General features: G+C 64.9%; 38 protein-coding genes. 22 read left to right on the forward strand and 16 right to left on the reverse strand.

Annotation, left to right across the window (positions count from 1 at the left end; translation table 11 throughout):
• Nucleotides 1-243 (reverse strand): transposase (locus BI327_RS40165; protein WP_143271797.1); only part of this gene is annotated, 243 nt, incomplete at its 3' end.
• Between the two features lie 507 nt (nucleotides 244-750).
• Here BI327_RS40165 and BI327_RS40170 point away from each other — a divergent pair.
• Both BI327_RS40170 and BI327_RS40175 read left to right on the forward strand, forming a co-directional pair.
• Nucleotides 751-1782 (forward strand): MerR family transcriptional regulator, encoded by a 1032-nt coding sequence (locus BI327_RS40170; protein ID WP_076867164.1) that lies wholly within the window; start codon nucleotides 751-753, stop codon nucleotides 1780-1782.
• Nucleotides 1783-1869: 87 nt separating this feature from the next.
• Nucleotides 1870-2865, forward strand: a complete 996-nt coding sequence (locus BI327_RS40175; protein WP_076867165.1) for a LysR family transcriptional regulator — start codon at nucleotides 1870-1872, stop codon at nucleotides 2863-2865.
• Between the two features lie 688 nt (nucleotides 2866-3553).
• On the opposite strand, the gene BI327_RS40185 is transcribed toward BI327_RS40175, so the two are convergent.
• Entirely contained in the window at nucleotides 3554-3766 is a 213-nt protein-coding gene (locus BI327_RS40185) for a hypothetical protein (protein WP_076867167.1), read from the reverse strand.
• A gap of 417 nt (nucleotides 3767-4183) precedes the next feature.
• On the opposite strand from BI327_RS40185, the gene BI327_RS40190 reads away from it, so the two are divergent.
• Nucleotides 4184-5332: an ABC transporter substrate-binding protein gene (locus BI327_RS40190; protein ID WP_076867168.1), complete on the forward strand. Its 1149-nt coding sequence runs from the start codon at nucleotides 4184-4186 to the stop codon at nucleotides 5330-5332.
• A gap of 208 nt (nucleotides 5333-5540) precedes the next feature.
• On the opposite strand, the gene BI327_RS40195 is transcribed toward BI327_RS40190, so the two are convergent.
• Genes BI327_RS40195 through BI327_RS40205 form a run of 3 tightly spaced genes read right to left on the reverse strand, consistent with a single transcriptional unit; the run spans nucleotide 5541 to nucleotide 8097 of the window.
• Complete coding sequence (locus tag BI327_RS40195) at nucleotides 5541-5786, reverse strand: hypothetical protein (protein ID WP_076867169.1); 246 nt, start codon at nucleotides 5784-5786, stop codon at nucleotides 5541-5543.
• A 30-nt stretch (nucleotides 5787-5816) separates the two neighbouring features.
• Entirely contained in the window at nucleotides 5817-6941 is a 1125-nt protein-coding gene (locus BI327_RS40200) for a M48 family metallopeptidase (RefSeq protein WP_076867170.1), read from the reverse strand.
• A 4-nt stretch (nucleotides 6942-6945) separates the two neighbouring features.
• Complete coding sequence (locus tag BI327_RS40205; RefSeq protein ID WP_089025729.1) at nucleotides 6946-8097, reverse strand: DUF898 family protein; 1152 nt, start codon at nucleotides 8095-8097, stop codon at nucleotides 6946-6948.
• A 332-nt stretch (nucleotides 8098-8429) separates the two neighbouring features.
• On the opposite strand from BI327_RS40205, the gene BI327_RS40210 reads away from it, so the two are divergent.
• The 3 genes from BI327_RS40210 (at nucleotide 8430) to BI327_RS40220 (ending at nucleotide 11813) form a co-directional block, all read left to right on the forward strand.
• Nucleotides 8430-8804, forward strand: a complete 375-nt coding sequence (locus BI327_RS40210) for a hypothetical protein (RefSeq protein ID WP_076867172.1) — start codon at nucleotides 8430-8432, stop codon at nucleotides 8802-8804.
• Nucleotides 8805-9045: 241 nt separating this feature from the next.
• Nucleotides 9046-10317: a cytochrome P450 gene (locus BI327_RS40215; protein WP_076867173.1), complete on the forward strand. Its 1272-nt coding sequence runs from the start codon at nucleotides 9046-9048 to the stop codon at nucleotides 10315-10317.
• A gap of 221 nt (nucleotides 10318-10538) precedes the next feature.
• Nucleotides 10539-11813 carry a cytochrome P450 gene (locus BI327_RS40220; RefSeq protein WP_076867174.1) on the forward strand — a complete coding sequence of 425 codons (1275 nt, stop codon included), beginning with the start codon at nucleotides 10539-10541 and terminating at the stop codon, nucleotides 11811-11813.
• Nucleotides 11814-11873: 60 nt separating this feature from the next.
• Here BI327_RS40220 and BI327_RS40225 read toward each other — a convergent pair whose 3' ends face one another.
• Nucleotides 11874-15326, reverse strand: coding sequence for an outer membrane protein assembly factor BamB family protein (locus BI327_RS40225; protein ID WP_076867175.1), 3453 nt, complete (start codon nucleotides 15324-15326; stop codon nucleotides 11874-11876).
• Between the two features lie 599 nt (nucleotides 15327-15925).
• Here BI327_RS40225 and BI327_RS40230 point away from each other — a divergent pair.
• Nucleotides 15926-17764 (forward strand): class I SAM-dependent methyltransferase, encoded by a 1839-nt coding sequence (locus BI327_RS40230; RefSeq protein ID WP_245335076.1) that lies wholly within the window; start codon nucleotides 15926-15928, stop codon nucleotides 17762-17764.
• Between the two features lie 94 nt (nucleotides 17765-17858).
• Here BI327_RS40230 and BI327_RS40235 read toward each other — a convergent pair whose 3' ends face one another.
• Both BI327_RS40235 and BI327_RS40240 read right to left on the reverse strand, forming a co-directional pair.
• Entirely contained in the window at nucleotides 17859-18104 is a 246-nt protein-coding gene (locus BI327_RS40235) for a hypothetical protein (protein WP_076867176.1), read from the reverse strand.
• Nucleotides 18105-18348: 244 nt separating this feature from the next.
• On the reverse strand, nucleotides 18349-18858 hold the full coding sequence (locus BI327_RS40240) for a MarR family winged helix-turn-helix transcriptional regulator (protein WP_076867196.1): 510 nt from the start codon (nucleotides 18856-18858) through the stop codon (nucleotides 18349-18351).
• A 107-nt stretch (nucleotides 18859-18965) separates the two neighbouring features.
• Between BI327_RS40240 and BI327_RS40245 the strand changes: the two genes are divergently transcribed.
• Both BI327_RS40245 and BI327_RS40250 read left to right on the forward strand, forming a co-directional pair.
• The gene (locus tag BI327_RS40245; protein ID WP_076867197.1) at nucleotides 18966-19865 is read left to right on the forward strand and encodes an alpha/beta fold hydrolase; all 900 of its coding nucleotides are present in this window, start codon (nucleotides 18966-18968) and stop codon (nucleotides 19863-19865) included.
• A gap of 67 nt (nucleotides 19866-19932) precedes the next feature.
• Entirely contained in the window at nucleotides 19933-20742 is an 810-nt protein-coding gene (locus BI327_RS40250; protein ID WP_076867177.1) for an isocitrate lyase/PEP mutase family protein, read from the forward strand.
• A gap of 1 nt (nucleotide 20743) precedes the next feature.
• Here BI327_RS40250 and BI327_RS40255 read toward each other — a convergent pair whose 3' ends face one another.
• Nucleotides 20744-21697, reverse strand: a complete 954-nt coding sequence (locus tag BI327_RS40255) for an ABC transporter substrate-binding protein (protein ID WP_083742426.1) — start codon at nucleotides 21695-21697, stop codon at nucleotides 20744-20746.
• Between the two features lie 170 nt (nucleotides 21698-21867).
• Nucleotides 21868-23595: an adenylate/guanylate cyclase domain-containing protein gene (locus BI327_RS40260; protein ID WP_076867179.1), complete on the reverse strand. Its 1728-nt coding sequence runs from the start codon at nucleotides 23593-23595 to the stop codon at nucleotides 21868-21870.
• Between the two features lie 368 nt (nucleotides 23596-23963).
• Between BI327_RS40260 and BI327_RS40265 the strand changes: the two genes are divergently transcribed.
• Together BI327_RS40265 and BI327_RS40270 are read left to right on the forward strand one after the other, a co-directional pair.
• On the forward strand, nucleotides 23964-24524 hold the full coding sequence (locus tag BI327_RS40265) for a thiamine pyrophosphate-binding protein (protein ID WP_089025730.1): 561 nt from the start codon (nucleotides 23964-23966) through the stop codon (nucleotides 24522-24524).
• Nucleotides 24524-25117 carry a thiamine pyrophosphate-dependent enzyme gene (locus BI327_RS40270; RefSeq protein ID WP_076867180.1) on the forward strand — a complete coding sequence of 198 codons (594 nt, stop codon included), beginning with the start codon at nucleotides 24524-24526 and terminating at the stop codon, nucleotides 25115-25117. The genes BI327_RS40265 and BI327_RS40270 overlap by 1 nt, the downstream gene beginning before the upstream one ends.
• A gap of 123 nt (nucleotides 25118-25240) precedes the next feature.
• On the opposite strand, the gene BI327_RS40275 is transcribed toward BI327_RS40270, so the two are convergent.
• Nucleotides 25241-26164, reverse strand: a complete 924-nt coding sequence (locus BI327_RS40275; protein WP_076867181.1) for a LysR substrate-binding domain-containing protein — start codon at nucleotides 26162-26164, stop codon at nucleotides 25241-25243.
• A gap of 122 nt (nucleotides 26165-26286) precedes the next feature.
• Between BI327_RS40275 and BI327_RS40280 the strand changes: the two genes are divergently transcribed.
• From BI327_RS40280 to BI327_RS40300, 5 genes are all read left to right on the forward strand, one after another.
• Nucleotides 26287-27456, forward strand: coding sequence for an acyl-CoA dehydrogenase family protein (locus tag BI327_RS40280; RefSeq protein WP_076867182.1), 1170 nt, complete (start codon nucleotides 26287-26289; stop codon nucleotides 27454-27456).
• A gap of 11 nt (nucleotides 27457-27467) precedes the next feature.
• Nucleotides 27468-28568: a CaiB/BaiF CoA transferase family protein gene (locus tag BI327_RS40285; protein ID WP_076867183.1), complete on the forward strand. Its 1101-nt coding sequence runs from the start codon at nucleotides 27468-27470 to the stop codon at nucleotides 28566-28568.
• 27 nt (nucleotides 28569-28595) lie between these two features.
• Nucleotides 28596-29447: an FAS1-like dehydratase domain-containing protein gene (locus tag BI327_RS40290; RefSeq protein ID WP_076867184.1), complete on the forward strand. Its 852-nt coding sequence runs from the start codon at nucleotides 28596-28598 to the stop codon at nucleotides 29445-29447.
• Between the two features lie 103 nt (nucleotides 29448-29550).
• On the forward strand, nucleotides 29551-30603 hold the full coding sequence (gene hisC, locus BI327_RS40295; RefSeq protein WP_076867185.1) for a histidinol-phosphate transaminase: 1053 nt from the start codon (nucleotides 29551-29553) through the stop codon (nucleotides 30601-30603).
• A gap of 94 nt (nucleotides 30604-30697) precedes the next feature.
• A complete protein-coding gene (locus BI327_RS40300) occupies nucleotides 30698-31588 on the forward strand; it encodes an MBL fold metallo-hydrolase (RefSeq protein WP_076867186.1) in 891 nt (296 codons plus the stop codon).
• A 43-nt stretch (nucleotides 31589-31631) separates the two neighbouring features.
• On the opposite strand, the gene BI327_RS40305 is transcribed toward BI327_RS40300, so the two are convergent.
• Genes BI327_RS40305 through BI327_RS40320 form a run of 4 tightly spaced genes read right to left on the reverse strand, consistent with a single transcriptional unit; the run spans nucleotide 31632 to nucleotide 34628 of the window.
• Nucleotides 31632-31925 carry a putative quinol monooxygenase gene (locus tag BI327_RS40305; protein ID WP_076867187.1) on the reverse strand — a complete coding sequence of 98 codons (294 nt, stop codon included), beginning with the start codon at nucleotides 31923-31925 and terminating at the stop codon, nucleotides 31632-31634.
• 19 nt (nucleotides 31926-31944) lie between these two features.
• Entirely contained in the window at nucleotides 31945-33318 is a 1374-nt protein-coding gene (locus tag BI327_RS40310; protein ID WP_083742424.1) for an epoxide hydrolase family protein, read from the reverse strand.
• Nucleotides 33315-33965, reverse strand: coding sequence for an isochorismatase family cysteine hydrolase (locus BI327_RS40315; protein WP_076867188.1), 651 nt, complete (start codon nucleotides 33963-33965; stop codon nucleotides 33315-33317). The genes BI327_RS40310 and BI327_RS40315 overlap by 4 nt, the downstream gene beginning before the upstream one ends.
• A 57-nt stretch (nucleotides 33966-34022) precedes the next feature.
• Complete coding sequence (locus tag BI327_RS40320) at nucleotides 34023-34628, reverse strand: VOC family protein (protein ID WP_076867189.1); 606 nt, start codon at nucleotides 34626-34628, stop codon at nucleotides 34023-34025.
• 113 nt (nucleotides 34629-34741) lie between these two features.
• On the opposite strand from BI327_RS40320, the gene BI327_RS40325 reads away from it, so the two are divergent.
• The 4 genes from BI327_RS40325 to mdlC all read left to right on the forward strand — a co-directional run bounded on the left by BI327_RS40325 (nucleotide 34742) and on the right by mdlC (nucleotide 38644).
• Nucleotides 34742-35248: a winged helix-turn-helix transcriptional regulator gene (locus tag BI327_RS40325; RefSeq protein WP_076867190.1), complete on the forward strand. Its 507-nt coding sequence runs from the start codon at nucleotides 34742-34744 to the stop codon at nucleotides 35246-35248.
• A gap of 111 nt (nucleotides 35249-35359) precedes the next feature.
• Nucleotides 35360-35743 (forward strand): tautomerase family protein, encoded by a 384-nt coding sequence (locus tag BI327_RS40330; protein ID WP_076867200.1) that lies wholly within the window; start codon nucleotides 35360-35362, stop codon nucleotides 35741-35743.
• A 129-nt stretch (nucleotides 35744-35872) separates the two neighbouring features.
• Complete coding sequence (gene blaBJP, locus BI327_RS40335; protein WP_076867191.1) at nucleotides 35873-36760, forward strand: BJP family subclass B3 metallo-beta-lactamase; 888 nt, start codon at nucleotides 35873-35875, stop codon at nucleotides 36758-36760.
• 258 nt (nucleotides 36761-37018) lie between these two features.
• Complete coding sequence (gene mdlC, locus BI327_RS40340; RefSeq protein WP_076867192.1) at nucleotides 37019-38644, forward strand: benzoylformate decarboxylase; 1626 nt, start codon at nucleotides 37019-37021, stop codon at nucleotides 38642-38644.
• 251 nt (nucleotides 38645-38895) lie between these two features.
• Here mdlC and BI327_RS40345 read toward each other — a convergent pair whose 3' ends face one another.
• On the reverse strand, nucleotides 38896-40437 hold the full coding sequence (locus BI327_RS40345) for a 4-hydroxyphenylacetate 3-hydroxylase family protein (protein ID WP_076867193.1): 1542 nt from the start codon (nucleotides 40435-40437) through the stop codon (nucleotides 38896-38898).
• An 88-nt stretch (nucleotides 40438-40525) separates the two neighbouring features.
• On the opposite strand from BI327_RS40345, the gene BI327_RS40350 reads away from it, so the two are divergent.
• Together BI327_RS40350 and BI327_RS40355 are read left to right on the forward strand one after the other, a co-directional pair.
• Complete coding sequence (locus BI327_RS40350; RefSeq protein WP_245335077.1) at nucleotides 40526-41140, forward strand: TetR/AcrR family transcriptional regulator; 615 nt, start codon at nucleotides 40526-40528, stop codon at nucleotides 41138-41140.
• A gap of 283 nt (nucleotides 41141-41423) precedes the next feature.
• On the forward strand, nucleotides 41424-41625 hold a 202-nt coding region (locus BI327_RS40355; RefSeq protein ID WP_245335078.1), incomplete at its 3' end, for a helix-turn-helix domain-containing protein.

Genomic DNA, 41625 nt, shown 5'->3' on the forward strand with positions numbered 1-41625 from the left:
AAGGCCCGGATCAAGGCCCGGATCGGACAGCCCATACCATTGCTGCAGCAACAGCGCCTTAAACAGCGCCAGCGACGGGTAAGCTGGCGCTCCCATCGCCCCGCTGCGCAAGCCGCTCAGCAGCACTTCGATCGCGCCCCAGTCGACCAGTTCCGACACCCGCTGCAATGGCGCATTGGCTCGAGCCGCGTCACTCACCAGCCCGTCCGTAAAGCTCAGCTGACCAATCTGGCGCTCCGCCATCCATCCCTCCGGCGAATCCTTCACCTAAGAGAATCATCCCCACTGACTTCTGCAAAGCCCTCGCGAATGCGGGTGATCCAGTATTCCAGAGGCAGTCGTACTTGAGCCGTGAGGCCGCGGCGTACTCGATCGCCCGGTCGAGCCGGGCGATGACACCGGAGGGTGAGTGAGAGCACAGCCCTTTCCACGCGTCGTCCCTGCCTAGTGCGCAATTGCGCACGGGAGCAGGGACCATACTCCGCAGCAGATGTTGTTGACGGGACTCGTCGTTCGTCGTCCTGGCGAAAGCCAGGACCCATAACCACAGCACTGGGTTGTGAAAGGGATCGTGGCCGCAGCATCACGCAGCAATGAGCTTTCGGGGTAATGGGTCCTGGCTTTCGCCAGGACGACAGCGGTGGATGGTTCTCGATGCAAGAGTCAACACGCGGTGTCATCACCTCCCCGCTTGACCCGGCCCCTGCGGCCGCCTCCATAGGGGTGCGTCAGACGACGCGAGGTGATTCGATGAATGCTCCTGCTGCCCGTTTCCTCAGCCCGTCCGAAGCTGCGCGGCAGCTCGGGATCTCGGCAAAAGCGCTGCGCCTCTACGAGGAGCGCGGCCTGATCGCACCCTGCCGCACGCCGGCGGGATGGCGCGCCTATGGTGCAGCCGAAATGGCGCGCTGCGCCGAGATCGTCGAGCTGCGCGCGCTCGGCCTCAGCCTTTCCGAAGTGGCGCGGATCCTGAACGGCGACGCCGTCATCCTCGGCCGCGTGCTGGCCGCGCACGAGGCCGCGCTCGAGGCGCGCATCCGCCAATGCGGCGACAGCATCGCCAGGGTGCGGCGGCTGCGCACCGACCTCGACCACGGCAAGATGCCTGCGACGCGCGACCTCATCGGTGCGGTGAGAGCGCGGCCGGCGATCGGCGTTGCGTTCGATCTGCCCTGGCCGTGGGGCGGCGAGCGCTTCGAGCTGCGCGACATCAGACTGCTGAACTACATCGTCGGCCCGCTCGGCAGCGGCAAGACGCGCCTCGCACAGCGGATCGCCGAAACGCTGCCCGGCGCCCGCTTCGTGGGGCTGGACCGCGCGGGAGACGGCGGTGCCGCCGTGCATGCGCGGCTCGATGCCGACCCGGCTCTCAAGGCCCGGGTCGAGGCAAGCCGTGCCGCGCTGCTGGCCGACGGTGCCGTGGACTCGCCCGCGCTCACCGCCCTGCTCGCATCGCTCGAGGCCTGCGACGGCGCGATCCTCGTGATCGACATGCTCGAGCAAGGGCTCGATGCGTCGAGCCAGGAAGCCATCATCGCGCATCTGCGCCGTCGCGGACCGGAGGCGCGGCCGCTGTTCTTCCTCACGCGCTCCAGCGCGATCCTGGATCTCGACGCGGTCGGCGACGATGAAGCGATCATCCTGTGCCCCGCCAATCACAGCCGGCCGATCTGCGTCCGGGCCATTCCGGGCGCGGTGGGCTATGAAGCGGTCGCGACCTGCCTCGCCTCGCCGGAGGTGCGCGCGCGGACCGCAGGCATGATCGCGTGGCGGCCATCCTGACTTCTCGTATTGGTTGTATTATCATTGCGTGACAATGCACGACGCAGGTCGGATGCACTCCGGAAAAGTGTGCTATAAGCACACGCGATGACCGAGCTTCCCCGTACCCAGGCCTTGCGTTGCTTCATCACGGTTGCCCGTGAGGGCACTGTATCGCGCGCTGCAGCGATGCTGAAACTGACCCAGCCCGCGGTCAGCCTGCAACTCAAGGCGCTCGAGGAAAGCACCGGGCTGCAGCTGTTCAACCGCACCCCCAGCGGCTTCACGCTGACCGAGGCCGGCGCCGCGCTGCTGCCGCTGGCGCACCGCGCGGTGGCGGCGGCATCCGACTTCAAGGCGATGGCGGATTCGCTGGCCGAGGCGCAGCGCGGCACGCTGCGGGTCGGCACCATCCTCGACCCCGAATTCACCCGGCTCGGGCCGTTCGTGCGCAGCCTCGCGATGTCCTCGCAGCGCACCGAGGTCTTCCTGCGTCATGGCGTGAGCGACGACGTGCTGGCGCAGGTCGGCAGGGGCGAGCTCGATGTCGGCTACTATGTCGATGCCACGCCTCAGGACCAGCTGCTCCATCACAGCTTCACCGAGCGGACCATTGCCGACGGCCGCTACCAGCTCGCGCCCCTGCTCAGCTACGACTACCGCGTGATCGCGCCGATCGGCTGGCGCGACCGGGTGATCGGCAAGGGCTGGGCCGAGCTTGCCGAGTTGCCCTGGCTCGCGACACCGCCGCATTCCGGCCACCGGCGGCTGCTCGACGACATCTTCCGCCCGCTCGGCGCGTTGCCGAAACGGATCGGCTACACCGACCAGGAAGAGGCGATGATCGACTTCGTCGAATCCGGCCTCTGCCTCAGCCTCGCGCGCGACAGCGTGCTGGCACCGCGGATGGCGCGGCCGCATCAGTTCGTGGTTGCCGACAAGGTGAAGCTGACCTGCGATCTCTCCTTCGCCTGTCTCGCCGCCCGCCGCCAGGAGCCGGTGATCGCGCACGCCTTCGCCGCGGTGCGCGCGGTGTGGAATATCAAGCCGGCGATCACCGGCGCCGGACCGACGCGGACGCGGAAGGTCGCAAAGAACGTATAGGCGGCGCAGGGCCAGCTCGAGACAACCGGGAAAAGCTGTCCCGCTCCGTTTGCGATCTTTCCAACAACGGCGGCCGTGTTGCTCTACTTCAAAGCCAGGGTGCTGCAGTACGCGGAGGTTTCACCGCTTCTCCAGCCCATCTTCAGTCCGGTTTCCGTACACTGATTATAGCTCGTGAAGGGGACGCCGCCGGGGCCGATGTTTCGGCAGCCGGTGTAGGCGGTCGCGCCGGCGGACCAGGAGCAGCCGATCCAGGGGCGGTCACCCGACCTCATGCTCGAGACGCAGCCGCCGATGCAATACACCGAGGTCGCGGCTGCATGCTGAGACGAAGACGGGGTGCCGCGGGCCGCCACGCGCTGGTTCGGCCTGTGTTGCGCGGCGACATGCCTCGGCGCGTTGACTGAAATGTCGGGAAGCGGGCTGGGCTGTGACCACGCTGGGCTGCTCGATGCACACAGCGGTGGTACGATCGACAGGAGTGCGACAGCGACATTCGTGACGAAGAACGACGAGCCTTTCATAGCCATGTCCTCCCAAAATTGCCGGACGGTCATTCCATCCCGGGGTGCAGGCTAGCACACGTTCAACCGCGTGACATGGCTATTCGGCGCGGGATCGCTGCCGTGCGGCCACGCGCAAGATACATCCAGCAACATGGCGACCGCTCGCGGGTCACAGGATAGACCTAGGCTGCGACGATCAGCGACCGCGTCATTTCAGCCATGGTGGGCACCAACGACGGCGCCTCGCAATCCTGCAACGACAGCTCATCCATGAGCTCGCGCAGCCTTGGCGGCAAATCGGCGTAATCGCCGCGCAGGGCATAGCGCAGTCTCTCGCCGATCTCTTCGCAGATGGCGCGCGCGTGCTCGGGCGCGATCCGATGAGGCTCACGCATCGACGTGGACCGAGTGGACGTGGACTGCTTGCAAAGGCCGCGAGCCGTTGGACGGCATTTCCGCGTACGCGGATCCCGCATGCGCACATGCGATCAAAACCAGGATCCGAACGATGCTGAACATGGTTCGTACTCCCTTTTCCCGTCCATCAATAGCAGGAGGTCGTTGCCGCCCGATTAGGGAAACTGGTTCTCACCGCCTTTAGGGAAGTGGTAAACGCGAAGTTTCAGGACAGGTTTGCGACGCGGCAATTGGGACGATCGATGCCGGCGCCCCCAATCACGCGCCCCAAATCAGGGTGTCCCCAATGCAGGGGACAGACGTATCCGGCGGAATCAATATGATGCGAAGCCGGATGCCGGTCGGCTATCATCGGCCGCACATTGAACAAAAAGAAGTTGTCGGGAGGATTTGCAATGAAGCTGGCCATAGTCGGACTCTGGGTACTCGCGGGCGCGATGCTGGTTGCGCCGGACGCACGTGCCGACATCAAGGTCGGCGTCGTGGTGTCGGGATCGGGACCCGGCTCGGCGCTCGGCCAGCCGCAGATGCGCACCATCGCTGCGCTGCCGAAGGAGATCGGCGGCGAGAAGGTCACCTATATCGCGCTCGACGACGAGTCCGATCCTACCAAGGGCACCCAGAATGCCCGGCGTCTCGTGATCCAGGACGGCGTCGATATCCTGATCGGCTCCTCGCTCACCCCGGTGACGATGCCGATGCTCGACGTCGCCTTCGAATCCAAGACGCCGATCATCTCGCTCGCGGCGGCGACCGCGATCGTGCAGCCGATGGACGACCGCCGCCGCTGGGCGTTCAAGGTGGTGCCAAATGACGACCTGATGGCGGCGGCGATCCTGAAATACATCGCGAAGTCCGGCATCAAGACGCTCGGCTATATCGGCGTCTCCGACGGCTACGGCGAGGGCTACTACAAGGAAGTGTCGCGGCTGGCGCCGACACTCGGGATTACCGTGACGACGCATGAGGTCTACGCGCGAGCCGACACCAGCGCGATGGGCCAGGCGCTGAAGGTGATCGCGACCAATCCGGAGGCGGTGTTCATCGCCTCCGCCGGCACGCCGGCCGTGCTGCCGCAGGAAGCGCTGCGCAGCCGCGGCTATGCCGGCAAGATCTTCCAGACCCACGGCGTTGCGTCGGAGGAATTCATCAAGCTCGGCGGCGCCAATGTCGAGGGCGCGATCTTCACCGGCGAGGCCTTCACCATCGCCGACGATCTGCCGGCAAACGATCCGTTCCGCCAGGCGCGCGACGAATTCGTGTCGGCCTACGAGAAGGCCAACGGGCAAAAGCCGAACATCTTCGGCGCGCATCTGTGGGACGCGGTGACGCTGTTCAAGCGCGCGGCGGCGAACGCGCTGAAGACCGCAAAGCCCGGCACGGCCGAATTCCGCGCCGCGCTGCGCGATGAGCTCGAGCGCGGCAAGGACGTCTATCTGAACAACGGCCTTTCGACCATGAGCGCGACCGACCACAACGGCTATGACGAGCGCTCGGCGTTCCTGATCAAGGTCGAGGGCGGCAAGTTCCGGCTGGTGAAGTAGCGGCTCGGCCGTCAGCCACCGCTGGAACGGCGTCGGAGGTTCACCTCTCCCTTGGGAGAGGTCGATTTGCGCAGCAAATCGGGTGAGGGGTTACGGTCTATCGAGAGACCAAGAGCCCTCACCCGGATTGCTTTGCAATCCGACCTCTCCCCGACGGGGAGAGGTGAACCGAAACCGCACCAAGCCGACGCGACCAAATCATCCCGCGTTAGTCGCCGCCCCAGCGCCAGCGCGGCGGCTCGCCCTTCCACCAGCACACGGCGGTGAGCAGGGCGCTCAGCACGATCACACAGCCGATGAAGCGCGCCGGAGACTGCGGCAGGATCATCGCGGCGCCGATCGCGATCAGCGCCACAAAGCCGGCCAGGACCGACCAGCCCTGCCAGTTGTTCGGAGGTCCCCAGCCCCAGCCGTAGCGCTTGGCGGGAAACCAGTATCCGTCGTCACGCGGCACGGGATTGCTCCAGTCTCGAAATCCCCGGCCTCACACCTTGCCCTTGCCCGCTCCGCACACGCCCTTCAGCGCCTGCCATTCGGCGGCCGACAGCAATGGCTTGCCGATCGTCAGAGTGTCGGCGTCGGCCTTGCCCATGCGCTCGAGGCGATCCTCGGTCAGCGGATGGCTGGAGACGAGCGAGAGCCCCTTGCCGCCTTCCTTGCCGGTGACGCGGAACATCAGCTCGCCCATCGGCTTCGCCGGGCGGCCGAGCTTGTGCATGGTCTCGATCGCGAAGGTGTCGGCGTTGGTCTCGGCGTCGCGCGAATAGGACGACGTCACCAGCGAGCGCGAGGCGAAGATCAGCGCGCCGGAGCCGGTGATGTCGCCGAACAACAGCCCGATCAGGAACGAGGTGCCGCCATTGTGGATCAGCTCGCGCATGCTGTCGCGATGGCGGAGATGGCCGAGCTCATGCGCCAGCACGCCGGCGATCTCGTCCGGGTTTTCCGCCTTCTCCAATAGCCCGTCGAACAGATAGACCTTGCCGCCCGGCAGCGCGAAGGCGTTCGGCACCGAGGTCGCCAGCACGCCCGACTGCACCGAATTGTCGAGCCCCGCGGTCTCCCGCAGCTTGCCGACCAGCTTCTCGAAGGCCGCCTGTCCCGCCGCGTTGCTGCACGGCTTGCCGGCGAATATCACCTTGACCTGCGCCTCCGCGACATCGCCGAGGCGGCGTTCGAACGAGTCCGGCACCAGCGGCGTCAGCCGCTCGGCGGCGAGCGGCACGCCGAACAGCACCACCGCCACGATCGACACCGCGGCCGCAAGCGACCAGCCGACGATCGCGGCGACGCCCCTGCGGTTCGGCAGGTCGGCCTCAAGCGCGTCGCAGCGCGCGACGAGCTTGGCGATCAGCTCGCCGTCGCGGATTTCGAGCCGCGCCAGGGATGGAGCGGTCAGGCAGCTCAGCCGCAGCAGACCGGAGGGGCTGTCGGCGCGGCGGATGTCGTGAAACGGCCAGCGCGCCAGCAGCGCGCCGTCTTCCCTGATCTCCAGCGCATCGGACAGCTTGAGCGCGACGATGCGCCGCCGGTTCGATGCACCATCGAAGAACACGGCGCCCGGTACAGGAGGTGCCGCGGAGTTGGTCTGACCTGAATCGGATTCCATGTTGCTAGAACCCACCGACGTCGAGGCCGTCGGCAAAGCCTTCGCCGAGCGCATTGGCGAGATCGCCGCGCGCGGTGACGTTGGCCGCCGCCGCGATGTTGTGCACGATGGTCGACGACAGCACCCGGACCCAGAGATCGCGCATCAGATAAACCCGCATCACCACGTTCATGGCGAGCGCAAAGGCGAGATAGCCGATGCCGAGCAGGACGATCAGGGGAATGCTCTTGGCGAACGCCTCGGTCTTGAAGAAGGTCTCGATCGAGGAGCCGTCGATGCTGGCGACCAGCAGGGTGCAGAGCACGAGATAGGCCGCGAACACGATGCCGAGCAGCGCGACCCAGCCGATCACCTTCCAGTACAAGCCGATCAGCGCGCTGCGGCGAAGCGTGGATTCCAGCCGCACCTCGCCGAAGCGGATGCCGGACAGCCACCAGCGCCACTCGATCGCCTTGAACGCGGCATAGGCGAACGGCGCGAAGATCGTGCTGTAGAGCGCGAACGGCATCAACAGCCAGAGCCACCAGCCGCACTTGAAGAAATCCCAGCCGCGGCCTTCGAACGAGCCTTGCAAATCGCCGTAATAGGAATGCCGCATCTTGTAGCGTTCGAGCGCCGCCTCGCGCCATGGCAGCGCGAGACCGAGCGTGATCACGACCAGCACGCCCCAGAGCGAGGCCTTCAGCGCGTAGATCCAGCCCGAGCCGCTCATCCAGAAGCGGACGCCGCGCCACACCGTGCGGGTCAGGCGGTAGCGCCGCGCGCGATAGATCGCGAACTGGCCGAACAGATAGAAGAAGGCGACCAGCGGCAGCGACGCGAACGCCTTGAGATGCTCGGCCTCGATGCCGATCAGGAAATAGCCGAGATAGATCGGCACCAGGATCGCGAGCGCGACCAGGAAGCCGATCAAAAGCTCCTTGCCGCGGCCGGTATATTCCGGCGCGTCGCCGTCGATCTGGGTGTTCGACCAGAGGTGACGGCGGATGTCGGTGGTGAGCCAGAACCGGTAGAAGCCGACCGTGACCAGTTCGAGCCCGGCGCCGCGCGCGACCAGGCGGAAGAACTCCTTCCGGTTCCCTGAAAATGCCACCGGCATCGGCGGCGGAACCGGTTGCGGGGGCGGCTGCGGCGGCCCCAGCGGGGTCCAGCTCATGTCGTTCACGGGATCACTCCAGGACGGGACAATCTCTGCGGATCAAAAGCACAGGTTTGTCGCTGCGAGTGTGATCCAGGTTTCACATAAGGTCGAGATCGCCGGGCGATTTTTGGCGGGGTGGGGTTGGCCACACCTTAACGGCAGCGCGGGAAAGGGCGCCGTCCCCGATGCGGACCTCGACCGCAAGCCGCCGCGCGCCGTCCTGGCCCGAGCCGCGGCGCGTGCTTCGAACCGCGGCCCGGGAATGACATACTTACAGATGGATTGCAGATGGATTGCAGATGGATTGACGGAACGGCAGACCGCCGCCGCAAGCGAGGACAGTCGCAATGAGCAAGTGGATATTGTCGGCATGCATCTTGGCGCTGACGGCAGCTCCCGCCGCTGCCGCCGATATACGGCTGGACTCCTACCGCAATCCGAAGAGCGAGAACTATCGCATCTTCAATTATATGTACCTGGACGGCGCAAGAGGCGGCATGATGGCGTCCAATGCGTGGCTCAAGCGCCATGGCGGCCAAATGCTGTTCTGCATGCCCGGCGACCTCGCACTGACCACCGAGCAGACCGAAGAGATCATGCTCAAGTCAGCCGAGAAGCGGGCAGCGAAGGGCGATGTGGCGATCGCGTCGCTGCTGCTGTGGGGCATGCAGGACACCTACCCCTGCGAAAAGCCCGCAAGCGACAAACCCGCCAGCCAATAGGCGCCCCCGCACCGTTCGCTCCGACACGATCTGATCAAGTCAAACGCCGTTTCAAACAGACCTTGCCTCCGCCGCCGGCCCACGGCCGACGCGAAGGCCCGGATTCGGCCGCTTTGGCCAGGCATCAATGCGGCCAAATGCGCGTTGAGCCCCTTGCGCAAACCGCCGAATGGGAATGTAATTCGGTAAAACATGCCGCGCCGGCCAAGCCCCGGCCGCTGCAACGGTTGAGGAGCCGCTCATGCACGGGACCATCGATCTGGTCGACACCACCAATCTGGACGCCGCACGCGAACGCGCCAACACGCTTGCGCTCGCCGACTACGATCCCGGCGATCCCGAGCTGTTCAAGAGCGATACGTTCTGGCCGTATTTCGACCGGCTGCGCCGCGAGGATCCGGTGCACTATTGCAAGGACTCGATGTTCGGCCCGTACTGGTCGGTCACCCGCTACAACGACATCATGGACATCGAGACCAACCATTCGGTGTTCTCCTCGGCCGCCTCGCTCGGCGGCATCACCATCCGCGACGTGCCGCCGGATCTGCGCCGCGAAAGCTTCATCGCGATGGACCAGCCGCGCCACTCGGCGCAGCGCAAGACCGTGGCGCCGATGTTCACGCCGACGCATCTCGACGAGCTCGCCATCAACATCCGCAAGCGCTCGACCGAGTGCCTCGACAACCTGCCGCGCGGCGAGGTGTTCGATTGGGTCGACAAGGTCTCGATCGAGCTGACGACGCAGATGCTCGCGGTGCTGTTCGACTTCCCCTGGGAGGACCGCCGCAAGCTGACGCGCTGGTCCGACGTCGCGACCACCCTGCCCGGCGCCGGCGGCCTCGTCGCCACCGAGGACGAGCGGCAGGCCGAGCTGATGGAATGCGCGACCTATTTCGCGCGGCTCTGGAAGGAGCGCTCTGGCCAACCGCCGAAGAGCGATCTGCTCTCGATGATGGCGCACAGCGACGCCACGCGGAACATGGACCCGAAGAACTTCCTCGGCAATCTGATCCTGTTGATCGTCGGCGGCAACGACACCACGCGCAACACGCTGTCCGGCAGCATCTACGCGCTCGCCAAGCATCCGGAGCAGTACCGCAAGCTCAAGGAGAACCCTGATCTGATCGACAGCTTCGTGCCCGAGGTGATCCGCTGGCAGACGCCGCTCGCCCATATGCGGCGCACGGCGCTTGCCGACTACGAATTCCGCGGCCGCCAGATCAAGAAGGGCGACAAGGTCGTGATGTGGTACGTCTCGGGCAACCGCGACGAAGAGGCGATCGAGCGGCCCTACGTGTTCGACATCGAGCGTGCCCGGCCCCGCACCCACATCTCGTTCGGCTTCGGCATCCATCGCTGCGTCGGCCTGCGGCTTGCCGAGTTGCAGCTCAAGATCATCTGGGAGGAGATCCTCAAGCGCTTCGACACCATCGAGGTGACCGGAGAGCCGCAACGGGTGTATTCCAGCTTCATCAAGGGCTACGAGACGCTGCCGGTGCGCATTGCCGCCTGAAGGTGCATCCGCTGTCGTGCTGAAACATTTGTGTCGTTTGGCCTGAGTCAGGAAGGCACAATCGGATGGGTTCCCTCCCCCCTTGCGGGGGAGGGTTAGGGAGAGGGGTAAGCCGCGCGGGCAGTGCTCGTGGCTCACCCCTCTCTCCAACTCTCCCCCACAAGGGGAGAGAGAGCCCAACCACCTCCCGTGCGGCTTTGGAAACTGTGTAGAGAGAGATCATGAACGTCCAGACTGCCATCCGTGCCGATAGGGCCGAACTAGAGCGCCAGGCGCGCGAGGAAGCCTATGCGACGCCACTGAAGGATTTCCATCCCGGCGCACCGCGGCTGTTCCAGAACGACACGCTGTGGCCGTGGTTCGAGCGGCTGCGCAAGGAAGAGCCGGTGCATTACTGCACCAACTCGCCGATCGAGCCGTACTGGTCGGTCGTGAAGTACAACGACATCATGCATGTCGATACCAGCCACGGCATCTTCTCCTCGGACTCCACGCTCGGCGGCATCTCGATCCGCGACGTGCCGCCCGGCTACGACTATCCGAGCTTCATCGCGATGGACCAGCCGAAGCACGCCCATCAGCGCAAGACGGTGTCGCCGATGTTCACGCCTGATCATCTGGACGAGCTCGCCAAGCTGATCCGCCAGCGCTCGGCCAGCGTGCTCGACAATTTGCCGCGCAACGAGACCTTCAATTTCGTCGAGCGCGTCTCGATCGAATTGACCACCCAGATGCTGGCGACGCTGTTCGACTTCCCCTGGGAGGAGCGGCGCAAGCTGACGCGCTGGTCCGACGTCTCCACCGCACTGCCAAAGGGCGGCATCGTCAACTCGCCGGAAGAGCGACGGCAGGAAATGGACGAGTGCTACGCCTATTTCTCGAAGCTGTGGAACGAGCGGGTCAACGCACCGCCGAAGAACGATCTGCTGTCTATGATGGCGCATAGCGACGCCACGCGGCACATGGACCCGGACAACCTGATGGGCAACATCATCCTGCTCATCGTCGGCGGCAACGACACCACGCGCAACACCATGAGCGGCTCGGTGCTGGCGCTGCACGAACATCCCGACCAGTTCCAGAAACTGAAAGCGAATCCCGAGCTGATCGACACCATGGTGCCGGAGGTGATCCGCTGGCAGACGCCGCTCGCCCATATGCGGCGCACCGCCCTTGTCGACACCGAGATCGGCGGCAAGACGATCCGGAAGGGCGACCGCGTCGTGATGTGGTACGTCTCCGGCAACCGCGACGACGAGGTGATCGACCGCCCGGACGAGTTCATCATCGATCGCGCCCGGCCGCGCATCCACCTGTCGTTCGGCTTCGGCATCCACCGCTGCGTCGGCATGCGGCTCGCCGAGCTGCAGCTCAAGATCGTCTGGCAGGAAATGCTGAAGCGCTTCGACCGCATCGAGGTGGTCGGCGAACCGAAGCGGGTCTATTCCAGCTTCGTGCGCGGCATCGAGAACCTGCCGGTGCGGATCCCGGGCTAAGGTATATTCCAGAGATAGCGGGCCGCCGCGCGCTCTGTGCGGGCGGCGGCCCGTCGTTGGTTACACGGCTTCCTTGTAGGCGAACGGCAGCGCTTCGGCGGCCACACCGGCCGCGTCGAGTATCTTCACCACACCGGACGCTCCGATGAGGGCTGCCGTGAGCGCGATCGCAATGAGCTTGGCCTGCGGCGCAGGGAAGGTGGTCCCGAGCCGAACCATCAGGCCCACGGCCACCAGGGCGTTGAAGACGATCGCCGGGACCCTCTTCACCCTTTTTTCCAGAGCAAACAGCATGAGCAGGCCCGCCAGGCACACGCCGGTCGTGCAGACGATCGCCGACGCGCCGTTGGACACCCAGACCGGATTGATGAGCAGGCCCATCGGAACTGCAGCTGCGTCGACCAGAACCGCCAGGGTCGGTAAGCTCCAGAGGAGCGTGTTGATCTCAAGTGCGTCATCTTTGCCGTCATTGGCGTCCAGCTCCGACCACAGCAACAATCCCCGCGCGACGCTGCCGAAGCCGGCAATCAACATGCACCTTGTGGAGGCGAAGACAGCCTTTCCCAACGGCGTGAATGCGTCGATCTTATCCACGAACAACGTGGTTACCGCACCGAGCGTACCGGCAACGAGCGACCAAACCACCTGGGAGATGCCGGCGAGGATGCCCAAGAGTTGCGTCGTCCCGGCGAGGGCGCGGCGGCCGCTGGAGATGGCTGCAACCGCCAGTGAGCCCGGCACCGCGATCAGCAGACAGGCCAGGTCGAGGCCGGTCAGTTGGCTTCCGACCACGGACTGATAGAGGTCGGACACAAATGGGATCGTAATGGGATTATCCCGGATGTACGACCATACGGCCGTCAGCAGCTTCTCCAGCAGGCGCATCGCGGTGTCGAACACCGCGCTCACGACGTCCAGGCCTATGTGCAGGCTGCCGCGGACCAGATCCAGGAAGAAGCGGAAGCTCTGGGAAAAGAGATCGCTGGTCGCGGTACTCAGCGTGCTCTTCAGCCGCTCGATGGTTTCACTGACATCAGCCGTGACCTTCGACTGAAGGTCGTCGAGGAATCGTGATATCTCGCCTTGAAGGCCCTCCGGCAGAGTGAACTCGGGGATTGCGACCGTAGCGCCAGGCGCCGCCGCTGCCGACGGCTGATGCGCCTGCATGGCCTGACTGCTCAGAAGACTGTCGCTCATCTTCGACTGCAGCCAGTTCGAGGTCGCCCCTCCTTTGGCCGGGTTGTTCTTGCCGGCATTACGGTTCTGCACCGCCGCTCCGGAATCCGCGCCGATGATGCCGCCGAGCTCGTCGAACGCACGATCGAGCTTGCCGCGCAGCTCGGCGAAGGCCCCGTTGCCTCTCTCCCGCGCCCGCGTCAGCAGGCTCTTGCCGCCCGGGGTCGTCGGCTTGAGCAACCGATCGAAGGATTGCTCGACTTTCGCCTTCATCTCGTTCTTGAGTTCAACGATGGCCGTCCAGTTGAAAATCAGGCTCAGGCTCTGCAGCACCTTGTCGATGGCGCCGACGATCTCGTTGAAGATGCCATGGATGATGCCGATCGCGTGCTCGACCGTATCGACGATGAAGTCCATCGTCCGTTCTATGCCGTTGACGACTGCCGTCACGACAGTCTTGACCACGTCCTTGGCCTTGTCCTCGATCTGCCTGGCGGCGTAGACAACGGCATTCTTGATCTTGGCGGCGCCGCTTTTCACCGCGTCCCACAGATCGCCCCACGACATCAGCAGGCTTTCGTGGCTGACCGGGTGCTGCGCGAGCCAGCGCTCGATCTCGTCCTTGGTCGCCAGATATGCGAAGGTCGACCGCGCGGGATCAAGGTCGAACGCGAAGGCCTCCTTGCAGACAAGCTTGCAAGCGTAGTCGCCGGCCTTGCAGCAGCAAATGGTGGCCATATCGCAGCCCGGCGCGAGGTAACGCTTGCCGGACGCAGCGAGCAGCATGTTTCTGTTCTCGAGCGAGCCCTTTACCATGCCGGAGGTGGCATTGATCATGGCCGCGACATTCGCCATGACCCCGTTGTCGTTGCGATATTTGTCAGCAACGATAAAATTCTTGTCATAGTCTTGCGCGTTTTGCAGCCGCGATTGGGTCACTTTCCCCAATTCGTCATGTAACTGTGCGTCGGGCCGGACGAGAACCCGGTCGTCGGGGTCCATGAAGCTCGTGAACAATGTCAGGGCCGGGCTGGTCAGTCCGCTGCGGAATATGCCCTTGGAGTCGACGTCTCCTGGCGGCATGTCGATGCGCAGCTTTCCGCAGCCATCGGTCTTGAGCGAGGCGGTGGATTGGGCGTCGATCCGGTACGAGGCGCCGCCACTCTCGATCGTGATCGGGCTCGTGCAGCCGACCAGCACCGTCTGCATTGCCCATGGACTGCCATTGCGGTCGTAGAGCGTGATTTCGGAGTGGACCGCAGGTCGCTTTTCTTCCTTTCCGCCCGCAAAGGCGAAATCCTGCACCAGCACGGACTCGGCATAGAACTCGCGCACGATATCGGCGAGGCGCACGGCGCCGACGGTGTCCTTGTCGGTGTAGTAGACGACGCCGTGGTCGACGCCGACGATCGAGCCATACTGGCCGGTCCTGTGCTTGGCCACGGTGCCAGTCTCCGGATCGCCCGCGTAGATGAAGATGTCGCGGCCGTTGTTCTCGGTGCAGACGGCGTAGACCAGCCCCTCGTCCTGGAACACCCCCTCTATCGGGCCCGAGCCGAACTGCATTTGCAGCACCGCCTTGCCAGTGACGGCGTCGAAGACGAACACCCGGCCATCGGTCGTGCCGGCATAGCAATATTTCGGATCGGCGGTGGCGGCGTGGGTCAGCTTCGCGTTGGCGTCGACGCGCCAGGCCAGGCTTCTCAGCGTGGGGTCCAGCGCGATCACCGTGGTGTCATTGAGAACGAAGAACGTCACCGGTCCATTGGACGCACCGCCGACGAAGTTGGCGATGCTCAGTCCCGGAACGGTGACGGTGTTGCGAAACGCAAGCGTGTGCGGATCGAACACGTCGATGAAATTCGGCACGCGGGGCACCAGCACCGCGCCGGGCGCCAGGACCGGGAAGTCACGGATCTGCGGATTGGGGACGTCGCCGATCACCTGGCCGCCGTTCGTCGGCGCAACGCGCCAGACGCCGGTTTTTTGCGCGAAGAGATAGACGGATCCGGATTGCGGCCGCACCCAGCCCGGATCAGTGTTGTAGCGGCCAATCGCGCGGGGGGCGGCCTGTCCTGTAATATCCGCTCGGTAGACATTGCCGTCGGTGCTCACGACCATCAGGCCATCATCGAATGGCTGCACCGCACGCGCGTCGCCGTTGAATCCGGTCAACTGATACCGCAGCGCGCCGGTCACTCGATCATAGCCGTAGACATTGCTGTCGAAGCACAGCCACATCTGGTCGTAAGCGAGGCACGGAAACCCGTAGGACGCGTGATGCGGCAGCGGCTTGGTCCAGTTGGTCGTGGCGGCGGAGGCTGTGAGGGTTGGCATTGTCATACTCCGGTCAAGAAAAGAGCAGCGGCAAGCGGCCCGGTGGGGCGCCATTTCCAGGTTTCGATCGAGCTGATTCCGCCGAATGCTGCTCCGAATTGGCGGAGCTTGGATGCTAAGCGCCAAATTCTTCCGGACTTGCTATTTTGCGCGGGTCGTTTTTACGCGATTGAAGACTCAATTATAGGTTGCATTTAACGAAGTGTACCATAGCGACGCAGTCGCTCGCATGTTGACCTGGCGCACACCGTCATTTCACGCGGCCAGACTTCAAGTTGCCCCGCGCAGGCTTCGACGTGGAGCATTCCTTGTCGGAGTTGTTGCTGCAATGAAATGCTCCGAGGGTGCCGTCATCGGGATATCGAGCGACTAAAGGCTAATGGCGCAGCGTCGTGGCTCCTCGATTGGATCGCCGGCCGACGGGGCGGCCCTGGCGGCGTCCAGGGCGCACGCCCCCATCAGCCGGATGGGAGATTATCCTTGGCGGTTGGCGCGATCGGCCCTATGTCTGCCGGGCATGGTTGATGCGCCACCCCAAACCGCCGACCTTCTCAACGTGCGGGTTAGCTGCGCTTACAGATTGGACCAGTTGACGGAACATGAACCGGAAAGAACGGCGTGCGGCCGGTAAGCGACGGGACGAGAGGCCAAACGCGCCTGCCTTCGGTGCCGCGGGCGTCAGCATTGCCGGCCTTGCCGCGGAAGCGAGCCGCTTCTACGGGATGCGCCGCTTCAATGAAGCGCAGGAGATCTGCCGGCAGATTCTCACGCGCGAGCCGTCCCATGTGCAGAGCCTGAACCTGCTCGGCCTGATCGCGCAGGCATCCGGCGATCACCGCGCCGCCGCGAAGATGTTCACCAAGGCGATCGCATCGGACGAGGTGAACGCCGCCTGCCACTACAATGCCGGCAATTCCTACCAGGCGCTGGGGAATCGCGCCAAGGCGGCCGCGCATTTCAGCAAGGCGCTGGCGCTCGGCATGGATGCGAGGGCCGTCGGCTTCATCCTGCAGAGCCCAACCGTCACCAGCTATGTCGGACGGATTGCCGGCAAGTGGCCGCTGCCGGTGACGAGCGCCGAATTGTTCGGCAGCGAGGGCGTCGCCCCGCTCGCCAGCGACCTGTTCCTGCGCGCGGCGATGGAAACGACGACGCTGGCGAGCATGCAGCTCGAGGTGCTGCTCGGATATGCACGCGCCGAGCTGCTGCGCCTCGCGAGCGAGCAACACGGGCATGAGGTCGACGACGATATCGTTGCCTTTGCCTGCGCGCTCGCCCGGCAATGCTTCATCAATGAATATATTGATGGACAGACCGAGGCGGAAACCGAACGTGCGGGCGCGCTGCGCGATCGATTGCTGCGAGATCTCGCATCAGGCGCCGCAATCGCGCCGCTCGCGCTGGCGGCGGTCGCGGCCTATGTCTCGCTTCACGCCCTCCCGGCGGCGGACGCGCTGTTGCGCCGGGATTGGCCGGTGGCCGTCGCCGGCCTGTTGCGGGTGCAGCTTCGCGAGCCGCGCGAGGAGATCGAAGAGCGCAGCGCCATTGCCGCGCTCACGCCGATCAGGAACGACGTCTCGGTCGAGGTGATGCGGCAGTACGAGGAAAATCCTTATCCGCGCTGGACCGTCAACCCGCTGACGGCCTTCGCCGCGGATCGGGCACGAGGACGAACCCTCGCCACCGCGGAACAGCAGGCCGAAAAGGATATCCTGATCGCGGGCTGCGGCACCGGCTCGCACGCGATCCAGATCGCGCAGGTCTATCCGAATGCCCGCCTGCTCGCGGTCGACATCAGCATGAGCAGCCTCGCCTATGCCCGCCGCAAGACGCGCGAGCTCGGCTTGCGCAACATCGACTATGCGCAGGCGGATATATTGGAGTTGAGCTCAATCAATCGCAGCTTCGACAGCATCGAGTCGGTCGGCGTGCTGCACCACCTTGCCGAGCCGATGGCCGGCTGGCGGGTGCTGGTTTCGCTGCTGCGGCCGGGCGGCACGATGCGCATCGGCCTGTACAGCGAGCTGGCCCGCCGCGTCATCGTGGACGCCCGCACCCGCATCGCCGCCCGCGGCTACCGCGCCACCGCCGACGACATCAGGCGGTGCCGGCAGGACATCTTCCGCGAGGCGGAGCAATGGAAACCGCTGATCGCCGCCAAGGATTTCTACAGCATGAGCGGTTGCCGCGATCTGCTGTTCAACGTCATGGAGCATCGCCTGACGATCCCCGAGATCGCGGCCTTCCTGAACGAGCACGGCCTGTCGTTCGGGGGGTTCGAGCCGTTCGACGATCCGGCGGTGCTCGACCGATTCCGCAAGCAGTTTCCGGGCACGGCCGACGAGACCAACCTCGACCAGTGGCACCGCTTCGAGATCGATCATCCCGAAACGTTCTGGGACATGTACGTGTTCACGGCGCGCAAGACCGCGCACTGACGGCATGGTGCCAGAGCGTGACGAGATGAAGTGCGCAATGATTGCAAACAAAAGGCGCCCCGTAGGGCGCCTGGCAACTCTCGTAGGCCGTCCGTCAGTACAGCCGATCCCCGTTACTCTTCCGGACCGTCACATCGAAGCCCTTCCCGGTCATGCATTCCTTGTAGATGCCGCCCTGGGCATAAGTCGCCTTGCGTGCCGAGAAGATGGCTTCCGTTGTACCAGCCTGCGCGAGGCAAGCAGCGCGAGCAGCAGCGTAGCCCTTCTTGGCTGCTGAGGCTGGAGACAGGCTGAGCGCAAGCGCAAGCGTGGCAAACGGCACGAGTGCGATTGTCCTCATATCTCCCCCCTCTTCCTTTTCTTGTTAACACGCGCGACGCCGGCCGGGGTCCACTCAGCCGAAGCCGTCCCTGCGCTGAACATGATGGATGCCGCCGAAGCGGCAGTACAAACCAATAGTTTCATGAGCACTCCCTAAAGAAACGTCCGAGGCTAACCTCTCAACTCAAACGGGTAAAGGAAGCGGCATGAATTTTATTTGCCGCTCCTGTTGTCGCCGCGTCCTTCACAATGGAGGCATCTCGCTAGTGGCCGTGCTGGCCCTTGCTGGTCGGCAACGGGCAATTGGTGCAGACCCTGTCGTCGCACATCCGGCAGATCGTGAAGCGATCCATCTCGGAGGTATCCTGCCGCGCCAGCAACTCGCGGATCAGCGTGGCAAGCTGCTTCCGTTCGGCTGCTGAGAGCACATCCAGCAGCGACGTCACGGCCGAAATCCGCGACGCCAGCAGCTCGTTCCGGGACGCGGCGCCTGACGCCGTCAGGTGCAAGGCGACCTCGCGCCCGTCCTTGCCCGCGCGGCGTTCGACCAGCCGGTCCGACACCAGACGATCGACCAGCCGGACCGTGCCGGAGTGCGACAGGCCGAGGATGCGCCGGAGCTTGTCGTTGGTCATGCCCTGGCCGTAGCCGATGACGATCAGGGCCGCCGGTGTCTCGCCGCCGCGGCCGACGACCTCGCGCGCGCCGTGCTCGATCCGATCCATGACGGCGAGCGACAGCGCGCCCAGCAAATTGGCGATTCCGTTTTCCATGCCGGGAATAATATGTGCGCTGCGCACAAAAAACAACTTGACCATATATGTGCGCTGCGCACATATTTATCCGGGAGAGCAACGACGACAAGAAGTGGAGAGCAGCGATGACGACCCGAAGCACCGCACTGACAAGGCCTGGCGCCGCAGGCCACGAACCCATCCTGAAATACGTGCAGGCCAACGGCGTGCGGTTTGCCTATCTCGAACAGGGCAGCGGACCGCTGGTCATGTTCATGCATGGCTTTCCCGACAATGCCTGGTCGTATCGAAAGCAACTGCAGGTGTTCGCGGACGCCGGCTATCGTGCCGTCGCACCGTTCCTGCGCGGCTATGCGCCGACCGAGATTCCTGCCGACGGCATCTTCGATCCGATCGTGCTGGGCCAGGATCTCGAAGCGCTGATCGCGGCGCTGAGCGACGACGGACAGGCCCGCGTCGTCGGCATGGATTGGGGCGGCACCTCGACCTTTCAGGCGCTGTCCACGGCACCGTCGGCGATCAAGGCCGCGGTGGTCATGAACACCGCGCACCCGATCACAATCCCGAGCCTCAGGAGCGATCCCGACGCCGTTCGATCGGTCTTCCATGTCTATTTCTTTACGGTGCCCGGCGCTCACGCGGCGGTCAACATCGAGGGACTTCCCTTCGTCGACTACCTTTGGAAGCTGTGGTCGCCGACCCTGGCGAACGACGAGCATCTCCGCTCGGTCAAGGAGACGCTCAGTTCTCCCGGGACCATGAAGGCGGCGCTGAAATACTACAATGGCCTGGTCGATGCGGGAGTCGCGGGCCGGCTGCCGATCAAGGACATGCACACGCCGACGCTGACGATCTATGGCGGCAACGATCCGACAGCGCGGTATTCGATGAAGGAAGAGCCGCTCTTCAAGGGGCCGCATCAGCGCATTGTCTTGCCCGATGTCGGGCACTTCCCGCATCTCGAGCGTGAGGCCGAGGTCACCGGTCTGATCATGGACTGGTTCAGGACGCACGCCGCCGACTGAGCGAGCGCGCCGCAACCAGCGGCCGCGCCAAAGCGTTTTTCAAATTCTCTGAGAAGGAGTGCGCGCAATGGACGCCACGACACAGCAACACCTTGCCGAAACGTTTCGCAGTCTGCACAGGAAGGGCGACCCGCTCGTCCTGTTCAACGCCTGGGACGTCGCCACCGCCAAGGCCATCGCGAAGAGCTCGCCGGCGGTGGCGACCAGTAGCGGGGCAGTCGCCTCCGCGCTCGGCTACGCCGACGGCGAGAATGCTCCGCTCGACATGGTGGAAGGCCTGGTCGCGCGGATGACCGCTTCGGTGTCAGTTCCGGTATCGATCGATCTGGAGGCCGGATATGGCGACACCGCGGAGGCGGCCGCGCATTCGGCGGCCAGGATCCTGAAGGCCGGTGCCATCGGCATCAATATCGAGGACGGGCTTTTGGGCGGAAAGCGACAGCTCGTCGATCCCGAGCAGCACGCCGCGAAGATCACGGCCATCCGGGGTGCCGCGCAAAAGCTCGGAATTGACCTCTTCATCAATGCGCGTACCGATCCGTTTCTGCTGAAATTCGGCTCGCCGGAGCAATGCCTGGATGAAGCGGCCAGGCGCGCAAGGGTCTATGCCGATGCCGGCGCCGATGGAATCTTCGTGCCTGGACTCACCGACCTCGCGCTGATCGAGCGCTTCGTGCAACTGACGCCGCTGCCGGTCAACATCATGGTGACACAGGGCGTTCCCGCAATCGGCGATCTCGCCCGTGCCGGTGTGCGCCGGATCAGCCTTGGACCGTGGCCGATGATGGCGGCGATGCGCGTGATCGGACAGGCCGCCGCCGCGGTCGCCGCCAGCAAGCAATACGGCACGTTTCTGCAGCCGAACGCGAACGCATAGCCTATTCGACCACCTCGTCGGCGCCGCTGACGACTGAAGGAGAGAACTCGCGGCCAAGCAGCTTGGCGGTCCTCAGGTTGATGACGAACTCGACCTTGGTCACCAGCTGTACCGGAAGATCGGCGGGCTTCTCCCCCTTCAGAACCCGGCCGGCGTAGATGCCCGCCCGTCGATGCGACTGCATGAAATCTCCGCCATAACTCATCAATCCTCCGGCCAAGGGGAAGTCCCGCGTTTGCGTGATTGCCGGAACGCCATAGGTCATCGCGAGATCGGCCAATCGCTGGCTACGAAACGCAAAATAGGGATCGGAGGTGAAAACCAACGCGTTTGCCGATTCTCGCGCCACCGAAGCGAATACGGATTCAAATTCCTCTGCCTTGCTCGCGCTGAATATCTTCAGATGGACCCCTAGGGTTTCGGCGGCGGCGTGCAGCCGCTGCAATTGCGAGCCGGCGGTTGGACTCGTCGGGTTGGTGACGACCCCCAGCGTGGTCGCCGCCGGCAGGAGCTCTTGCATCAATTCGAGTCGTTTTGGCGACACGTCGACGCTCAGGCTCGAGACGCCCGTGATATTGCCTCCCGGTCGCGACAGGCTGTCCACCACACCCAATTGAACGGGGTCGCCGCCCATCTCAAACACGATTGTCTTGGTGACGCCGGCGGCCTTTGCGGCAAGCGCAACGGGCGCGCCGCCGGGCGCAACCACCAGATCGACGTCGCGCGCGATCAATTCGCCGGCCAGTGCAGGCAGCCGGGCATATTGCCCGCTGGCCCATCGATACACGATCGCCACGTTGTGGCCCTCGACAAAGCCGGCTTCGCGAAGTCCCTGGTGGAAAGCCCTCAGCCGGCTGCCAAACAGCTCCGGCGATTCCGGACAGAGATAGCCGATCACCGGCATGGACGGCTTCTGCGCGTGCGAGGATGAGGTCCAGACCGCGGCGGCCGCCATCAACAACAGGACGTCGCGCCGCCTGGGGCGTCCGCGCGACGTTGCTGCATTAGCGTGAGCGCAACTCATACTCGACCGACCCGCTGCCCACCCGCTGTCTGGGCGAGCATATCCCACGATGCCCGGCCAGTCGCCCCGCGGATTGTGCCTGGCATCCGCAACCGTCTCGGCTAGAGCGCATCATGAGAAATTCCAAATACCGGAATTGCCTCATCGAAGCCCTTGATTTGGCGACTTCCGAGATCCTCGATCAAGCGCTTGCCCCTCACACTTGTCGCGGTGTCGGTGTCGATCAGGATTTCGCGATCTGCGGCAGATGCGCACAGGCGGGCGGCGAGATTCACGACGCTGCCGATCGCGGTGTAATCGAGCCGGTCGTCATAGCCGATCCGCCCAACGGTCGCCGGTCCGCTGGCGAGACCTATTCCGAAGCCAACCTGGTAGCCTTGAGATCGCCAATTCGTGATCAGCCCTTGCACACGCTTCTGCATTTCGACCGCAAGGTCGACGGCCCTGAGCGCCGGCTCCTCGACCGGAACGGGTGCGTTCACCAGCACCATCAGCCCGTCGCCGGAGAAACTGATCAGCGTCGCTTCAAATTGCGCAATGACCCTGCCCAGAACCTCATAATACCCGGACAGCACGCTCATGACGTCCTCAGGGGCGACGCCGGCGGAAAACGCGGTGAACCCGCGCAAATCGCAGAACACGACGACGACGTCGGTGCGGCGGCCATCCAGCACGCTGTCGTCACCGGCGCGATCGACGAGATCGGCGACCTGCGGTGCGAGAAACCGCTTGAGCTTCGTGATCCGCTCCTGGTGCTGCTGCGCCACCGCGAGCTCGCCGGCCATCCTGTTGAAGCTGTTGGCCAGACGCTGAAACTCGTCCCCGGTCTGGATCGAAATGCGGTGCTCGAACGATCCGGCGCCGATCCGCTCCGTCCCCTCCTCGAGCAGCCTGATCGGCTCCGTCATCCGGTGCGCGAATGCATAGGCGAGCAGCCCTGCGAATATGGTGCTGCCTGCGAGAAGCACGGTCGTCCGTTGCAAGGCGGCGTAGATCGGGGCGTAAGCCTCCGAGAGCGGCTGCGCCACCACGACGGTCCAATCCGGCCCCGCCACGGGCGCCTCGCTGGCGGCAACTGGACGTCCCTGTGCATCACGGCTCGTGGCAAAGCCTTCTCCCGGACCGATCGCGTCGCGTATGGCGCGAAATGGCCGCGACGTCGTCTCTTCCACCCCGCGGAGGACGAGGCTGATGTCCGGATGGGCAATGAGACGCCCCTGCCTGTCCAGGACAAAGGCGAGGCCGGTCTCTCCCACCGTGATCGCCGATACGACATCCCAGATCAGCTTGAGATTGACCTCGGCGATGGCCGCGCCGACCGCAGGCCGGTTGCCCACGATCGCCACCGTCAAATAGGGTTCAGAGCCTCGGTTGTAGCTGACATCGCTGAACCAGACCCGGCCGGCGTGGGCGCCGACCAGGGCAGGATCGGCCGACCGGTCCGTACGGCTTTCAATTCGATTGAGGCCGAACCGCGAGACATGGAGGCGTTCCAACCCATTGTTGTCGATCAGCGTCAGGCTGACGATGGCGGGCGCCTGACGAAACAGCCGCAAGGCGTCGGTTCGCCGCCCGTCATCCGCCTCGTCGGTCCAGGGCAGCTGGACCAGCCAGCCGAGCTGGCTCGCGATGTCGGAGATGAAGTTATGAATTTCAGCGGCGGCGGATGTCGCCTGCACGCCAAGCAGCTGGTCCAGCCTCGCACGCTGATCGCGGTAGCCGAACCAGGCTTCAATCGCGCCATTGATCGCAAGCGGAAGCGCAACTGCCAAAAAGAGCGCGAGGAAATACTTTGGAAAGAGGCCGCGAAACCGATCTCGGACAATCATGCCCCGATACCCAAAAATGCGACGGGTAGATCAATACGCCAAAAATAGCCTTGCCTGCGGTCCGGCGCTGCCGCCATTCCGCATCTGAAACATAGGCTGTTTGCCGCTCCGACCAAGGGGACGCCGCCGCTCCGGGCGCCGCTTCGCTCGCTTTGGCGGGCTATACAAATCCGGTATAGCTGCGCGCGCCAGATGCGAAGGGAATTATGGCTGCTCGCGGGCTAAGGCTTCGGCGTGAGGACACGCCAGCGCGCGTCCCCAGAGCTCCGCTCCGATCAAATCGGAACGAAGCTCTCGATTGTTGTTTTGACGCGTTTTCTTCACGCGAACCGGTACCCGCTTCGCCTGAAAACGCTTGAGCCGAGGCCATGATGGACCAGATTGCCGTTCACCAGGACAGCGCGACCAGCACCGACTGGCCGGTTGCGATCTACCGCACGCTGAAGAGCTTCGGCGTGGCGCAGGTGTCCTACGTTCCCGATGCCGGTCATTCCAAGCTGATCAAGCTGTCGCACGCCGATGCCGACATCAAGACCACCGTGCTGACCACCGAGGAGGAAGGCGTGGCGATGGCCGCTGGCGCATGGCTCGGCGGCGATCGCGCGGTGCTGCTGATGCAATCGAGCGGGGTCGGCAATTGCGTCAACATGCTGTCGCTGATGGCGAGCTGCCGCTTTCCGTTGCTGACGCTGGTGACGATGCGCGGCGAATGGGCCGAGTTCAATCCCTGGCAGATCCCGATGGGCCGCGCGACGCCGCAGGCGTTCGAGATCATGGGCACGACAGTGCTGCGGCTGGAGAACCCCGACGACGCCGAGGAGGTGATCTCGGCGGCCGCCTCGCTGGCCTATGACGGCGACCAGCAGGTCGCAGTGCTGATCTCGCAGCGGATGATCGGCCGCAAGAAGTGGACCAAGGAGACGCATTGATGTCAGCCGCAACAGGCACTCTCGATCGCCGCGCCGCCGTGAAGGCGCTGCTCACTGAGCGCGGTGAGCTGCTCGTGATCTCCGGGCTCGGCTCCTCGTCCTACGACGTGTTCGACGCCGGCGAGCATCCCGGCAACTTCTATCTCTGGGGCGCCATGGGCGGCGCCGCGATGGTCGGGCTCGGGCTTGCGCTGGCGCAGCCGAAGCGGCCGGTGCTGGTCGTGACCGGCGACGGCGAGCAGCTGATGGGCATCGGCAGCCTGCTGACCATCGCGACCAAGCAGCCCGGCAATCTCTCGATCGCGGTGCTCGACAACGGCCATTTCGGCGAAACCGGCATGCAGCTCAGCCACTCCGGCCTCGGCGCCAAGCTCGAGGTGATCGCGAGCGGCGCGGGCATCACCAACGTTACCGATATCGCCGACATGGCTGGCATCGAAAGCTTCCGCACGAGCCTGCGCGATCTCAATGGCGGCCCGCGGCTGGCGCGGATCCGTATCGCATCCGGCGAAGTCGAGCGTGCGCTGCCGCCGCGCGACGGCACGTACCTCAAGAACCGCTTCCGCGGTCATCTCGGCTTTGCGGTGACCTGAAAACATGTCCCCAACTTCGTCATTGCGAGGAGCAAAGCGACGAAGCAATCCATCGCTCCGCGCAGGCGGCGACAATGGATTGCTTCGCTTCGCTCGCAATGACGGAAATCAGAGTCGCCGCGCTCAGGCGAGCTGGATATCCCAGAGCCCCTCGGCGCGGCACGCGGCGACCTCGTCGCGCAGCAATCTTGCGATCAGCGTGATCGCATTCGAGCCGGGATGCTCGACCGGCGAAGCCAGGGTCAGCTCGCGCCGCGGCGCCGGACGCGCGATCGGCGCGGTCTCGAGGCGGCCTTCGGCGACCTCGCCGCGCACCGAGGACGGCGGCAGCATGGTGTATCCAAGCCCCTCCTCGACCAGGCTGGTCAGCACCCGGAACGAATCCGCCTCGAGCTTGACGTCGAGCGTGACCTTCTTCTTCGCCGCCGCGTTCTCGATCATGGCGCGGAGCCCGTGCGAATGACTGGGCAGCACCAGGCGCTGGCGCAGCAGCCAGCCGATCTCGACTTGCTTTCTCTCGCTCAGCCCGCTGCCGCGCGGACCGACCGCGACGATGCTATCGCGGCCGAGGCTCTGCACCGCCAGATGCAGGTCGACCGACGGGCCGTAGATCACCGCAAGGTCCATCTCGCCGCGATGCAGCCACTCGATCAGATGGCCGCTGTAGCTTTCGACGATGCAGAGCGAGATGCCGGGATAGCGCTCCACCGTGCGCCGCGCCAGTCGCGCCGAGATCACGCAGCTCACCGTCGGCACCAGCCCGAGCACGACGCGCCCGGACGGCGCGCCGCCGGCGGACTGGATGTCGTCGCGGATCTGGTCGATCTGCCGCACGATACCGCTGGTGCGCGCCAGCAGCAGCCGCCCCGCGTCGGTCAGCACCATGCCGCGGCCGTTGCGCGTGAACAATTCGGTGCGCAGCTCGTGCTCCAGCAGCTTGATCTGCCGGCTCAGCGCCGGTTGCGCGACCCGCAAGGTATCGGATGCCTTGCTCAGGCTCCCGAGTTCCGCGACGCACGCAAAGGTCCTAAGCTGGCGGAAATCCATACTTGCCAATCCTGGAAGGCAGGTTCATACGCTATAACAAAACAGCATAGGGAGTTTACCGGGGCCCCACAACAGCGGGCGCTTCATCCGGCATCCGCGCAACCTCGCGATAAGAAGAACCGATGACCGCACACGAACAGCACACCGACGACCATTCCGACATCCGCGACGCCGTCGCAAAGCTCTGCGCGCAGTTTCCGGGCGAATACTGGCGCAAGCTCGACCGCCAGATGGCCTATCCGAAGGAATTCGTCGATGCGCTGACGGAGGCCGGCTATCTCTCGGTGCTGATCCCCGAAGAATATGGCGGTGCGGGCCTGAAGCTGTCGGCGGCGGCGGCGATCCTGGAAGAGATCCAGCGCGCCGGCTGCAATGGCGGCGGCTGCCATGCCCAGATGTACACGATGGGCACCGTGCTGCGGCACGGCAACGACGCGCAAAAGGCAAAATATCTGCCGAAGGTCGCGACCGGCGAATTGCGGCTGCAGGCATTCGGCGTCACCGAGCCGACCAGCGGCACCGACACCTCATCGCTGAAGACCTTCGCGCGCCGCGAGGGCGACCACTACGTCGTCAACGGCCAGAAGATCTGGACCAGCCGCGCCGAATATTCCGACCTGATGATCCTGCTCGCGCGCACGACGCCGAAGGAGCAGTCCAGGAAGCGCACTGACGGGCTTTCGGTGTTCATCGTCGACATGCGCGAGGTGAAGGGCAAGGGGCTGGAGATCCGCCCGATCCGCACCATGATGAACCACGCCACGACGGAAGTGTTCTTCACCGACATGAAGGTGCCGGCGGAAAACCTGATCGGCGACGAAGGCAAGGGTTTCCGCTACATCCTGTCCGGCATGAATGCCGAGCGCATCCTGATCGCGGCCGAATGCGTCGGCGACGCCAAGTGGTTCATCCAGAAGGCCACCAACTACGCCAAGGAGCGCAGCGTGTTCGGCCGGCCGATCGGCCAAAATCAAGGCATCCAGTTCCCGATCGCAAAGGCCTACGCCTCGATGCGCGCGGCGGAACTGATGGTGAAGGAAGCCACCCGCAAATACGAGGCCGGGCTCGACTGCGGCGCCGAGGCCAACATGGCCAAGATGCTGGCGGCCGATGCCTCCTGGGAAGCCGCCAATGCTTGCGTGCAGACCCATGGCGGCTTCGGCTTCGCCGAGGAATACGACGTCGAGCGCAAGTTCCGCGAGACCCGGCTCTATCAGGTGGCGCCGATCTCGACCAACCTGATCCTCTCCTTCGTCGCCGAGCACGTGCTCGGCATGCCCCGCTCCTACTGAGTTCAGAGATCATGTTGCCGCTTGAGGGATTGACCGTCATCGCCGTCGAACAGGCGGTTGCCGCGCCGTTCTGCTCGTCACGCCTCGCCGATGCCGGCGCCCATGTCATCAAGATCGAGCGGCCCGAGGGCGATTTCGCCCGCGGCTACGACGCCGCGGCGAAGGGCCAGAGCAGCTATTTCGTCTGGCTCAACCGCGGCAAGGATTCCGCCGTGGTCGATCTCGCCACCAAGGACGGCCGCGCAGAGCTGGAACGACTGATCGCGAGCGCCGACGTGCTGCTGCAGAACCTCAAGCCTGGCTCGATGGACAAGCTCGGCTTCGCGCGCGAGCGGCTGCGCAAGGATTATCCCAAGCTGATCATGTGCACGATCACGGGCTACGGGGACACCGGGCCGTATGCCGACCGCAAGGCCTATGATCTGCTGATCCAGGCCGAGAGCGGGCTTGCCTCGATCACCGGCGGCCCCGAAGGCGCCTCGCGCGTCGGCATGTCGATCGTCGACGTCGCGACCGGCGCCACCGCGCATGCCGCGATCCTCGAGGCGCTGATCGGCCGCGGCCGCACCGGCCAAGGCGCCGATATCCGGATCTCGATGTTCGACGTGATGGCCGATTGGCTCACCGTGCCGCTGCTCAATGCCGAGGACGGCAAGTCGCCCAAACGCATCGGCCTCGCCCATCCCTCGATCGCGCCCTACGGCGTGTTCCGCTCGAAGGACGGCAAGGAGATCCTGATCTCGATCCAGAGCGAGCGCGAGTGGAAGACGCTGTGCGCCAGGGTGCTGGGCCAGCCCACTCTCCCCGACGATCCGCGCTTTACCAACATGGTCGAGCGCGTGCGCAACCGCGCGATCACCGACCAGATCGTCAGCGACAGCTTTGGCAGGCTGACGCGCGAGGAATTGCTGGCGAAGCTCGCGGAGGCCGACATCGCCTTTGCCGAGGTCAACAGCATGGACGACCTCGCCAAGCATCCGCATCTGCGTCGCATCGAGATCGACACGCCGAACGGCAAGGTCAGCTATCCGGCGCCGGCCGCGATCGTGGTCGGCGAAGACAGGCACTACGGCAAGGTGCCCGCGATCGGCGAGCGCACCCGACGTTCCTGACATCCCTCCTGCCCGGGCAACACAGTCATGACCGATAAACTCGACCTCGATCATCTCCGCCAATGGATTGGCAAGACCACGGAGGCCTCCGACGTCGTCACCAAATATCTGGTGATGGGGCTGCGCGCGACGCTGTTCCAGGAGATCGGTGAGCCGAAGGCCGGCGATGCCGCGCCGTGGACCACGCATTGGTGCCTGGCGCAGCCGGTGTTTCCGATGTCGCAGCTTGGCCCCGACGGCCATCCGACCCGTGGCGGCTTCCTGCCGCCGGTGCCGCTGCCGCGCCGGATGTGGGCCGGCGGCGAGCTCGAATTCTTCGACAGCTTGCGGATCGGCGACGACGCCAAGCGCACCTCGCGCATCGCCGACGTCACCGTGAAATCAGGCTCGACCGGCACGCTGTGCTTCGTCTCGGTCAACCATGAGGTGACGACGCCGCGCGGGCTGGCGGTCCGCGAGCGGCAGGACATCGTCTACCGCGAGATGACGACCACGCAAAGCTCAGCGCCTGCCAAGGCACCGCCGCCGCCGGCCGCGCAGCACCGCGAAAGCCACGTCTCTGACCCGGTGCTGCTGTTTCGTTACTCGGCGCTGACCTTCAACGGCCACCGCATCCACTACGACCGCGACTACGTTACCAAGGTCGAGGGCTATCCGGGCCTGATCTTCCACGGCCCGCTGCAGGCTTCCTTCATCGTCGAGCTCGCCGCGAAACTGCGCGGCGGCAAGCCGCCGAAGAAGCTTTCCTATCGCGGCGTGCAGCCGCTGTTCGAGGGCAGCGAGTTCTCGATCAATGCCAGTGACAAGGACGGCGGCATGGAGCTGTGGACCGCCAATGCCGAGGGCCAGCCGACCATGAAGGGCACGGCGACCTGGTAGAGCGCGAGCACGACGCCGATCGGAATGCGAGGAAATCACGAGGCGCTTTCATCGGCGCCTCGTATTCCCTATTGTGATCGCATTCATCCCTGGATCACGGATCATGAGTCGCTTCTGGAGTTCGGTCGTCCACAATCTGTCGCCCTACGTGCCCGGCGAGCAGCCGAAGATCGACGGCCTCATCAAGCTCAATACCAACGAGAATCCCTACCCGCCGTCGCCGCGCGCCGTGGCTGCGATCGCTGCGACGACGGACCGCCTGCGGCTCTATCCCGATCCGCGCGCAACCGCGCTGCGCGAGGCGATCGCGACGCGCTACGGCGTCACGTCGGACGAGGTGTTCGTCGGCAACGGCTCGGACGAGGTGCTGGCCCACAGCTTCCCGGCGCTGCTGAAGCACGACGCGCCGCTGCTGTTTCCGGATATCACCTACAGCTTCTATCCGGTCTATTGCCGCCTCTATGGCGTCAGCCATGAGGTGGTGCCGCTCGATGCCGCGATGCGGATTGATCTCGCCGACTACCGGCGGCCCGGCAGCGCCATCCTGCTGTGCAATCCCAACGCACCGACCGGTACGGCGCTGCCGCGTGCCGCGATCGAGGCGCTGCTGACCGAGCATCCCGACAAGCTCGTCGTGGTCGACGAGGCCTATGTCGATTTCGGCGCCGAGAGCGCCGTGCCGCTGGTGGCGCGCCACGACAATCTGCTGGTGATCCAGACGCTCTCCAAGTCGCGTGCGCTGGCGGGACTGCGCGTCGGCTTCGCCATCGGCCAGCGTCCGCTGATCGAGGCGCTGGAGCGGGTGAAGGACAGCTTCAACTCCTATCCGCTGGACTGCTTCGCGATCGCAGGCGCGGTCGCCGCGATCGAAGACGACGCATGGTTTGAAGAGACGCGGCAGCGCATCATCGGAAGCCGCGAGGCGCTGGTCGGCGGCCTCACCGAGCTCGGCTTCGAGGTGCTGCCGTCGCTTGCGAATTTCGTGTTCGCCCGCCACGGCGGTCATCGCGGCGCGGATCTCGCCGCGAAGCTGCGCGCGCGCGGCGTCCTGGTGCGGCATTTCCAGAAGCCGCGGATCGAGGATTTCCTGCGCGTCACGGTCGGCACCGACGAGGAGTGCGGCCGCCTGCTCGGCCTGCTGCGCGACATGGTCTGATCGCCATTCACCGTCGACGCAACTTGCGATCGATGGCGCCAACCTGCATAGTGACCGCGCGGCAAGATGCACGGTTCTCCGGGAAGGAGCTGTCATGCGGTTTGCGATCGGCGATGCGACCGTCGACGTCATCGTCGAAGACGACGATTTTGGGCTTCCGTTGTCCGAATTCCTGCCGGGATATGATCGCGGCTCGATCGAAGCGCATCGCGACACGCTGGAGCCGGTGTTCATCGATCTCGCCCGCGATATCGCAAAGCACGCGATCCAGAGCTTTGTGATCCGGACGGGCGGACGAACGCTGCTGGTCGACGCCTGCATCGGCGAGCACAAGGACATCCCCGAGATCCCGGCCTGGCACCGGCGGCGCGGCAGCGGCTTCCTCGATCGGCTGCGCGCGAGCGGCGTCGATCCAGGCGATATCGATCTGGTGTTCTGCACCCACCTGCATGTCGATCATGTCGGCTGGAACACGCGCCAGGACAATGGCCGTTGGGCGCCGACCTTTCCCAACGCGCGCTATCTGTTCGGCCGCCGCGAGCTTGCGGACTGGATGGCGCAGCATGATGCCGGCCGCGCGCCGCCGATCCACGCCCGCGCGCTGGAGCAGAGCGTCATTCCGATCGTCGAGGCCGGCCGTGTCGATCTGGTCGACGACGGCCATGAGTTGGGACGGGGTCTGCGGCTCGTCCCGCTGCCCGGCCACACCAGCGGCCAGATGGGGTTGCGCGTCGACTACCCACAGCACCGCGCGATCTTTTGCGGGGATGCCGTGCACAATCCGGTGCAGATCTTCCAGCCCGATCTGTCCACCTCATCCTGCACCGACCCGCAGCTCGCGCGCGAGACACGCACGAAGATCCTGGCGGAAGCAGCGGACAGCGGCCGGCTCGTCATACCGGCCCACTTCCGCGGCGCGCGCTGCGCCCACATCCGCCGGGACGGCGGTGGCTACGCGCCGGTGTTCGACACCGTTCCTCGGTGAAGCTCCAGCCTCAAACAGGCATGACGCCGCGAACCGGCTAGGCCTACGCGGCGGGCGTGCACCGCGTCGCACTGATCTTGATGCCGAGCCCAGCGCTCTCCTCGCGAAACTGCGCGATCGAGCGCGCATTGCGATGCGCCTCGAACGCGGCGTCGTCCTGGTAGACCTCATAGATCAGCAGTTTTGCGGCGTCCTCGCGCGGCACCAGGATCTCGAAATGCAGCGTGCCCGGTTCATCCCTGAGCGAGCGGGCACCGTGCGCCGACAGTAACGACTGCACCTGATCGCGCTTCTCCGGCGCGACCTCGACAGTTGCGATGAGTGCAAGTTTCGACATGACGGATTCCTTTCAAGTCTCAGATCAGCTCGCGGAGCGGCCGAAACGCGTCCCGAACTTCTCTGCTGAAGATGTCGGGCTGCTCCCATGCCGCGAAGTGGCCGCCGGCCTCAGCCTGATGGAAGTAGATCAGCTTGTGATAGGCCTTTTCCGCCCAACTCCGCGGCGCCACAAAACTCTCGCCGGGAAATGCGGTGACCGCGGCAGGGATCGTGACATTGGCAGGCAGATACAGGTTGGTCTTGTTCTCCCAGTACAGACGCCCCGACGAGATCGCGCTGTTGGTGAGCCAGTACAGCGTGATGTTGTCGAGCACGTCGTCACGGGTCAGTGCGCCGGCTGAATGGCCGTTGACGGCATGCCCGAGCACGGCTGATTGCATTGCCGATGCCGGCTGGGCATAGCCGTCGCCGTGATCGAGCAACCAGGCGGCGAGACCGGCCGGGGAATCCGCAAACGCCGCAAGCGACTGCGGGCGCGTGCCCATGATCTGCGCATAGGCACGTCGCTTGGCGAACTGAAGCTTGATCTGCTCGAAGGCGTGCTGCTCCTCCGCAGACAGATTTTCCGGCGCGGGACCGCCGGTGGAGACCGCCTTGAACACCTCGGGCGGGACCACGCCCGGTAGATTGACATGGATGCCGAGCAGTTCCGGTGCCCCGAGCTTGGCCATTTCATTGGAGACCGGCGAACCCCAGTCGCCACCCTGCGCCACGAACTTCGTGTAGCCGAGCCGCTTCATCAACTGGACCCAGGCCTGCGCGATGCGCTTCGGATCCCAGCCGACTGTGGTCGGCTTGCCGGAAAAACCGTAGCCCGGCATCGACGGGATCACGAGGTGGAACGCGTCCGATGCGCTGCCGCCGTGCGCGGTGGGATTGGTCAGGGGATCGATGATCTTCATCTGCTCGATCACCGACCCCGGCCAGCCATGCGTGACGATCATCGGCAGGGCATTGTCGTGCTTGGAGCGAACGTGAATGAAGTGGATGTCGAGCCCGTCGATCTCGGTGATGAACTGCGGCAGCGCGTTGAGCCGCGCTTCTACTTTCCGCCAGTCATAATCGGTCTGCCAGTAGCGGACGAGATCGCGCAGCATGGCTTGCGGGACGCCCTGGGAGTCGTCGTCGACGGTCTCCTTGTCGGACCATCGGGTCGCCGCCAGGCGGCGGCGAAGGTCGACCAGGTCTGCCTCGGGGATATCGATGCGGAACGGGCGGATCGCGTCATTGGTGGCCGCCGCGGCGGGATGCGAGGGGAATAGGCTGGCGGCGCCGACGGCGGCAAGGCCCAACGCCGCGCCCGTGAGCAGCTTGCGTCTGTCGTGGTCGATCGCTTCCGGAGTCGGCTGGCTCATCGCGATTGCAACTGCTGTCTTCGATGTCGTGGTCATTTCACTGTCTCCTTGGAATCGGAGGCCGCCGGCAAGGCCGCGATCACCTCCGTTGTTGTCAGGATGGAATGGGCGTAGGTCGGCCCGTTGAGCTCGTGCGCGGCATGCATCATGTCGTGCGAGAAGGCGGCGGTGGCGTCGCGCACCAGCGTCACGTGGTAGCCGAGCTCCATCGCGAAACGCGCGGTCGATTCGATGCAGGTGTTGGCCAGCAGACCGACCACGATCACATGCGTGATGCCTTTCTGCTTCAGCAGGAAATCGAGATTGGTGTTGGCGAAGCCGCTCTGCCCCCAATGCTCCCCGGCGATCAGATCGCTGGGCCTGGGCGCGAAATCCGGATGCCATTCGCCACCCCACTCGCCGCGTGCAAAGCTGTGACGCTGCATGATCAAACGTTGCGACGGGTTGGGATGATCCCAGTCCTCATAGTCGCCCGGCTCCCAGCGCCGGTGCGGGACGATCGCCACCTGGATGCCGGCGGCCCTGACCGCGCGATCAAGCCGGCGCAGATTGTCGAGCAGCCCGACCTCGTCGGCGATCGGCTTGATGCGCGGAAACACCTTGCCGCCCTCGGACAGGAAGTCATTGTAGGGGTCGACCAGAAGCAGCGCAGTTCGCTCGCGTGGATAGACGGTCTCGGACATCGATCACTCCCTGGCCACCAGGCGGCCGGTTGGATTTGCTGCAATGACGCGCTTGGTTTACTCCGGCAGCGGCTTGCCGGCCTGCTCGCGGACGATGTAGTCGGCGTACCAATCGGGCCAGTTCGCATCGTGCCCGCCGGTCCGCTTCTCATGCTCGCCATGGGCTTTGGCTGCGCGGATCAGCGCAGCAGCGAGATCGGCAGACGAGGAGAAGTTCGTGCTGTTGCCGTCGACCCGCCCGGGCAGGCGTTGCGTGACCTGCTGCAGCAGCCAGACATTGCCGTCGGGATCGTTGAACGTGGCGAGCGCGCCATAGCTTGGCCGCTCCGGGTCTGGTCCCTTGATGCGGCCTTCGGCGCCGCGGTGAAACACCTCGCTGACATCGGCGCCGCGCGCGATCAGTTCGGCACGTGCCGCTTCGATATCATTGACGATCAGGAAGCGCGGCAGCCCGGCTCCCGCGCCGAGATGGATCGAGGTCGGCGAACCCGGCGGCGTGAGTTGCACGGCGCGCGAACCGTCGGGCCTGACGAAGTCGGCATCAAGCCGCCAGCCGAGGTCCTGGTAAAAGCGCTTGGCGCGATCGACATCGGCGACGGGAATGACGACGACCTCGAGCTTCAAATCGACTTTGGCCGCTGCCGGCGCCTGTTCGGTGGTCATTGCTCGCTCCTTGGTGATGAAAGACCGGGCCCAAAGTGGCCCATTGCATTTGCGATGATGCCGGGCCATATTGCTATGAAAATCATAGTAACAAGCCCGATGAAAAAATCGTGATGACGAAAATCAAGGACAACACGACTGACCAAACGCTGTGTCCGGTCGCCCGCGCCGAGGCCGTCGTGGGCGACCGCTGGACTGTACTGGTTCTGCGCGAATTGTTCGCGCGCAGTCATCGCTTCGAGGAGATCCAGGCACAGACCGGCGGCACGCCGCAGATGATCACCGCACGACTGAAAAAGCTGGAGGCGGACGGTCTGGTGACGCGGCGCGTCTACAACAAGCACCCGTTGCGCCACGAATATCACCTCACCGAGAAAGGCACGGCGTTCTTTCCGGTGCTGATGGCGCTGCGCGCCTGGGGTGAGGCCTGGTGCAAGTCACCCAGGGATGGCCGCGCCATGAATTACACGCACATCACCTGCGGCAAGCCGGCCGGGCTCGGCCCGGTCTGCGAGTCCTGCGGCGAGCCGGTGCGTCGCGACGACATGGTTGGAGAGCGGACACCCAAATATCAAAAAGAGCGCGACGCGCGATGGGAAGCCTTCAAGGCGAGCCGCTGACCCATTTGGGACCAATGACGAAGCGGACAACGCAATCGCCGTCAGACCAATGAAGCACCTCGATCACGCGGGTCTCTTATGGACGAGCCCCGTATCACACAGGAGACCACCATGCCATTCGTTCGTATCGACCTGAAGCGCGGCAAGTCCGCCCAATATCGCAAGACCCTGGGCGAGATCGTCTACAAGGCGATGCGCGACACCATCAACGTGCCGGAGAATGACAAGTTTCAGATCATTACCGAGCACGATCGCGGCGAGCTGAACTACGCCGACAACTATCTCGGCAACACCTACAGCGATGACCTCATCTTCATCCAGATCACCATGAATGCCGGACGTACGGTCGAGATGAAGAAGGCGTTCTACAAGCGCATCGTCGACGATTTCCAGAGCCAGTTGCAGGGACGCCCGGACGATATCTTCATCAACCTGGTCGAGGTCACCAAGGAAAACTGGTCGTTCGGCAACGGCATCGCGCAATACGCGAGCTGACCGCAGAACAGGCATGCGCCGGACGGCGGGTCGCCTTGCCCGGCGGCTTGCCGTCCGCAGCTTGCGGCCGACGTTGCCAGCACGCATAGTGCCGCCCGTGCACGAACAACAACAAGCAGGGAGGCAACCATGAGGACGATCGCAGCCGCGCTGTGCGCGCTCGCGCTGATCGCAACCGGTGCGCAGGCACAGACGCTGAAGGATTTCATGGCAACGGTCATGAAGAAATGGACCGCGCCGTTCGAACCGTACGAGCTCATCGACAATATCTACTATGTGGGCACCGACGGGATCGCGGTCTACATCATCAAGACGTCGCAGGGGCTGATCCTGATGGACACGGCGATGCAGCAGTCGACCGGCATGATCAAGGACAACATCACCAGGCTCGGCTTCAAGGAAGCCGACATCAAGATCATCCTCAACAGCCACGCCCATCTCGATCACACCGGCGGCTTTGCCGAGATCAAGCAGGAGACCGGCGCGCAAATGATCGCCGGCGAGCGCGACAAGCCGCTGCTCGAGGGCGGCTACTATCCGGGCGACGAGAGCAACGCCGATCTTGCGTTTACGCCTGTGAAGGTCGACCGCACCGTCAAGGAAGGCGACAAGGTGACGCTCGGCGATGTGACGCTGACCGCGCATGCGACGCCCGGCCATTCGCCCGGCTGCACCAGCTGGGAGATGACGGTGAAGGACGGCAACCAGCAGCGCAACGTGCTGTTCTTCTGCAGCGGAACCGTGGCGCTGAACCGGCTGGTCGGCCGCCCGACCTATCCCGGCATCGTCGACGACTACCGCTCGACCTTCGCCAAGGTCAAGGCGATGAAGGTCGACGTGCTGCTCGGGCCGCATCCGGAGGTCTACGACATGCAGGCCAAGCGCGCGCAGATGAAGGACGGCGCGCCGAACCCGTTCGTGAAGCCGGGCGAGAACGCCACCTATGTGGCGGCTCTCGAGCAGGATTTCGACAAGCAGCTCGCCAAGCAGACCGCCGCGCTGCAGAAGGCCAATTAGGGCCATCGCCAAACGTCGCCCCGTCATCCTGAGGAGCGCGCAGCGCGTCTCGAAGGATGTACGGCCCGGCCGGTGGCCACGCCCCCTTCGAGGCTCGCTCCGCTCGCACCTCAGGATGACGTGGATTCGGCCGTTGCCGCGGCAACTATGGAGGCTGCGGCTTGACATCGTCAGGCAATCCATCGACAGGTGGATTGCCTTTCCGCTTTTGCCGCGCGCAATGACGGAACGTAACAAGACCGCAATGGGAGCCGCCCGATGTCGACGCGCAAACCCGCCGCCAAAGGCAAAACCGTCACCGTCAAGGACGCCACCTTCGGCCTGCTGCGCGCCTGGGGCATCAAAAAGGTGTTCGGCAATCCCGGCTCGACCGAGCTGCCGTTCCTGAGCGACTGGCCCGACGACATCGACTACGTGCTCGGCCTGCAGGAGGCTTCCGTCGTCGGCATGGCCGACGGCTATGCGCTGGCGACGCGCAATGCCGGTTTCGTCAATCTGCATTCGGCGGCCGGGGTCGGCAACGCGCTCGGCAACATCTACAACGCCTATCGCAACCAGACCCCGCTGGTGATCACCGCGGGCCAGCAGGCGCGCTCGATCATGCCGCTGCAGGCCTTCCTCTACGCCGAGCGCGCCTCCGAATTCCCGCGGCCTTACGTGAAGTTCGCGGTCGAGCCGGCGCGTGCCGAGGACGTCCCGGCCGCGATCGCGCGCGCCTACTACGTCGCGATGCAGCCGCCCTGCGGGCCGACCTTCGTCTCGGTGCCGATCGACGATTGGGCGCATGCGACGCAGCCGCTCGACGCGCGCCAGGTCAGCCGCGAAGTCGGCCCCGATCTGTCGGCGATGCAGGCGCTGGCGGCCGCGCTCGGCGAGGCCAAGCACCCTGCCCTCGTCGTCGGCCCTGCCGTCGATCGCGCGCAAGCCGTCGATCTCATGGTTGACGTCGCCGAGAAGACGAAAGCTGCGGTCTGGGTCAGCCCGTTCTCGGCGCGCTGCTCATTCCCGGAGCGGCATCCGCAATTCGCCGGCTTCCTGCATGCCGCACCGGGGCAGCTTTCCGACGCGCTGCGCGAGCACGATCTCGTCGTCGTGGTCGGCGCGCCGGTGTTCACCTTCCATGTCGAGGGCCACGCCGCGATCTTCGACGGCGCGACCACGATCTTCCAGATCACCGACGATCCCGATGCCGCCGCGATGACGCCCACAGGCCGCAGCATCGTCGCGACCATGAAGCCGGCGCTGACGGCGCTGCTCGAGCTGCTGCCCGAGACCAAGCGCGCCGCACCGGCCGGCCGCATCCTGCCGCCGGCGCCCGCGGCCGGCGACCCGATCCCCGCCGAATATGCGCTGCATGCGCTTTCGGCCGCGATGGGGCCGCAGGATGCGCTGGTCGAGGAAGTGCCGTCGCACCGCCCCTTGATGCAGAAGGCGATGCCGATGCGCGGCCAGGACAGTTTCTACACCATGGCGAGCGGCGGCCTCGGCTACAGCCTGCCGGCCGCGGTCGGCATGGCACTCGGCCGCCGCGAGGGGCGCACCGTCTGCCTGATCGGCGACGGCTCGGCGATGTATTCGATCCAGGCGCTGTGGACCGCGGCGCAGCGCAAGCTGCCGCTGACGGTCGTGGTGATGAACAATTCCGGCTACGGCGCGATGCGTTCGTTCAGCCAGGTGATGCAGGTGCGCAACGTGCCGGGCCTCGATTTGCCCGGGATCGATTTCGTCAAGCTCGCCGAAGGCATGGGCTGCGACGCGGTGCGGGTGACGAAATCAGCCGAGCTCGCCGCTGCCTACCAGCGTGCACTGTCGCATCAGGGCGCCAGCCTGATCGAGGTAATGGTCGATTCCGCGGTGCCGCTGCTCTACACGCAGAAGAGCTAGGGACCAGACGCGGGCTCGCACGCACTCGTAAGGATGCCACCGGCGGCTGGGTTTCCTCCCCCCTTGCGGGGGAGGGTTAGGGAGAGGGGTGCCACACGGCATGCTCTCTCGAATATGAGTCTCACTCAATATGAGTCTCAACAAAACCCGATCGAGATTGCGAAAGCGATACTCACATCAATACCTCGCCCGGGGCTTACCCCTCTCCCCAGCCCTCCCCCGCAAGGGGGGAGGGAGCCCGGTCGGCGTGCTCACCTCACGAGTGCCGGCTCGTGCTTCAGCTCTGACGGCGCCGGCACCTCGCAGCCGGTGGCGCAGCAGCGGCCGGGCTGCTTCGATACCCGTTGGCCCTCGTCGACGAGGCCGCGGCCGAGCAGATTCTCGACCAGTTCGGCCTTCTCCATCACGGGATAATTGCGCCAGATCTCGCGCTTCATCGCCTCCGGCGAGCCGCCGCCGTGCAGCGAGATCACCGAGTACCAGCCGGCTTCGTGCGACACCGTGAGGTCCTCGATCAGCCGCGCCACCTCGGCGCGCTGCTCGGCGGGGATATCGGGACGACCGCCCATCACGGCCGCGAGCGAGGCGCGCGTTTCCGGATTGTGGTCCTCGTCGGGACCCGGCAGCGCCACGATCAAGCCGCCGGAGACGTAATGCGCGACGCGGTGCATGTCGTAGATCTTGGTTGCCAGCAACAGCTTGCCGATGTTCGAGAACACCGCGTCCGGCATCACCGAACCGGCCGGGTCCTTCGTGCAATAGACCGAGGACGCGACGCCGCAGGCATAGAAGCTCTCGGTGATGGTGATGAGCTCGACCATCGCCTCGCGGATATGGGCGTGCTTTTCGGCATCGAGCCCGTTGGCCTCGATCATCAACGCGCCGGCGCCGATCAGGAGATCGCCGAAGCCGGCGCGCGCGCCGATGCAGGAATGCCGGTGATGCGTGGCGTAGGAGGTGGTGAGGAAGCCGCCCTCCTCGGTCTCGCCGGCGAGGAAGACGCGGTCATGCGGCACGAACACGTCGTCGAAGATCACGACGCCGACCGACTGGCCGTACTTCGCCGAGAATTTTGCCGCGGCATCGCCGGGCCGGCCGGCCGGGCGCGCCACGATCGTGACGCCGGGCGCATCGATCGGCACGGCGCAACACACCGCAAAATCCTTGTCGTCGGGCACATGGGTGCGGCACGGCATGACCAGGAATTCGTGCATGTAGGGCGCGCCGGTCACGATCGCCTTGGTGCCGCGGATCACGATGCCGTCCGGGCGACGCTCGCTGATGTGGACATAGACGTCCGGATTGGCCTGCAGGCCCGGACGCTTGGAGCGGTCGCCCTTGGCATCGGTCATGGCGACGCCGAGCGTCAGGTCCTGGTCCTGCACCTCGTGCAGATAGTTGAGGAAGCGCTGGCTGTAATCGGTGCCGTGGCGATCGTCGGTCAGCCTGGTCGCCTGGTAGAGCCCGTTGAGCGCATCATGGGTGAGATAGCGCTGCGCGCAGCCTGAGGTGCGGCACACCAGCCGCACCGCCTCGAGCTTGTAGAGCAGGTCCTGCGAGCTCTCGTTGATGTGGAGCATTCGGTTGACGGTCTTGCCCGAGGTCGCCTGCCGCGCCGTCATGATCGGCGCATGCTCCGCGCGATGCGCGAAATCATAGGTGACGCCGACACCGGCGACGCCCGGCGCCAGCAACGGCTCGTCCGCGACGCTCGCCACCGCCTCGCCGTTGACGAACACCCGTGGTCTGTAGCGGCGCAGGGATTCCCGGTAGTCGGCGGCCGTCATCAGCATGGCGCTTCTCCCTTGCTCATTTATTTGAACATTGTTAAATTATTGAACACTGTTAGAATTGAGTCAAGAACGGATTCGCCGGATGCAGATGCGCGAGAGCAGGAAGGAAGCGGTCAGCCGCCACAAGCGGGAGCTGATCCTCGACGCGGCGCGCAGTGTATTCGCCGAAGAAGGGCTGGAGGGCGCGAGCCTGCGGGCGATCGCGACGCGGGCCGGCTACACGCCGGCGGCGCTGTATTTTCATTTCGATTCCAAGGAAGCGATCTATGCCGAAGTGCTGCGGCAATCGCTGGCCTCGCTGGGCGAGGCCGTCAACGCGGCGGTCGCGACCACGCGCGGCGCCAAGCAGAGGCTGCACGCTGCCGGCATGGGCTTCTTCCGCTACTATGCGGACAATCCGCGCGACCTCGATCTCGGCTTCTATCTGTTCCGCGGCGGCATGAAGCCGGCCGGGCTCGGCCACGACCGCGACCACGCGCTGAACGCCGCGCTGGAGGCCGCACTGCACCCGATCGCGGAGGCCGCCGAGGCGCTCGGCGCGTCAAGGCAAATGGCCAACACGGTGATGGTGGACTGCTTCGCCCACGCCACCGGCCTGCTGCTGTTGCTGCACACCGGCCGCATCAGGATGTTCGGCGCCTCGGCCCCCGATCTGATGGACGCCTATCTGCGCGAGAAGATCGCGCAACTCCGCAAGGAGTGAGAGTGCGTGGATCAAGTCATGGACTTCCGCGCGCGAAAGTGAGGATGGCACCGGCGGAAGGGTTTCCTCCCCCCTTGCGGGGGAGGGTTAGGGAGAGGGGTACCACACGGATGCTCTCTCGATTTTCCTAACCACACGCGAGTGAAATAAACGCTTCGATCGACGATCTCGCTCGGGGCCACCCCTCTCCCCACCCTCCCCCGCTGTTCAGACCGGGGAGATGGTGGACGGGTGTTCGGAGACATCGTGGACACTTTCGACAGCAAAATATGGAGGCTGTCGGATGCCGTTCCGCGAGGTGTCCCGGATGGACGAGCGATTGGAGTTTGTGATGCTGGCTTCGGTCGAAGGAGCCAACGTTCGGCAGCTGTGCCGCCGGTTCGGCGTCAGTCCGACGACCGGCTACAAGTGGCTGGAGCGTTGGCAGCTTGACGGGATGGTTGGACTGCAGGAGCGATCGCGTCGGCCGCAGAACTCACCTGCGC

Origin of the sequence: Bradyrhizobium mercantei, from assembly GCF_001982635.1 — a bacterium.
Taxonomy (GTDB): domain Bacteria; phylum Pseudomonadota; class Alphaproteobacteria; order Rhizobiales; family Xanthobacteraceae; genus Bradyrhizobium; species Bradyrhizobium mercantei.

Excerpts from the sequence above, each read along its gene's own strand:
- mdlC (WP_076867192.1), top strand. The coding sequence starts at position 37,019 with ATGTCGACGCGCAAACCCGCCGCCAAAGGCAAAACCGTCACCGTCAAG.
- BI327_RS40185 (WP_076867167.1), bottom strand. The coding sequence starts at position 3,766 with ATGCGTGAGCCTCATCGGATCGCGCCCGAGCACGCGCGCGCCATCTGC.
- BI327_RS40325 (WP_076867190.1), top strand. The coding sequence starts at position 34,742 with ATGACGAAAATCAAGGACAACACGACTGACCAAACGCTGTGTCCGGTC.
- BI327_RS40260 (WP_076867179.1), bottom strand. The coding sequence starts at position 23,595 with ATGATTGTCCGAGATCGGTTTCGCGGCCTCTTTCCAAAGTATTTCCTC.
- BI327_RS40205 (WP_089025729.1), bottom strand. The coding sequence starts at position 8,097 with ATGAGCTGGACCCCGCTGGGGCCGCCGCAGCCGCCCCCGCAACCGGTT.
- BI327_RS40345 (WP_076867193.1), bottom strand. The coding sequence starts at position 40,437 with ATGCTGATGACGGCCGCCGACTACCGGGAATCCCTGCGCCGCTACAGA.
- BI327_RS40290 (WP_076867184.1), top strand. The coding sequence starts at position 28,596 with ATGACCGATAAACTCGACCTCGATCATCTCCGCCAATGGATTGGCAAG.
- BI327_RS40280 (WP_076867182.1), top strand. The coding sequence starts at position 26,287 with ATGACCGCACACGAACAGCACACCGACGACCATTCCGACATCCGCGAC.
- BI327_RS40240 (WP_076867196.1), bottom strand. The coding sequence starts at position 18,858 with ATGGAAAACGGAATCGCCAATTTGCTGGGCGCGCTGTCGCTCGCCGTC.
- BI327_RS40250 (WP_076867177.1), top strand. The coding sequence starts at position 19,933 with ATGGACGCCACGACACAGCAACACCTTGCCGAAACGTTTCGCAGTCTG.
- BI327_RS40285 (WP_076867183.1), top strand. The coding sequence starts at position 27,468 with ATGTTGCCGCTTGAGGGATTGACCGTCATCGCCGTCGAACAGGCGGTT.
- BI327_RS40320 (WP_076867189.1), bottom strand. The coding sequence starts at position 34,628 with ATGACCACCGAACAGGCGCCGGCAGCGGCCAAAGTCGATTTGAAGCTC.
- BI327_RS40170 (WP_076867164.1), top strand. The coding sequence starts at position 751 with ATGAATGCTCCTGCTGCCCGTTTCCTCAGCCCGTCCGAAGCTGCGCGG.
- BI327_RS40305 (WP_076867187.1), bottom strand. The coding sequence starts at position 31,925 with ATGTCGAAACTTGCACTCATCGCAACTGTCGAGGTCGCGCCGGAGAAG.
- BI327_RS40315 (WP_076867188.1), bottom strand. The coding sequence starts at position 33,965 with ATGTCCGAGACCGTCTATCCACGCGAGCGAACTGCGCTGCTTCTGGTC.
- BI327_RS40265 (WP_089025730.1), top strand. The coding sequence starts at position 23,964 with ATGATGGACCAGATTGCCGTTCACCAGGACAGCGCGACCAGCACCGAC.
- hisC (WP_076867185.1), top strand. The coding sequence starts at position 29,551 with ATGAGTCGCTTCTGGAGTTCGGTCGTCCACAATCTGTCGCCCTACGTG.
- blaBJP (WP_076867191.1), top strand. The coding sequence starts at position 35,873 with ATGAGGACGATCGCAGCCGCGCTGTGCGCGCTCGCGCTGATCGCAACC.
- BI327_RS40270 (WP_076867180.1), top strand. The coding sequence starts at position 24,524 with ATGTCAGCCGCAACAGGCACTCTCGATCGCCGCGCCGCCGTGAAGGCG.
- BI327_RS40175 (WP_076867165.1), top strand. The coding sequence starts at position 1,870 with ATGACCGAGCTTCCCCGTACCCAGGCCTTGCGTTGCTTCATCACGGTT.
- BI327_RS40235 (WP_076867176.1), bottom strand. The coding sequence starts at position 18,104 with ATGAGGACAATCGCACTCGTGCCGTTTGCCACGCTTGCGCTTGCGCTC.
- BI327_RS40190 (WP_076867168.1), top strand. The coding sequence starts at position 4,184 with ATGAAGCTGGCCATAGTCGGACTCTGGGTACTCGCGGGCGCGATGCTG.
- BI327_RS40310 (WP_083742424.1), bottom strand. The coding sequence starts at position 33,318 with ATGACCACGACATCGAAGACAGCAGTTGCAATCGCGATGAGCCAGCCG.
- BI327_RS40350 (WP_245335077.1), top strand. The coding sequence starts at position 40,526 with ATGCGCGAGAGCAGGAAGGAAGCGGTCAGCCGCCACAAGCGGGAGCTG.
- BI327_RS40255 (WP_083742426.1), bottom strand. The coding sequence starts at position 21,697 with ATGGCGGCCGCCGCGGTCTGGACCTCATCCTCGCACGCGCAGAAGCCG.
- BI327_RS40210 (WP_076867172.1), top strand. The coding sequence starts at position 8,430 with ATGAGCAAGTGGATATTGTCGGCATGCATCTTGGCGCTGACGGCAGCT.
- BI327_RS40300 (WP_076867186.1), top strand. The coding sequence starts at position 30,698 with ATGCGGTTTGCGATCGGCGATGCGACCGTCGACGTCATCGTCGAAGAC.
- BI327_RS40330 (WP_076867200.1), top strand. The coding sequence starts at position 35,360 with ATGCCATTCGTTCGTATCGACCTGAAGCGCGGCAAGTCCGCCCAATAT.
- BI327_RS40215 (WP_076867173.1), top strand. The coding sequence starts at position 9,046 with ATGCACGGGACCATCGATCTGGTCGACACCACCAATCTGGACGCCGCA.
- BI327_RS40245 (WP_076867197.1), top strand. The coding sequence starts at position 18,966 with ATGACGACCCGAAGCACCGCACTGACAAGGCCTGGCGCCGCAGGCCAC.
- BI327_RS40220 (WP_076867174.1), top strand. The coding sequence starts at position 10,539 with ATGAACGTCCAGACTGCCATCCGTGCCGATAGGGCCGAACTAGAGCGC.
- BI327_RS40230 (WP_245335076.1), top strand. The coding sequence starts at position 15,926 with ATGAACCGGAAAGAACGGCGTGCGGCCGGTAAGCGACGGGACGAGAGG.
- BI327_RS40225 (WP_076867175.1), bottom strand. The coding sequence starts at position 15,326 with ATGCCAACCCTCACAGCCTCCGCCGCCACGACCAACTGGACCAAGCCG.
- BI327_RS40275 (WP_076867181.1), bottom strand. The coding sequence starts at position 26,164 with ATGGATTTCCGCCAGCTTAGGACCTTTGCGTGCGTCGCGGAACTCGGG.
- BI327_RS40200 (WP_076867170.1), bottom strand. The coding sequence starts at position 6,941 with ATGGAATCCGATTCAGGTCAGACCAACTCCGCGGCACCTCCTGTACCG.